Raw genomic sequence first — 53705 nt, forward strand, 5'->3', positions numbered from 1 at the left:
TTCGGCTCTTCCATCTCCTGCCACAGGCGGAATGCCTTCAGGCGCCAGTCGAGCATCCATTCGGGCTCGCCCTTCTTGGCCGAGATGAAGCGGACGGTGTCTTCGGTAAGGCCCTTCTCCGCAAACTCGGTTTCGATGTCGGAGGACCAGCCGTGCTCGTACTCGGCAGCCCTGTCGGCCGCTTCCCGCGCTTCCCGGTCCTTGATGTCGACTTCCTGGTTCATGCCATTTCTTCCGTTCTTGCCAGCTGCACCAGCGAGATCTCCGCCAGTGCGCCGCGCAGAGCATTGTTCACAATCGGCCAGTGCGGCTGCACCGCACAGTTGCCTTCGAGGGCGCAGTCGTGCCGCCCGTGGTCCACGCAGGAGGTGAGCGCGATCGGCCCCTCCACCGCCTCGACAATGTCGGCAAGACTGATCGCCGCCGCCGGGCGCGCGAGTTGCAGTCCACCGCCCGCGCCGCGGGTCGAGCGCAGTAGGCCCGCCGCGGTGAGCTTGCTGACGACCTTCTGCACCGTGGGCGCAGGCAGGCCCGTCTCCTCGGCCAGTTCCGCCGCGGACGTGCGTCCGCCGCCGCAGTGGCGAGCGGCCTGGCTCATCGTGACGACGGCGTAGTCGGCTAGGTTTGACAGTCTCATTGCTGGCGCAATATCTCTTAATCGGACCAAATCGTTCCGATTAGCCATGTATTGGTCGAGACAGCGGAATCAACCCATTTCCGCCTGTTGCGAGTCGTTAGCATTTTTTCGATTGCGAAGGCGCCTCGCGCCTCGGCGGTGCTAGCCGTTCAGCTCGCGCAGGTTCTTCGCGTGGATCAGTTCCTTCAGGTAAGGACTTTCCTCGTCCCCCAGCCGGGCCGGCGTGCGGCCCACGAATTCGCGGATCTCGTGGATCAGGTGCGGCTGGTCGTAGAAGGCATCCTCAATGGCCGCCTGTTCCTCGGCCGAGAGGCCCGGCTGCGAGAGCGCGGCAGCGGCGCGCAGGGCGCGGTACTTGCGACGCAGGGTGACGGGCGAGACGCCGAAGTACTGCTGTACCAGCCGCTGGGTCTGGCGGCGCGAGAACGCGCTGGCGGCGTAGAGATCCTCCACGTCGGGCAGCAGGCTGGTGCTCAGCCACTTGCCGACAGTCGCCATCAACTCGAGGTGGCGCGCGCGGGGCGGGCTGGCGTGCGACAGGATCATCCGCCCCAGCTCGGTCACGATCTGCTGCGCGCTCACCGACCCCTCGCGATAGGCGGCGCAAAGCTCTTTTCCCGTTTCGGTGATTTCCGCATCCAGCCAGTCGCCGGCCTGGTAAAGGCGATTAGCGTGCTCCTGCGCGTGCAGCCCCGTCAGCGCCGCCCAGCCCAGCGGGGAGAGCGCAGCCCCCACGGCATGAAACGGGCCGTCCACTTCAATCCGCAGGGCGCAGGAAAGCGGAGTGAGCAGGTTCACTTCGTGGGAGGGGTCGTGGCCACCGTCGGGCAGGCTTATGCGCCCCTTGCCCTTGGGGAACAGCGACAGGTGGCCGAGGGCCGCGGGCTGGATGTCGCGAACCAGCGGATCGTCGCACCGGAAGTGGTAGAAGGTGGTGACGAACCGGGCGACATCGCCTTCGGGGGCGATGTAGTCGATCTCGAACCGGTTGGGCGGGGTCAGTTCCCCGCCCGGCATGTGATCACGCTTCATCGCCCCTGTTCTCCCCTTGTCGGTTGGTCAGCTCGCCTCTGCGGCGATCCACGCATCCACCTGTTCTTCCAGGATGGACAGCGGGACCGGGCCGTTGGCCAGCACCAGTTCGTGGAACTGCCGGATGTCGAAGTCGTCACCGAAGGCCGTGCGCGCACGCTCCCGCAGTTCCATAATCTTCAGCTTGCCGATCATATAGGCGGTCGCCTGACCGGGATAGACGATGTAGCGCTCGATCGCCTTGCGGATGTCGCCTTCCGGATTGGGCGTGTTTTCCTGCAGGTAGGCGATGGCTTCCTCGCGGCTCCAGCGCTTGGAGTGGATGCCGGTATCCACCACCAGGCGCGCTGCGCGCCACAGCTCCATCTGCAGGCGACCGAAGTCGGAATAGGGATCGGTGTAGAAGCCCATGTCCTTGCCCAGTTCCTCGGAATAGAGGCCCCAGCCCTCGGTGTAGGCCGTGAAACCGCCGTAGCGGCGGAACGGCGGCAGATCGCCCAGCCCGGTCTGGATGCCGCGCTGCAGGTGATGGCCGGGAACGCCTTCGTGATAGGCCAGCGCTTCCAGCTCGTTGCGGCTCATCGAATTGAGATCGTAGAGGTTCACGTAGTAGGTGCCGGGCCGCGAACCGTCGGTGGCGGGCGACTGGTAGAAGGCCTTGCCGGCGCTCTGCTCGCGGAATGCCTCCACCGGTTTCACCTGCAGATCGTATTCTGGCAGAGTGATGAAGTAGTCGGGAAGGCGCGCCTCCATGGCGCTCATCACCTCGTCCACCTCGGCCAGGTAATCCTCGCGGCTGGTGTGATAGAAACGCGGATCGCTGCGGGTGAACTCGAAAAATTCCTGCAGGCTGCCTTCGAAGCCGACCTGCTCCATGATGTCGCGCATTTCCCCCTGGATTCGCGCAACCTGCTGCAACCCGATCTCGTGGATCTCGTCGGCCGAAAGCTCGGTCGTCGTATAGTATTCCAGCAGCGCATCGTAGTAGGCCGCACCTTCGGGGAAGCGCCAGATGCCGTCCTGCGTGGGCGCCATGGCCTGCTGCCGCTCAATCTCGGTCAGGAGCCGTGCGTAGGCGGGCTGCGCGTTGGCGCTCCAGGCCGCTTCGGCATCGGCGACCAGCGCTGCCTTCTCCGCGTCAGCGATCTCGAGTTCGGCCACCTCGCTGCGGAAATCCTCGAGCACGGCGTTATCCATGCCGGCATCGATGATGTTGCGAATGTCGGACAGGACGTAGGGATAGACCCAGTCGGGCGGCATGACGCCTTCGTTCGCACCTTCGGCCGAACGAGCGATCAGAGTGTCGAGCAACGGACCGATTCCCTCGATCCGCTCGATGTAGTCGCGTGCGTGATCGACATTCTGCACCGCATGGGTGTTGATGAGAAACGCCGGGATGTCGCTCTGCGCCCCGTTCATCTGGTCGAAGAACCACTCGTAGTCCTCGAACGGCTCGAGCAGTTGCGAACGCTCCGCAGTGGCTTCGAACAGGCGATAGGAAAGCTGGTTGTCCGCAGAAAGCGCGGCGAGGTCGTAGCCCTCGCGCATGCGCTGCAGCCACTGGTCACGCACGGCGTCGCGCGCCTCTTCCGCGGCTTCGCTGGCGTCGTTCCACTGGCCGTAATCCTCGTCGCGGATGCCGCGATAGGCCTTGGTCTGGGGCGAGAGCGCAAGCTGCGCATCGTCGTATTGCTCGAAGAAAGTGCCGATGTCGGCCGGCACCTGCGCCTGAGATGCGGCGTAGGAAGAATCGTCTGCCTGGGTGGTGGCGCATGCGGTCAGCGACAGCGCGGAAGTAAGGAAAAGAACGTGACGAAGGGGGGGCTTGATCATTGGAGAGTAATATCCTCTTGATAGATCAAGCCGATCTAGGCGAACCAGGGCGCAAGGGAAAGACCGCAAAAAGAGGGCGGCCTGCCCGTGAGGGAAAGCCGCCCTGTTCAAGTAGAGAGCTCGCGCGAAAATTGCTTCGAACTCTTCGGGTCGCATTGGTGACTTAGCCGATTCGTGTCCTGTGCGATTGTATGAAGGCGTCAGTTGCGGGTTTTACGGGCGATGGGCGCAAGTTTGTATCACTATGGCGCAGGCGGCATGCCCAGCGCCTTGCCAATTACGGGATTGCGCGCTCACCCGCAGTGCTGCCAAGGGAGCGCCGATGCTCTATTCGCTGCTCCGCCCCGCAATCTTCCGGCTCGATGCCGAACGCGCCCACGGTCTCGCCATCAAGGCGTTGAAGGCCATGCCGAAGGGCAAGCCTGCCGCAACCGGCGGCCCCCTGGAAACGACTGTCGCCGGAATCCGCTTTCCCAATCCCGTCGGCATGGCGGCAGGTTTCGACAAGGATGCCGAGGTCGCCGACGCGCTGCTGGGCCTGGGCTTCGGCTTCGTCGAAGTCGGGTCGATCACGCCCCTGCCGCAGCCCGGCAATCCGAAGCCGCGCCTGTTCCGGCTGGAGGCAGACCGCGGCGTTATCAATCGCATGGGCTTCAACAACGGCGGGGCAGAGGCGGCAGCCGTGCGCATCGCCTCGCGCGGGGACAGGCCCGGCGTGCTCGGCATCAATATCGGCGCGAACAAGGACAGCACGGACCGCATTGCAGACTATGCCGCTATGACGCGGATCATGGCCCCCTATGCCAGTTATCTCGCGGTCAACATCTCCAGTCCCAACACGCCGGGCCTGCGCGCGCTGCAGGATCCAGGCGCGCTGATCGAATTGCTGGACGCCGTATTCGAGGCAAGGGGAAGCGCCGACGTCCCGGTGTTTCTGAAAGTTGCGCCCGATCTGCAACAGGCGGATGTCGAGGCCATCGTGCGCATTGCCGTTTCGAGCGACCTTGCCGGCCTGATCGTCTCCAACACCACGATTTCGCGGCCGCCGCTCAAGTCGCCTCACGCAGGCGAGACGGGCGGCCTGTCAGGCGAGCCGCTGCGCGAGCTCGCCCTGCAGACCCTGCGCGCCTTCCGCAGGGAAACGGAAGGCGGCATCCCCCTGATCGGCGTAGGCGGCATCGCCACTGCCGAGGACGCATGGGAACGCATTCGCGCCGGCGCGAGCCTGATCCAGCTCTACAGCGCGATGACCTATCGCGGTCCCGGCATTGCCAAGGAAATCTGCAAGGGCCTGGAAAAGCTGATGCAGCGCGACGGTTTCGCTTCGATTGCCGAGGCGGTCGGAAGTGAATAGCAGTCGCGGCGTGATTCTCCTGCGTTCCCTTGTCGCCACGGCCGCCGCGATCCTGCTCGCCAGCTGCCAGACCGTTCCTCCCGCCCAGACGCAATCGCCGGACATCGGCGTCGTGCAGGCCGCAGACCCTCGCGCGGCGGAGGCAGGTCGCGAAATGCTGCGGCGGGGCGGCAGCGCTACCGACGCGGCCATCGCGGTGATGCTGGCGCTGACCGTGGTCGAGCCGCAGAGTTCCGGCATCGGCGGCGGCGGCTTCATGGTGCGCGGCCTGCCCGACGGCACGGTGACGACCTTCGATGGTCGCGAGACGGCACCGGCCGCAGCCGGGCCGGAGTGGTTCTTCGGCGCTGACGGTGAACCGCAGTCCTATTCCGAAGTCGTGCTGACCGGCCTCAGCGTGGGCGTGCCCGGCAACATCGCGCTTGCCGCAAAGGCCCATGCCCAGCACGGCAAGCTGCCCTGGGAAGACCTGTTCGGCCCCGCCATCACGCTTGCCGAGGGCTTCACCATGAACCGGCGGCTCTACGATTCGCTCGATGGCAGCATCGAACGCGCGGGGCAGGATCCGCTGATGCGCAGCACGTTCTACACCGATGCAGGGGCGCCGCGCGCCGTAGGCTCGACCATTCGCCGACCGGAACTGGCCGAGACCTTCCGCCGCCTCGCCGCGGAGGGACCGGAAGCGCTCTACGGACCGGACAATGCCGAGGCCCTAGCAGCCCATGTCGCCGCCAACACGCCAGGCAGCGCCGCCATGACGGCCGCCGACATTTCCGGCTACGAGGCGAAGGAGCGCGAGGCGGTGTGCGGCACCTATCGCGCCTACCGGATCTGCTCGATGGGCCCGCCCACTTCCGGAGGCATTGCGTTGCTGCAGATCCTCGGCCAGCTCGAACGCTTCGACCTTGCCGAGCTCGGTCCCGAATCCGTCACCTTCTGGCACCTGTTCGCGCAGTCGCAGCTTCTCGCCTACGCCGACCGCGAGATGTACGCCGGTGACAGCGATTTCGTCTCCGTTCCGGTGAAGGAACTGGTCGATCCGGACTATCTCGCCACGCGCTCTTCCCTCATCGATCCGGACCGCGCGCTCGGCAGCTACGAGGCGGGCGATCCCGTCGGAACCCTCGCCCTGCGCGCCGATGGCGACGAGCCGGAGGAGCATGGCACCACCCATTTCGTGGCCGTGGACCGTAACGGCGCGATGGTCAGCTACACCTCCACCGTGGAGGGCGGTTTCGGCTCCGGCCTGCAGTTCGGCGGCTATTACCTGAACAACGAGCTGACCGATTTCAGCTTCAGCCCCGAACGCGGCGACCGGCCCGTCGCCAACCGCGTGGAAGGTGGCAAGCGGCCGCGCAGCTCCATGTCGCCAGCCATGGTCTGGGCACCCGATGGAGAGCCCTTTCTGGTGATCGGCGGCGCGGGCGGCCCCTTCATTCCCGTCCAGACCGCGAGATCGATCATCGGCATCATCGATTTCGACATGGGCCTGGAAGAGGCCTTTGCCTTGCCGATCGTCATGGGCTTCGGCCCGAACCTGTTTGTCGAAAGCGACACCTGGCTGGCCGGTGAGGCCGACGCGCTGGAGGAACTGGGCTATGGCAACATTCGGACCGGGCCGCAGCCGTTCGGCTCTGTCGGGCAGGTCGGTGCGATAAACGCACCCGGAGGTTGGACGGGGGCTTACGACCCGCGCTTCCGCGAACGCCTGGAAGCGACGCCTGCGCGGTAGGGCGGCGAGCAGCGCACTTGTCGGGACCCGTCCCCGGTCCTACTCATTGCCGGATAACAGAAACACACCGGGAGACCATCGAGCGTGCAACTCGCCGATATCGACAATGCCAGCAGCCTCGTCGCACTGTTCCTTCAGCGCGCGGACGAGCGCGGCGACAAGCCCTTCCTGACCGCCAAGATCGACGGCGAATGGGTCTCCGTCTCCTATGCCGAGGCTGCGGAGAAGGTGTGCCTGCTGGCCGAAAAGCTACGAGGCCTGGGTCTTCGCGACGGCGACCGCGTCATGATCGTGGCCGAGAACCGGCCCGAATGGTGCATCGCCGATCTCGCCATCATGGCGGCCGGTTGCATCACCACGCCGGCCTACACCACCAATACCGAGCGCGACCATTGCCATATCCTCGACGATTCCGGGGCAAGCGCCGTGGTGGTGGGCAATGCCAGGCTTGCCAAGGCCCTGTTCCCGGCGATCATGAAGACGGGCCGCGCCCGGCACGTGATCGCTATCGATCCCATCCCCTCTTCGCAGAGCGGGAGCTTCGAACTGCATCACTGGGCGGATCTGACCACCGGCGATGCCGCGGCGGCGCGGCAGGCGGTGGATGCGCGCATCGCGGGGATATCGCGCCAGGACATGGCCTGCATCATCTACACCAGCGGCACCAGCGGCGCGCCGCGCGGCGTGATGCTGCACCACGGCGCGATCCTGCACAATGTCGCCGCGGCCGCCCACGTGATCGAGAACGACTTCGGCTGGGAAGAGGAACGGTTCCTCTCCTTCCTGCCGCTGAGCCATGCCTTCGAGCATACGGCCGGGTTCTACCTGCCGCTGGGTCTGGGGGCCGACATCTGGTTCTCCGAAGGGCTGGACAAGCTTTCCAGCAACCTCGAGGAAGCCCGTCCCACGATCATGGTCGTCGTCCCCCGCCTGTTCGAGGTCCTGCGCGGCAAGATGATGAAGGCGATCGAGAAACAGGGCAAGCTGGCCCGCTTCCTGCTCGGCCGCGCGCTGAGCCTGGGCGAGAAGCAGGTTTCCGGACGCGACGGGCTGCTCACCAAGCCCGACGACTTGCTGCTGTCCGCCACTTTGAGGCCGAAGATCCGTCAGCGTTTCGGCGGGCGGGTGAAGGCGCTCGTCTCGGGCGGAGCGCCGCTGAACCCGGAAGTGGGCGGTTTCTTCCAGGCGATGGGCCTCACCATGCTGCAGGGCTATGGTCAGACCGAAAGCGCCCCGGTGATCGCCTGCAACTATCCCAGCGCCGGGATCAAGCTGGACACCGTAGGCCCGCCGCTACGCGGCGTGGAGGTGAAGATCGCGGAAGACGGCGAAATCCTGGTGCGCGGCGAGCTGGTGATGATCGGATACTGGCAGCGGCCCGAAGATACGGAGAACACGATCCGTAACGGATGGCTGCACACCGGCGACGTGGGCCATATCGACGAGCGTGGCCGGATCAAGATCACCGACCGAAAGAAGGACATCATCGTCAATGACAAGGGCGATAACGTCGCCCCGCAGAAGCTCGAAGGTATGCTGACCCTCCAGCCGGAGATCAGCCAGGCGATGGTGTCGGGGGACAAGAGGCCCTACATGGTCGCGCTGATCGTGCCCGATCCCGAATGGGTCGCGGGCTGGGCGCGCGCCAACGGGGAGACCCCGGACATGGCCGCGCTGCGCGAGGTGCCGGCGTTCCGCGCGGCGATCAAGGCGGCGATCGACCGCACCAACGAGGATCTCTCCGTGATCGAGAAGGTGCGCAAGTTCGTGCTGGCGGACGAGCCCTTCACGGTCGAGAACGACATGATGACCCCGACCATGAAGATCCGCCGGATGCAGATCCGCGAGAACTACCAGGATCGGCTGGACGCGCTGTACTAGGGCCTCAGGCGGCTTCGACCTCTATCCTTTCCGGCAGGAAGACAGGCTCCCGGCTTGACCAGGCTGGCGCCGTCGCGGCTGCTTCGCTCAGGCTCTGGAGAAGCATGCGCCGGCGTTCGGGCATGATCTGGGGCAAGGCGGCTGCCGCGCAGAATGCGGCGGGGAGGAAGGGCCGCGCTGCCGCGCCCAGCAGGCGCTCGTAGAGGAAGCGGTAGGCGGAGAAGCTGTCCAGCCGCTCGAGGAAGAGGTCCTGCGCGGAGATGCGGACGAGGGTGCCCATGAAGCTCTCGAGCCCTTCGAAGGTATCGTCCGCCGGGATCAGGGCACGCAGGTGCCTCAGTTCGCGGTAGGCGAGATACTGGCCGCGGATCGTCCGCTTGTCTTCGTCCGTGAAGCGCCAGACCTTGAATGCGTCACGCCGGCCCAGCGCGATATCGAGCGAGCGTTCGATGAACTCCTGCTCGTATTCGGCAAAGCCGGCGAACTCGCGCATTTCGGCAATCGTGAGAGAAAACGTCTTCGAATCGTGACCCATGACCGGCCCCCGTTGCGGTTTAGGGGACCACTCTGCTCCGCCATGGTTAATTTGTCGTAAGCGGCCGCTTCAGCCCTGCACCACGTCCGACCAGTCGGGGTGCCGCGTGGCCTGCGCCTTGAAGAAGGGGCATAGCGGAACGATCCTGAACCCCTTTGCGCGCGCCTCCTCGACGACGCGCTGCGCCAGCGCCTTGCCCACGCCCATGCCGCGCATGGAATCGGGCACGAACGTGTGATCGACGATCACCAGCACCTGCGACGCGCGCGAAAAGGTCAGCTCCGCCTCTTCGTCGTGACCATCCAGAGCAACGGCGAACCGTCCCTTGGTGCCGTTGTCTTCGAGCCGAATGTCCATGTGTGGGTCCTAGATCAATCCCGCCAGCGGCGAACTGGGATCGGCATACTTACGCCTTCCCATGCGTCCGGCAAGATAGGCTTCGCGGCCTGCTTCGACCGCCAGCTTCATCGCCCTTGCCATGCGGATCGGGTCCTTCGCCTCGGCAATGGCGGTGTTCATCAGCACGCCGTCGCAGCCCAGCTCCATGGCGACCGCGGCATCGGACGCCGTGCCGACGCCCGCATCGACCAGCACAGGAACGCTGGCACCTTCCACAATCAGCCGGATCGTCACCTTGTTCTGGATGCCAAGGCCGCTGCCGATGGGCGCGCCAAGAGGCATGATCGCTACCGCGCCCACATCCTCCAGCTGCTTTGCGGCGATCGGATCGTCTGTGCAGTAGACCATCGGCTTGAAGCCTTCCTTCGCCAGCACTTCGCAGGCGCGGATGGTCTCCACCATGTTGGGATAGAGCGTCTTCGCCTCTCCCAGCACTTCCAGCTTCACCAGGTCCCAGCCGCCCGCCTCGCGCGCCAGACGCAGCGTGCGAATGGCATCGTCGGCGGTGAAGCAGCCCGCGGTATTGGGCAGGTAGGTGACCTTCTTCGGGTCGATGTGATCCATCAGCACCGGCTGGTTCGGGTCGGAGATGTTCACGCGGCGCACGGCCACGGTGACGATCTCGGCCCCGGCGGCCTCCACGGCGGCGGCGTTCTGGGCGAAATCCTTGTACTTGCCCGTTCCCACGATCAGGCGGCTGTTGAAGCGGTGTCCTGCCACTTCCCAGCTGTCGTCGCCTTCCGCGCCGGAACCGCCGCCCACGAAATGCACGATCTCCAGCTGGTCGCCATCCGCCAGGCTGGTGCTCTCCAGCGTGGAACGCGGGGCAATCTCGCCGTTATGCTCGACTGCCACCTTCTCGGGCTTGAGGCCGAGTTCGCGCACGAGGTCGGCTACGGTGCGCGCGGGCGTGCGGCGGCTCTCGCCGTTGACGGTAAGGGTGAGGGTGTCGGTCTGGGGCTGGGTCATCACCAGCGCCACATAGAGCCTGTCAGGCGTGGCGCAAGTTGAGGATGTGCCCGGCGGCCACCAGGGTCACGCCGATCATGGTCAGGACGGCTTCCTCGAAACCGTGCCCGACGGCCAGCGCGCCGCCCATGAAGGTCAGCCCAGTCATCGCCACGACGAACGGCCGGGCACGGCGATGGCGCACGGCACCGACACCGATGGCGACACCGGCAACGATGGTCGCCAGAAGCAGTCCCCAGCGATGGATGTCGGGATCCAGCAGGAACGAGGCGCCCAGCCCGAGACCCGCCACGAGCACGAGCCCGAGGACGCAATGCACGAGGCAAAGCGCCGAGAGCAGGACACCGGCGCGATCAAGCCGGCCGCGAATCCAGGGGGAGATCGAGCCCATGCGGTCGATGTATGTAACGTCATAACATTGCGCAAGAGGTAATGTTGCAACATTTGCCGCGCCGAAGGGGCATGGCGCTTGCGATTTTCGCCGTAAAGTTGCAGATCGCCCCCGTCATGGTGGCTCAGGCAATCCCCGCACAATCCGATTCCCGGCGCGAACCCCAGCCGCTGGCGCTGGCACGGTGGCTGATCGCCGTTGCCACGCTCGTGCTGGTGATGGTCATCGTGGGCGGAATCACGCGGCTGACCGAGAGCGGGCTTTCGATCACCGAGTGGAAGCCGATCACCGGAGCGTTGCCGCCGCTGACCGAGGCGGACTGGCAGGCGGAATTCGAGCTCTATCGGCAGACCGGCGAATACCAGAACGTCACGGGGCCGGCGGGGATGGACCTTGCCGCCTTCAAGTTCATCTATTTCTGGGAGTGGTTCCATCGCCTGCTGGGGCGGGTGATCGGGCTCGCCTTCGCCCTGCCGCTGGCCTGGTACTGGCTGCGCGGAGCGATCCCCGCCGGCTACAAGCCGCGCCTTCTCGCCCTGCTGGCCCTGGGCGGACTGCAGGGAGCGTTCGGCTGGTTCATGGTTCGCTCGGGCCTCGGCACCGAGATGACCGACGTCTCGCACTTCTGGCTGTCGATCCACCTCCTCACCGCCTTCTTCACCTTCGGCGGTCTGATCTGGACCGCGCTCGACCTGCGCCAGCTCGACAGCCAGGGGCGCGGCGCTCCCGCCCGCTTCACCGGGCTTTCGCTGCTGGTAGCAATCATCCTGTTCGTGCAGATGCTGCTCGGCGCATGGGTGGCCGGCCTCAACGCCGGGCTTGCCTCCGACACCTGGCCGCTGATGCAGGGGCGCCTGGTTCCCGAGGCCGACTGGTCGCGCGGAGCCTTGTGGACATTCACGCACGATCCCTTCTGGATCCATTTCCTCCACCGCTGGTGGGCCTGGGTCGCGGTGGCCGCGCTGGTGGTGATGGCGCGCCATGTCAAACCGCTCGACCGCCGCGCATCGATCGCCATCCACAGCGCCTTCGGTACGCAGATCCTGCTCGGCATAGCCACCGTGATGACCGGCGTGGACCTCTGGCTTGCGGTCGCCCACCAGGCCGTTGGAGCGCTGCTTGTCGGCGCATTCGCCTGGGGCGCCCATGTTCTGGGTCGGGAAGCGCGGTGACGGGCAATGCTCAGAGCGGCGCGGCGCTGATCTGGAGCCCGTTCGGGTCGGCCGAGGATGCGCGCGCCTGCGCCGCGGTGCTGCTGCGGGAAAAGCTGATCGCCTGCGCAAACATCGTCCCGGCGATCGAATCCATTTTCCACTACGAGGGCCAGCTGCAATCCGAGACCGAGGTCGGCGTGCTGTTCAAGACCCATCCCAGCCTCCTCGATGCCGCTACCGCCCGACTGGCGGACCTCCATCCCTACTATACCCCCGCCATCTGCGGCTGGATGGCAGACAGCGCGCCGCCGGAAACGTGCGAATGGCTGGCGGGCCTGGTGCAGGGGGACGCGGCACGATGAAACACACCGACAGGCGCAGCGCGTTGCAGCTGGCACTGGCGGCGGCCATCATTCCCGCGCTGCATCCGGTGCGCGCTCTCGCGTCTGTTCCCGGGCGCCTGATTGCGCCGCCCGGCGTGCCCATGCGCTATTCGCGGGCCGTATCCCGTGATCTGGTCGACGGCGCGCTATTCACCGTCAGCCGGGACTTCGCGGTGGAATTTCGCCCGTTCGATGATGGCTTCATACTCCACGGGGCGCAATCGCAGGTCCGTGTCGACTGCCCGGACAGCCTGGCCGCGTTCGCGGACATGGAGCGTTCGCGCGACGAGAGCGGGCTGTTCCCGATCGGGCTCGATCCATTCGGCCAGATCCTCTCCGGCAGCATTGCCCAGCCTGCGACCGGAGACCTCGACGCGGCAGTTGATCGGGCGCTGGATGCCCTTGCTGCCCAGCGCCTCGCAGCGGACGAGCGCGAGCAGGCCGCGCGCTTCGTTAGCGCCCTGCAACAGGCCGCCCAGCGCATCACCGCCTTCCTGCCGACCGACCTTTTCGCGCCAACCTCGCGCTCCCGGCGAGACGAGCGCACGGTCGCCTTGCCGGGCGGGGCGCATGGCAGCGTCGAAACCGTGTTCGAATGCGAGCATGACAGCCAGACCGGCCTGATGCGCTCTGCCCGAAGGGACATCCTGACGACCGTCGCCGGCAGCACGCGGGCGACGCACGAGCGCTGGAGCCTGACCGCCGATTGATGCGCGAAATGCTCGCGGCAATCGCTCACGGTATTATTTTACCTCCGCGCGATGGCCCGGATTTGCTTGACTTGCGGCCCCCGAAGCGACAAATGCCGCGCCTTCGCTGATCCGAACGCGGGGCATGTCCCGGTGATTCGAACAGCAGCGATCCATTCGCACTGAATTTTTTGAGGAACATTAGCCATGAAGGCTCTGACCAAGACCACCCGGTCGATCAAGCCGGCCGAGGTCGAAAAGAAGTGGCACCTGATCGACGCCGAAGGGCTCGTGGTCGGTCGCCTTGCGACGATCATCGCCAAGCTCCTGCGCGGCAAGCACAAGCCCAGCTTCACGCCGCACGTCGATTGCGGAGACCACGTTGTGGTCATCAACGCCGACAAGGTGAAGTTCACCGGCAACAAGGCCGCCAAGAAGCCCTATTACAAGCACACCGGCTATCCCGGTGGCCTCAAGGAAGTGACCGCCGACAAGGTGTTGGCCGGCCGCTTTCCCGAGCGAGTCCTGGAAAAGGCCGTGGAACGCATGATTCCCACCGGTCCGCTGGGCCGCGCGCAGATGAAGGCGTTGCACCTCTACAACGGCACCGAGCATCCGCATGACGGCCAGAAGCCCGAAGTGCTCGACGTTGCCTCGATGAACCGCAAGAACAAGGTGTCCGCATAATGGCTACCGAAGAGAAGAACACCGCCAGCGACCTGTCCGAACTGAAGGACGTCGTGGGCGATGCGCCCGCGGCCGACGCTGCTGCCGGCGAAGGTGAAACCGCCGCTCCCGCCGCGCCGCTGCGTGAGCAGGAACTGGACGCCCAGGGCCGCGCCTACGCCACCGGCCGCCGCAAGGACGCCACCGCCCGCGTGTGGATCAAGCCCGGCTCCGGCAAGGTCACCGTCAACGGCAAGGACCAGGAAGTCTACTTCGCACGTCCGACGCTGCGTCTGGTGATCAACCAGCCCTTCACGATCTCCGACCGCGAAGGCCAGTACGATGTCGTCGCGACCGTTACCGGCGGCGGCCTTTCCGGCCAGGCCGGTGCGGTGAAGCACGGCATCAGCCAGGCGCTGAGCAAGTTCGAGCCGGCACTGCGCTCGACGATCAAGACCGCAGGCTTCCTCACCCGCGACAGCCGCGTGGTGGAACGCAAGAAGTACGGCCGTGCCAAGGCACGTCGCAGCTTCCAGTTCTCGAAGCGCTAGGTTTCAGACACGAGTTTCCTCGACGGAGGAAAATGCGAAGGGCGGCCCCCACGAAGGGTCGCCCTTTTTGCGCTGGCGCAGCAAATGGCGCAAGTTCCCCGAATTCTTCACGGAGGGGAGCGATTCGATGCGACTTCTGTGCCTTGCCACCCTGGCCCTTGCGGGCTGTTCCACGGTTCCGGAACCGGTTGCTTCAACCAACGGCATCATCGATGCCCACCGCCACGCCTTCGAACAGGGCATGCCCGGCGACACCGCCGCGCAGACGACGGAGCGCATGGATGCCCACGGCATCGGAATCTCGGCAATTCATTTTGCAACGCGCGAAACCTACGAGGAATGGGGACGCGGTTACGAAGACCGCTTTCTCAAGGGCGTATCCTTTCCTTGCTGGCGCGATGGTTCCGGCGAGTGGTTCGCGTGCCAGTGGGACGGTGCGGCCTATCCCGACCTCGAGTGGCTGCGCGACGAGGCCGAAGCAGGCCGCCTGACCCATCTTGGCGAACTCGGCTTCGTCTATGCGGGCACGCATCCCGCCGATCCGGAAATGATGCCCTACTGGGACTTCGCCGCCGAATTCGATCTGCCCGTCATGGTCCACGTCAACCGCGGGCCGCCTCCCGACGGAGGCATGCGGGCGAGGGGCTGCTGTCCGAACTTCGATAGCGACATGGGCCATCCCGACCTTCTGCGCCCCATCCTGGAGCGCCATCCCGATCTTCGCATCGTGCTGCAGCACTTCGGATTTCCGCCGATGCCGATGTTCGACAACATCGGCTACGTGGAGGAGAGCTTCGCCCTGCTTCACGACTATCCCAATGTCATGGTCGACATGACCGCGTTCCAGTCTGTGCCGTTCGTCAGCGCCGAGCAGCACGCCGCGGTCGTCCGCCGCATGCAAGAGGAGGGTCTGCTCGATCGCCTGCTGTTCGGAACGGATGGCTGGCCGGAAGCCGAGATCATCGCTCGCTACCGGGCGATGGATTTCCTCAGCGATTCAGAGAAAAGGGCGATCTTCCACGACAATGCGCAGCGGATATTCCCCACGCGAAACTAGGTGGGTGCCGTTTCCAGCAGGGCGTCCACTTCGCGCGTCAGGCTTTCGATGGAGAGCGGTTTCGCCAGGTAGGCCTGCGCGCCTGCCTTGCGGATTTCCTCTTCGTCTCGCCGCCCGGCATAGGCGGTGATCGCCAGGATCGGGATGTGCTTCTTGGCCGGATCGCGCTTGATCTGACGGATAAGCTTGCGGCCCGAGACGTTGGGCAAATGGATATCCATGGTGATGATATCGGGCTCGAACGCCTCGACGGCGTCCATCACGCGCGCGCCATCGTCCACGAGCATCATCTCGTAGCCGCGCTGCTGGAAGACGGCCTCGTAGAACATGCGGTTCAGCAGGTCGTCTTCGACGATGAGGACTTTTGTCGCCATATCGGGACTTTACGCCTGAGTCGGCGAAATCGGTCCATCGCCTGCGACCAAACGCCGCGAAAAGGCGGCAGGATGCGCGGTTCTGCCCCTATTCGTCTCGGCAAATCCCCACAGCTTCATCCGAAGAAGCACTGGCGATGCTGCCAACTCCCGTTTCACGCTCGTGCGTCGAAGAGCCTCAGCGAACGGGCGGATCCGTGCGCGGCACCTGGCCGACCGGGGCAACGGGCTCGCCCGGCTCGCGCGGTGGCTTCGCATCCTCGGGGACATCCTCGATCATCATGTCAGACGTCTCGATATCGGCGAGGTTGCGCACGCAGACCTTCAGCCGCTCGCCATCCCAGGTCAGTTCATTGAAGCTGGGCGGGGTGGATCGCACGCGCTGCGACAGCGTGCCCGCGCCGATCATGCGCACCGAGCCGTGGACGGTTTCCTCCATGATGTCGAAGGCATCGTGGACGTGGCCCGAAAGCACCGCCAGCACCGGGCGCTGCGCCAGTTCGTTCAGCGCCTTCTGCCCGTGCTTGGTCAGCGCCGTCCCCTGCGTTCCCACCTCCCGCAGCGGGTGATGGACCGTGACCAGCGCCTGCACGCCGTCCGGCAGGGCGTCGAGGGCCTTCAGGCAGCGGCCCAGCGCGGCATCGGTGACCCAGCCTTTCGACCAGTTGAGGCGCGGTTGCCAGCGGCGCACGGTCTTCAGCGGCACGATGGCAAGGCCGGGCAGGTCGATCTCCCGTTCCACCTTGTCGGATATGCCGCGAATGCGCTTGTAGGGATCGAAGAACCGCTCGATGGGATTGAAATAGGGCAGGTCGTGGTTGCCGACCTCCACCGTCACCGGCACGTCCAGCGCCTTTATCCAGCTGCAGGCCGCCTCGAACTCGCGGCTGCGTGCCCGCATCGTCAGGTCGCCGGTGATGGCCACGGCATCGGGCCGCTTTTCGGCGATTTCCTGCATCACCCAGTCGAGCGCGCGATTGTCTTCCAGGCCGAAATGGATGTCGGAGAGGTGGAACAGCAGCTTGCGATCAGTCATCGGCTGGCATCGCTAGCAGGTCCACTTCACATGTCGACAGGGTGAACTGGGTCGGGTGCGTGGCAATCGCGGGTTCGCCGTCGAGCAGGACCCCGAAACCTGCACCGTGCACGCTCGCCAGCGTCACCTGTTGCTCGCTCCCGATGTGATCGTGCGGACCCTCGCGAAAATCGTGCTTTGCCAGCGCCAGCAGCTGGCTGGCGAACTCCGCGGTCGTCTCCGCGTGGTAGGCATAGAGATCGATCGCCGCGTCCTTGGGCTCAAGCAGCAGCAGGGGATAGCCCTCTTCCCGCCCGAGCGGCGGCCTGAGGCACCGCAGCGGCTCATCGCGCAACGTGCGAACGAAGGCCTCCTGCGCCTCGCTGGCCATTTCCAGGATATCCTGCTTGCGCATGGCTTCGCGCACCTCGTTCCAGCTGGTGCCCGGTCCGGCCAGCAGCCCGGCATAGGCATTGCCCAGCGGACTGGTGATGATGCCCGGCCGCCTGGCGACCAGCCGGCCCTCGCCGGCTGCGCGCAGAACGTCATGCATGTCCCGATCGTCGAAAAGGCGATGGTAGAGCAGGTTCATCGTGCCGCCCGGCAACACCAGTACGGATCCGCTCCAGCCCGCCAGCGCATCGAGCGCGGTGTTCACGGTGCCGTCTCCGGCGAAAACCGTCACGATCTCGATACCGGCCGCATCCAGCATGGCGGGGGTAGGCAGATCGTCGGTGGGAAAACTGCTGCGGTGCGCGACCCTGAAGCCGCAATCGGCGCAGCCGGATTCGATCGCTTCCAGCGCCTCGCGGTCGTTGGAGCCACTCGAATCGTTGTGCACCAGCCAGACTGGCCTGTCCTCCATCATGCTTTTGAAATCGCCGGAACTCCCGGCAGTTCCCGTCAGATACGCCGCGTGACCACGGCCCAGGCCGCCGCCGCATTGATCGCGAAATAGGCTGCGTAGAGCCAGATCCAGTGCAGTTCCCCTGCGCGCGCGGCGTAGAAGGCGCCGCACAGCAAGCCGAATTCGAACAGCAGGCTGGAGATGCGTGCCGCCTGCAAGGTGCGCGTCGGCATGTCGGTGATCATGCGGTTTCCGCTATGGATCACCGCGCGGTGGCAGGCGAAATTGCCCATGCCCAGCAGGAAGGTGACGATCAGGGCCATGACCATGGCTCTGCACGAACCATGCGCCTTAGGCAATCTGCGGTTGGTGGAGCCCCGTGTGCTCTTGGTCGGCGGCGAGGCCTGCTGGTCGATACGTCTAGCGCGCATGTCGACGGGTTGCGGCGTGGCCGATCGAACCGGCCTACATACCTAATCGCACCGCAGCCGTTCCAGTCCCACCGGCTGCGGTGCGACCCCCCAGAGAAAATATTCGGGACATCAGGAGGAGGACACCGAGATGTTGACCCGATCGTTCACCGCAGCCCTCGCCCTCGCTGGCGCCAGCCTCGCCATGACGCCGGCCGCAAACGCCGCCGAAGATGGCGAACACACCGTCGGCGTCGCCTACGACGATCTCGATCTGACGACGGCGGAAGGCAAGGAAGAGCTCGACCGCCGCATCGACCGCGCAGCCAAGGATGCCTGCGGTTTCGGCGAATCGCAGGTTGGTACCCGGATTCGCACCAGCGAGCAGCGTGACTGCTATCGCCAGGCCAAGCGCCAGCTGGATCGTCACCTCGCCCGTATCGTCGAGGATGCCCAGCGCGGAGGCTGACCTCATGCCGGCCCCGCTGGAAGGGCGCCTTCCTCATCCCGGGAGGCGCCCTTTTTCGCGTCTGCAGGTAACGGGCCGGCGTCAGCCTAGCGCCCGGCCATCGCCTTCACCTTCTTGAGGTAGGTGCGGCCGATACGCAGTTCCTCGCCATCGGCCAGTTCGGCGCACCAGACACCCAGCCCTTCGTGCTTGAGACCGACGATGAAATCGCGGCGCAGGATGGTGCTGCGATGGATGCGGATGAACTTCTCGGGGTCCAGCTTCTCTTCCAGTCCGGCAATGGTCTGCAGGAGCAGGTAGCTCGTCTCGCCCACGTGCAGGCGCACGTAATCCCGCTCGGCATCGATGCGGAAGACCTCGGCCGCGTCGATGCGCAGCAGTTCGGAACGGTGCGGAACCCAGAATTCGCTGAGCCAGTGGCCATCCTCCTCCGCCGACCCGGAACCGCGTGCCTTGCGGGTCAGCGCCCGGTCGATCGCGCGCTCCAGGCGCTCGGTGGCGACGGGCTTGAGCACGTAGTCGATCGCTTCGAGGTCGAAGGCCTCCACTGCGAAATTCTCGTGCGCGGTCACGAAGATGACAGCCGGGGGCGTCGCGAGCTTGCTCGCCTCGCGGGCCACCTGCAGGCCGTCCTTGCCCGGCATGGTCATGTCGAGCAGCAGCAGATCGGGGTTGAGCTTTTCCGACAGGCGCAGCGCGGATTCGCCGTCACTTGCGGTGCCGATCACGCGCAGTTTGGGAATCTCGGCGCACAGCACCTGCATGCGCTCGATCGCCAGCGGCTCGTCGTCGACGATCAGCGTTCGCAGGCTGGCATTCTCGTTGTCGTTCATGGTGTCGTTCGTCCCCCTCACGCTAACCCAATCGATCCGGTCAGGCTGCAACCCTATCCTTGATCCGCTTCAGCGGCATTCGAAGGTGCGTCGCATAACCGCCCGGTACCTGGCCGGAAACCACGATCGCCTCGTTGCCGAAACGCGCCTCCAGCCGCTCCCGCACATTCGTCAGGCCGATGCCGAAGCCGGGGCGGGTATCATCGCGATCCCCGGCGCCCTGGCCATTGTCGGACACGGTGACGACCAGCCGATCGTATTCCTCGCGGGCCGATAGCGTGATCGTGACCTGACCCGAAGAGGGCGCGACCGCGTGCTTCACGGAATTCTCGATCAGCGGCTGCAGGATCATGCCCGGGATCAGGGCATTCTCCAGGTCGTCGGGAATGTCGTAGGCGGTTCGCAGTCGCAGCGGGAAACGCACCGATTCGATGTCCAGGTACAGTTTCTGCAGGTGGATTTCCTCGCGCAGGGGCACATCGGACGTCGGATCGTCGGCAAGGCTGCGGCGATAGAAGGTGCTGATCGTCTGGATCATCCGTTCCGCCGCCTCGGTCTTGTTGGTCAGCACCAGGGCCGACAGCGAGTTCAGCGTATTGAACAGGAAGTGCGGGTTCACCTGGTAGCGCAGCGACCGCAGTTCGGATGCCTTCGCGGCGTTGCGGAACTGCTGCTCGCGCCGCTCGGCATCGCGCGCCTTCTCGCCCGTGAGCAGAGCCAGGTAGAGCGCGCACCAGGCCAGCAGCATGAAATAGCGGCTGTAGGTGATCTCGATCAGCTGCGTGCGCGTGCTGACGGTGACGAGTTCGGACAGCCCTTCGAAAAGCTGCGAGTTGGAATCGTCGGATTCCGACGTGAAGCCGCGGGCCTGGACGAATTCCTGCAGCACCTTTTCATCGAGCGCGGCCTGCGCATCGGCAAAGATCACCCGGTTGGCCTGGGCGCTGAGCAGGGCGGCGGGCAGGGCGAACAGCAGCGCGGCGCAGATCTTCATCCACAGAGGTCTGCCATCGAAGGTGCGCAGGACCACCCAGAGCCCCAGCGTGATGAGGATGCCTACCGCCACGGACAGCAGGCGAAGGCCGATCAGCTCGTTCGCCAGAGGCATTTCGAGCAGTTCGGCACGGGTCGTCACCAGCACGAAATAGGTGGCCCAGAGACCGACGACCGAAATGAGCACCGTGGCAAACGGTACGCGCGACGTGTGCGCTTCGGACTTTTCCGCGAAATTCATCCCGCCGGTCTAGCGCAGCGCGATTAAGGCAACCAGTCCGCGCAGAGGTTTCCATCGAAACCGGTGTGTCATTGGTCGAACATGGAGGCGCTTCGGGCGCTATTTCGCGCCCAGAAACCCTTCCTCGCGGATCTTTTCGCGCCAGTGAAGCGGGGCGAGGGTGTGGACGTTGTTGCCCTGCGAATCGACCGCGACCGTCACCGGCATGTCCTTCACCATGAATTCGTAGATCGCTTCCATGCCCAGGTCCTCGAACCCGACGACCCTGGATTCCTTGATCGCCCGCGCCACGAGATAGGCCGCGCCGCCCGTTGCCATCAGGTAGGCGACCTTGAAGCGGCTGATCACCTTTACCGCGTCCTGACCCCGTTCGGCCTTGCCGATCATCGCCAGCAGGCCCTGATCGAGCATCATCTCGGTGAACTTGTCCATGCGGGTGGCCGTCGTCGGGCCGGCAGGGCCGACGACTTCGCCCATCACCGGATCGACCGGGCCGACGTAGTAGATCGCGCGGCCCCGGAAATCGACCGGAAGCTCCTCGCCGTTCTCCAGCATCTGCTGAATGCGCTTGTGCGCCGCATCGCGGCCGGTCAGCATCTTGCCGTTGAGCAGCAGCCGGTCGCCGATCTCCCAGCTCGCCACTTCCTCCGGCGTCAGGTTGTCGAGATCGACCCGCTTTGCCTCGGCATCGGGTTCCCACTGCACATCGGGCCAGGCGTCGAGATCGGGCTGCGGCAGGTAGGCGGGGCCGCTGCCGTCCAGGGTGACGTGCGCGTGCCTGGTGGCGGCGCAGTTCGGAATCATGCCCACGGGCTTGCCTGCCGCATGGCACGGCCAGTCCAGGATCTTGACGTCGAGCACGGTGGAAAGCCCGCCCAGGCCCTGCGCACCCACGCCCTGCGCATTCACGGCGTCGAAGATGTCGATGCGCAACTGCTCGATATCGTTCTGCGCGCCGCGATGCTTCAGTTGGGCCATGTCGATCGGGTCCATCAGGCTCTGCTTGGCCAGCTTCAGGCAATGCTCCGCCGTGCCGCCGATGCCGATGCCCAGCATGCCCGGCGGACACCAGCCGGCACCCATCGAGGGAATCTGCTCCAGCACCCAGTCGACGATGTTGTCGCTGGGGTTCATCATCTTGAACTTCGACTTGTTCTCGCTGCCGCCGCCCTTGGCGGCCACGTCCACGCCCACGGTGTCGCCCGGAACCATCTCCACCGAAAGGACGCAGGGCGTATTGTCGCGCGTGTTGCGGCGGGTGAAGGCGGGATCCGCTAGGATCGAGGCGCGCAGCTTGTTGTCGGGATGGTTGTAGGCGCGACGCACGCCTTCATCGACGACTTCCTGCAGCGACTTGTCCGAAGCGAGACGGCAGTTCTGGCCCCATTTCAGGAACACGTTGACGATCCCGGTATCCTGGCAGATCGGGCGGTGGCCCTCGGCGCACATTCGGCTGTTGGTCAGGATCTGGGCGATGGCGTCCTTCGCGGCCGGACCCTGCTCCACCTTGTAGGCCTCTCCCAGCGCCTGGATGTAATCCATCGGATGGTAGTAGGAGATATACTGCAGGGCATCGGCGATCGTCTCGATCAGGTCCTCTTCCCGGATGGTGATCATGTCGCTCATCGATTCTGCACTCCTCTTGGTCGGGTCGCCCATAGTCGCAGCGAGCATTTGTCGTCAAAACGCTTTGCAGAGCCGATGGCGCAACGTGACGAATTGCGACAACCGGGCCATTGCCCGGCGGCGCAGCAATCCCTAAAGCAACACCCGTCCATGAAACACGAGAGTTCGACGCTGTGATTTCCGACCTTCCCGCCAACGACACCGGCAACCGCGCCCGCCGCGCCATGATCGACAGCCAGCTGCGCACCAGCGGGGTAAATGCTCCCTTCGTGATCCGCCGCATGAGCCAGGTGGCGCGCGAGGATTTCGTGCCCGCCGCCAGCAAGGGCGTCGCCTACGTCGATCGCGCCATCCGCCTGGAAAACGGCGCGTGGCTGCCCGCTCCCGTCGTGCATGGCAAAATGCTGGAAGAAGCCAATCCTGACGGCGACGAAAAGGCGATCGTGGTGGATGCAGGCTCCGGCTACCTGGCCGAACTGTTTCGCCCGCTGGTCGCCGAACTCACCATTCTCAGCCCGGAAGAAGCCGTGGGCAAGGGCACCAAGGGCAAGGGCGCGGACCTGCTGGTCATCGACGGAGCCGTGGAAGAGATCCCCGCCGGCCTCGGCAAGCGTCTTGCCGATGGCGCGCGTATCGTCACCGGCATGGTCGGCAATGGCGTGACCCGCATCGCCGTCGGCCGCAAGACCGAGAGCGGCGTGTCGCTGATGCCGGTCTACGATGTCGGCATTCCGCAGTTGCACGAATTCGACAAGCCGAAGGGCTGGAGCTTCTGATCATGGGCCGCGCTCTCCGGCTGACGGCCGCGCTGGCGGGCGCGACCTGCCTCGCTTCTCCCGCCTACGCCGACACGCTAAAGGAAGCGCTGACGCAGGCCTATTACGACAATCCCTCGCTGGAAGCGGCTCGCGCGCAGCAGCGCGCACTCGATGAGTCCGTGCCCATACAGCGCTCGCAGGGCCTGCCCTCTGTAAATTCCACTACTACCTACAACGAATTCCTGGTTCAGAACTCCACCAGCTTCATCGCGCCGCAGCGACAGCTGAATGCTGGTGTCGACCTGGCCGTACCGCTCTATCAGGGTGGCGCGGTGAAGTACGGCATTCGCGCTGCGGAAAACCGTGTTGAAGCCGGCCGCGCCGATCTTCGCGGAACCGAGAGCTTCGTATTCACGCAGGTCGTGGCGGCCTACATGAACGTGATTCTCAATGAAGCGCTCGTCAGCCTGTCTGCAAACAACGTAGACGTGCTTTCGATCAACCTCGAGGCGACCAGCGACCGATTCGAGATCGGTGACCTGACGCGCACCGATGTCGCCCAGTCGGAAAGCCGGCTGGCGTTGGCGCGGAGCGATCTGCGCAGTGCCCAAGCCAATCTCGTATCGGCGCGCGAAGACTACATCGCCCTCGTTGGCGAAGCGCCAACTAACCTCGAGCCGCCTCCTCCGCTGCCAGGCCTCCCCGAAAGCCCCGAGGTCGCCGTGGACGTCGCTCTGGAGAACAATCCCGATTTGCTCGCCGCGCAGGAGCGAGCCGTGGCTTCGGGCTACGATATAGAGGTTGCCGGTGCGGGGCGGCTACCAACCTTCAGCGCCTTCACCAATGGCGGCTACCAAAATTTCCTCGGGACGCTGGGCGCGGTACCCGGCGCGACGGCAGACCAGACGGCCACCAGCGCGACTGCCGGCATCCGCATGACCCTGCCGCTGTTCCAGGGTGGCCGCGTGGCCGCGCAGCAACGGCAAGCCACGGCGCAGGCGCAGGCCGCGCTTGAGCAGGTGATCGCGACCGAGCGTGACGTGATCGCGCAGGTTCGTGCGGCCTATTCCAGCTGGCGGGCTGCCAATGCCATCATCGCCTCCAGCCAGGCTGCGGTGGACGCGGCGGCGCTCAGCCTGGAAGGGGTGAGGGCGGAGAACACCGTCGGCAATCGCACCGTGCTCGACATTCTCGACGCCCAGCAGGAACTGCTGCGAGCGCAGGTGCAGCTGGTGACGGCACGGCGCAACGCCTACGTCGCCGGCTTCTCGCTGCTGGCCGCTATGGGCAAGGCCGAGGCGCGCGACCTGGGCCTTGGCGATGAAGGCGTGCTTTACGATCCCATCGACAATTACGAGCGCGTGCGCGGCATCATCTGGGACTGGCAACGCGATCCCGAGCCGGTCGTCTCGAGCTCGCGCACCGTTGACATTCCCGCGCCCGACGGAGAAATTGAGGACGAAGAGCCGCTCGAGGAATTCGAGACCGAAATCATCGACTATTCCGACACGGCTCCTCCACCGCTCGACACACCGGTCAGCACACAGGGGGATTGAATGCGGCAGCAAGGCGAACCGTCGGTCGAAGAAATCCTCGACTCGATCAAGCGCGTCATAGCCCGCGATGCGGACGAGGCTGCAAAGGCCAGCGAAACACGCCGGCGCGAAGGCCTCGTTGCGCGACACGAGATGCCCGAGCCTGCCGGTGAAGAGGAGGCCGAAGACGTTCTCGACCTGGGCGTAGTCGGCTCTGCCCTGCACGAGGAGGACGTCGAGGATGGCCTCACCGACAACGCCGACGAGCCGGAGACGCCGGACGAGGACGAGCGCCTGACCACAGATCGCGCCGCTGATGCCATGCGCCAGTCGCTGGCGGCCCTCGCCATGCTTTCCGATCCGCCCGCCAGGCCGCAGATCGTGCGCTCGGGCGAAACCTCGCTGGAAGGCATGGTGCGCGAGATGATGCGCCCGATGCTGGCGCAGTGGCTGGATGCGAACCTGCCCGACATCGTCGAGCGACTGGTCAAGGCCGAGATCGCCCGTATCGCCGGGAAGAAGCGCTGACCGACACCGCTTCGCCAAAGACCGTTGCCAAGGCAGAGCGCGCCCTTGCAAAGATCGGGGGCGAATCGCTGGAACGGCACATCTTCATCTGCGCCATGTCCGAAAAAGGCAAATGCTGCCGCCGCGAGACGGGCGAGCAATCCTGGAAATACCTCAAGAAGCGCCTGAAGGAACTTGGCCTGGCCGGACAAGGCGGCGTGCAGCGCACCAAGGCCGATTGTCTCCAGGTCTGCGAGGCAGGGCCGGTGGCCGTCGTCTGGCCCGAGGGCGTGTGGTATCACTCATGCACGCCGGACGTGCTCGAACGGATCATCCAGGAACATCTTGTGGGCGGCACGCCGGTGGAAGACTATCGGCTCCACCCCGGCGGCTGAAGGTTCAGACCTCGTCCTTCCAGCCGATCGTTCGCCGATCCTTTCGCGGCTTGCCGGGATCGAGATCGTTGAGATTGTGCTCGACAGCGTCGTCGTGCCCCGTCCCGCTGGACAGGAATACCAGGCCCATCAACGCGCTCATCAACAGCATCGAGAAACCGATGCCCAGCGCGGTAGCAATGAAGAAGTGCGGCGATACGTCGTCCACCTGCCGGTAGATGACGGCCATGGCGATGATCACGGTGGCAAGGGTGATGCCCATCATCAATCGCATGAGGCGGCGATATCGCGCCCAGGCGAAAGCGGCGTTCTTCGGATCGTCGAGCGGGGAATTTCTGGCCATCCCAGCCCACATGGCCATCATGGCGCCCGATGGCAACGGGTCCAAAGGCCGGATTTGCCGGGACTCGGTCTCTCGTGGCACAATCACGGCAGGCTCCGGTGAAGAGCGCCCGCAGAAGGCATGGCAAGGAGAGTGCGAATGTCCATTTCCAAGATCGTCGCGAATCGCGACCACACCATCGTTTCGTGCACGCCGCAGGACACAGTGCAGGTCGCGGCGTCGCTGCTGGCAGACAAACGCATCGGGGCCCTGCCGGTGCTCGACGGCGGGGGCATCGCGGGAATCTTTTCGGAGCGCGACCTTCTCTACTGCATTGCCCGCGATGGCGCCGCCGTGCTGCCGCGTCCGGTGGGCGAAGTGATGACCTCTCCTGCCATCACCATCGACCTCGATACCGATGCGCTGAAGGCCCTTTCGCTGATGACGCGCCGTCGCATCCGCCACCTGCCGGTGATGGACGGCGAGAAGATGGTGGGCTTCGTTTCCATCGGCGACCTCGTGAAATATCGCATGGAGCGGATCGAGGAGGAGGCGGAGCAAATGCGCGACTACATCACGCACGCTTGAGAGCGAGGCCGCGCATCCCTACATTGCGAGGTATGACCAGCTCGCTCACACTCACGCCGGCCGCCGCATCGCGCGTGGACCTGATCGCGAAGAAGCAAGGCAAGCCCGCGATCCTGCGACTTTCCGTTGAAGGCGGCGGTTGCTCCGGCTTCCAGTACAAGTTCGACCTGGACGAGGCGGCGGAGGACGATGACGTCGTGAGCGAAACCGGCGGCGTGATGCTGGTGGTCGATCCCGTCAGCCTGGATCTGGTCACCGGCAGCGTCGTCGATTACGTCGAATCGCTGGGTGGAGCGGCCTTCCGCGTGGAAAATCCCAACGCGGCGGCAGGTTGCGGTTGCGGTTCCAGCTTCGGCATCTAGGGTCTCGGCGATGAAGATCGCCAGTTTCAACATCAACGGCATAAAGGCGCGCCTGCCGCGCCTGAAGGAATGGCTGGAAGAAACCCGCCCGAAGGTCGCCTGCCTGCAGGAGATCAAGAGCCAGGACGAGAATTTCCCGGCCGACGAGTTCGAGGACATCGGCTATCAGGCGATCTGGCACGGGCAGAAAAGCTTCAACGGCGTCGCCATCCTAGTCGATGGAGAGGCGCCGAAGGAAATGCAGCGCGGCCTGCCGGGCGACGATACCGACGATCAGGCGCGCTACCTCGAAGCCGAGGTGGACGGGGTACGGATCTGCAATCTCTACCTTCCCAACGGCAATCCGCAGCCGGGGCCCAAGTTCGATTACAAGCTGGCATGGATGAAGCGCCTGCGCGCCCGCATGGCGGAACTGGCACTGCTGGAACGCCCCACGGTCGTTCTGGGCGATTTCAACGTCATTCCCGAAGACAAGGACGTGTGGTCCGTAAAGGCCATGGCCAACGACGCGTTGATGCAGCCCGAATCGCGAGACGCCTATTTCCGCCTGCTTGGCGATGGCTGGACCGACGCCATCGATACGCTGAACCCGCGCGGCGGCGTGTGGACCTTCTGGGACTACCAGGCCGGTGCCTGGCAGCGCGACCACGGCTTTCGCATCGACCACATCCTGCTGTCACCCGAAGCGGCCGACAGGCTGGTTGCCGCCGGCGTCGACAAGGAACATCGCGGCCGCGAAAAGGCCAGCGACCACGCCCCGGTCTGGGTGGAACTGAAGTAGGTAGTCCCCCCTCACGGAGGCGACTACCTACCGATTACCGATAGAAGATGTGGTTCTCGATGGTTGCGCGGGTCGTCATGCGGCCCGCCCAGCGGGGACGGATGTGCGTGGCATGGAAATACAGCGCATCGCCGACCGGGCTTTCCCACATGTCCCTGTGCGCGATGCGGGCGATGGCCTTGGCCTTCTTCCAGGAGGCCGAACCCTTGTTCGGCGCGGGGATACGTCCACCGCGCACGAAGGAGAACTGCGCACGCTGTGTCACGACCGAGCAATAGTCGTCCGGGAAGGTGTTGCTCTCCGCACGGTTGATCACCACGCGCGCCACGGCCAACTGGCCGGCAAGAGGCTCGCCGCGGGCTTCGAAGTAGACGGCCTGGGCCAGGCACATCATGTCGCGCGACATCTCGCCGCTCGTATCGATGCTGTGAACGAGTTCGTACAGGGATGCCGCGTCCGTCGTCGAAGCGACGGACTGTTCCGGCTCTTCAGGAAGCTCCTGCACCACTTCGTTCATCACGAAGCGAACGGCCGGCTGCTCATCAGCCTGGGAGTCCTGCGCCTGAATCTCGACCGTTTCGAGCATATCCTGCTCCGCCTGGTCCTGGGCGACGGCTCCGCTACCTGCGGCGCCGAAACTGGTTGCAATCAAGGTTACCGCCAGGGCGATTGCCCCGACTGGCTTGCTGACAAATTTCATCGATCCCGTAACTCACGGCGGTGAGAGACACGTACAGGCCTGCGGACGCGGTATTGCTAAACCGTCTGTCACCCGCGTTCCGTCCCTAACGGACCTGCCGGTCGTCTCCCCGTCTGCGCGCTGAAAACCATCGCCGGATTGCGATGCCAATCAACACACGCTGTCGGAAAGTCGCCGGGCAGATAGCCCCGATGGTTTCTATGTCAACTATCGGCAGGTTCGATTCCGATGAACCGTTCGGCATTTTCGATATCCAGCTCGATAACCCAGAGATCGGCATCCTGGGCACCACGCCGCTGGCAATACTCGTTGAAATCGGCAGGACTATCAGGGTCTTGGACCTTGGTGAGCGTCCATTTTCGCTGCCCGTCTAGCTGCGGCATCCGTTCGTAGGCGCGGGCCGGAGTGGCCCGATTGCAACACACTACCAGCAAGGTTCCTGCCGTTCGTTCACCCTTTGAGATAACCATGCCGAAGCCGCCTTGGCCTTCCACCGCGCGGATCAGGCCACCGACTTCGAGGTGTGCTGGAATACGATCGTCCATCACGGCAATCGCGCCGGCAGGCGATAGCCATCGAGACCGGACAGCGCGATGTGCGATCGCATGAAGGTGCCCGTGCCGCGGCCGATTTCGTCGCCTTCCTCGTCCATCAGGTGCGCTTCTGCGATGAAGACCCGGCGCTTGCCGCTGATCCAGCGCCCCTCCGCCGTCACGCGGCCCTTTTTCAGCGGCTTGGTGAAGTGCAGGTTGAACCCAGTGGTCAAAAGAAAACGGTCGGAAACCAACGAGTTGGCGGCATAGAACGCGGCATCGTCCAGCATCTTGAAGTACAGGGTGCCATGCGTCGCCCCGGCGGCGTGGAAATAGCGCTCGCTGGCGGTGAAGCTGATACGCGCGTGCCCTGCCTCGACGATCTCCAGCCGGGATTCGAACAGCGAGTTGACGGGAGCAGCTGCGTAGAGACTTTCCAGGGCCCGAAAGTGCGCCTCCTGGCCTGCACCGTCTGCAGATCGGGCCGAATCAGGCGGCGTCACGATCCGTCGCATTGGTCAGGACGCTGTAGAGCGCCTCCGCATCGGGCGCATCGCACAGCGCATCGTGGACGCGCTCTTCCCGCACCAGGCGCGAAATGGCGGCCAGGGCGTGCAGGTGCGTGGCGCCGCTGTTGGCGGGCGAGAGCAGACCGAACACGAGATCCACGGGCAGTCCGTCGGCAGCCGAGAACTCCACCGGGCGATTCAGCTTCATCAGCGCGGCCACCGGGCGCTTCAGCTTTGGCATCCGTGCGTGCGGGATGGCGACACCCCTACCGAAACCGGTGCTGCCCAGCTTCTCGCGCTCTTCCAGATGCTCCAGCACCTGCGCGGCATCAAGCCCGTAGGCTCCGGCAAAGAGCTCGCTCAGACGGCGCAGGATATCGTCCTTGCCATCGGCCTGCGTAATGCACGCTGACTCGGGCTTCATCGCGAAAATCGAATTCATCGTTCCTGAAAACTCGTCCAATGCTGCCGGCCCCTGGCGCGCCCGCAAGGCACGCCAGCCGTTCAAACACCCCTTCCCCGATTTGGACCGCCGTTACAGCTCAGCGGCCGTGGACGATCATGACGGTTCGACCCATCCGATCGATCCGTCTTCGCGGCGATACACCATATTATGGCGCCCAGTTCCAGCATTTTTGAAGAACAGCGCCGTGGTGTGGCGCAGATCGAGCAGCATCACGGCGTCCGAAACGCTCACTTCCGGCACGTCGATTCGCGTCTCCGCGATGATGGGAGGTGATTCCTCGCTCGCTTCTTCCTCGGTGGCGGGCTCCTCGGAGGCGAAGATCGTGTAGGCGGCCTCTTCCTCCTTCGCGGCATGGGCAGCCTGCTCGTGCCGGTCCTTCAGCCGCCGCTTGTAGCGGCGCAGCTGCTTCTCGATCTTTTCCGCGGCCTGGTCGAAAGCCTGGTGCGCGTCCTGCGCCTGGCCGTGGCTCTTGAGAATGAGACCGTGATTCACGTGAAGGACGATGTCGGCGGCAAATCCGCTGGCCGGCGCCTTGCCGAACGTGACCGTGGACGAAAGTGCGCGGCTGAAATGCTTGTCGACAATGGTTTCCAGCCGGTCAGAGGCATGTTCCTGCAGGGCGGTGCCTGTGTCGACTTGATGTCCCGACACGCGAATATCCATGGGGCTAAGCTCCTTTTATAATTCTTCGCTCCAACCCCATGTGGGACGTTACCCTCACGAGGTCCAGAGCGGAGAATCCAACGTTTCCAGAAAGGCTTTGTGCCGAGCCAATTCCTGCGCGCTGGCCGCATGGGGGCGGGGTGCGCGGTAATCGCCTGTTTTCGGGACGAAACGCGTCGGAGTGGAGCTTCCCTGGCCGCTATTGTCGACCGCCAGCTGCAGACCGATCTGCCTCCCGCCGGTTAATTCGACATAGACCTGCGCCAGCAATTCCGCGTCGAGAAGCGCGCCGTGAAGCGTGCGGTGGCTGCGATCCACTCCGTAGCGGGAGCACAGCGCGTCGAGCGAGTGCTTGGCCCCCGGGTGTCTCCGCCGCGCCAGCACCAGCGTATCGACCATGCGGTCATCGCCGATGCACGCCTGGCCGCACAGGCCCAGCTCGAAGTTGAGGAAACCGAAGTCGAACTGCGCATTATGCGCCACCAGGGGATCCTCGCCGATGAATTCGAGCAGCGCCTGCACCTTCTCGGCAAACCGCGGCTTGTCGGAAAGGAAAGTGGCGGACAGTCCGTGAACCCTCTCGGCCTCGAGCGGCATGTCGCGATCGGGATTGAAGTACTCGTGGAACGTGCGTCCGGTCGCCACGCGGTTGACCATCTCGATGCAGCCGATTTCCACCATGCGATCGCCGGTATTGGGGTCGAGGCCCGTGGTCTCTGTATCGAAGATGATCTCGCGCATGGACAATCTATCGCGCGGACTGGGTCAGTCGCGCAAGTCGGCTTTCAGCTTGTCCACCAGAGCCTCCACCTGCGCGCGCGTTTCATCCATCGGCGTTCCGGTGTCGATCACGTGGTCAGCCCGTTCGCGCTTCGCCGCGTCGGGCAGCTGGTGCTCCATGATACGGGTGAATTTCTGCTCGGTCATGCCCTTGCGCGCCAGCACCCGCTGCCTTTGCACCTCGGCCGGAGCGGACACCACGACAACGGTATCGACGAGGCCGGCAGCGCCCTTCTCGAACAGCAGCGGGATGTCGAACAGCACCAGCGGCTTGTCCGCGTTTTTTTTCAGGAAGCGCTCGCGGGCCCTCGTCACGGCGGGGTGGACGATGGTCTCAAGCCGCGCCAGCTTGTCGGCATCGCCGAAGACGATTTCGCCCAGCTCTTCGCGCAACACGCCATCCGGCCCGGTACTTCCGGGAAAGGCTTCTTCGATTTCGGCCAGAAGGATTCCGCCCGGGCCCTGCATTCGCCTCACCTCGGCATCGGCGTCGAACACCGGCACGCCTGCATCCTCGAACATCGCCGCGACAGTGCTCTTGCCCATGGCGATGGAGCCGGTGAGGCCGATGATGTGTGGGAGCCGATTCGTCATTGAGTCAGTATCCTGCGCAGGTCCGCGTCGCCTGGCTCGCGGGGAGGGGGTACGCCGAAGAACTTCTCGAAAGCCACGGCGGCCTGGCCGATCAGCATCGAGAGGCCATCGATAGTGCGGAAACCCTTTTCGCGAGCCGCCTTGAGCAGATCAGTGTCGGCGGGAGCCGTGACGATATCGTAAACGATGCTGCCGGGGGGCACATGACTGAGGTCGAATTGCAGCGGCGGCTGCCCTTCCATGCCCAGCGGGCTGGCATTGACGACAAGGTCCAGGCAACCCTCTCGGTCGTCGAACGCGAAATCTGTCGGCTCGGCGAAATGCGACAGTGGCGCGGCATGGTGCTCACCTGCGGGGTCGAGCTCGTCCAGAAGGGCGCGCGCCTTTTCGGGGTTTCGCCCGCCCAGGACCACGGTGATGCCGTGCTCGAGCAGGCCCGCGACGATCGCCCGCGCGGCGCCCCCGGTGCCCAGTACGCGGGCCATGCGGAAATAGTGCTCGCGGCCCAGATCCTTGCCCAGCGGCTCGAGAAAGCCCGCGGCATCGGTATTGTACCCGGTGAGCGAACCGTCGTCCTCCCGCACCACCGTATTTACCGCGCCGATGCGGCTGGCGAGCGGGTCCAGCCGGTCGCAATGCGCCATCACCGCCAGCTTGTGCGGCATGGTGACGTTGCAGCCCGCCCAGTCGGGATCTGCGGACCGGCGCGCCAGATAGTCGGCCAGCCCCTCGACCGTGACATGCTGACGATCATACTTCGCGTCGATCCCCGCGCGGTCGATCCAGTGCGTGTGGATGGCGGGCGATTTGGACTGGGCGATCGGATCGCCGATCACTTCGGCATAGCGTGTCATCGCGGCAGTTCCCCCAGGTCGCGCAGGGCGCCCAGCACCGGGAGCAGGGGCATGCCCAGCACGGTGAACTGATCGCCCTCGATCGCTTCGAACAGCTGCACGCCCAGCGCCTCGATACGAAACACGCCGACGCAATGGCCCACATCGGGCCATTCGGCATCGAGGTAGCTGGCGATGAAACCGTCGGACAGCTGGCGGACCGCCAGCCGCGCCATATCGGCATGGCTCCAGACCACCTCTCCCCCGCGAGCAATCGCCGCGGCGGAGTGGAGGTGCATCGTCTTGCCCGAAAAGAAGCGCAGGTGTTCGGCTGCTTGCGCGCGGTCGGCAGGCTTGTCGAACCGGCGGCCATCGACGACCACCAGCGAGTCGCTGCCCAGGACGGGCCGCGCCGGTTCGGCAATCGCGAGCGCCTTCGCTTCGGCCAGTGCCAGCGCCACGCGCTCAGGCGCGGCGTCCTCCATGCGCGCTTCCACTGCGCGCTCGTCGAGGTCGGCGGCCTGCGCCTCGAACGTCACGCCCGCCGCCTCCAGCATCGCCTTGCGCGACGCCGATTTCGACGCCAGCACGATCATATCGGCTTGGGCCCGGTCTGCCGCTCGCGCTGCTCGGCGCGGCGTCCTTCCCGTTCCTGGTAGAGCTTGATGATGGCGGCCGCTGTCTCTTCGATGGAGCGGCGCGTGACGTCGATCACCGGCCAGCCGTTATCCGCGAACATCCGGCGGGCGAAGGCCACTTCCTTGGACACCTTTTCCTCGTCCACATAGGAAGTCTCGGTCTTCTCGTTCAGCGACAGCAGGCGGTTGCGGCGTATCTGGATCAGCCGCGCAGGTGCTGTGGTCAGGCCCACCACCATGGGGCGGCGCAGTTCGAACAGCAGTTTGGGCGGCGGGCTTTCCACCACCAGCGGGATGTTGGCGACCTTGAAGCCGCGATTGGCGAGGTAGATGCTGGTCGGCGTCTTCGACGTGCGCGATACGCCCGCCAGCACCATGTCCGCCTCTTCCCAGTCATCCCAGCTGATGCCGTCATCGTGGGCGATGGTGAACTGGATAGCGTCGACCCGTTCGAAATAGGCCTCGTCCATCTTGTTCTTGCCGCCGGGCCGCCCGTGGGCTTCCTGTCCCAGTCGTTCCTCCAGCGCGGCCACCACCGGGTCCAGCGCGGAAACGTGCGGCAGGGCAAGCTGGCGGCAGTGTTCCTCCAGCCGCTTGCGCGTGGCCTCGTTGCTCAGCGTATAGAGCACGAGACCGGGGTTCGCCTTGAAATCGTCCACGATCCGCTCAAGGTGCTGGACGGAGCGGACCATTGGCCAGAAATGGCGCTGCACGTCGGCATCGCCGAACTGCGCCAGCGCTGCTTTCGCCAGCATTTCCAGCGTTTCGCCAGTGGAGTCCGACAGGAGATGAAGGTGAATTCGGGCCATGTGGATACTCCTGCGCATAAACCACGGGAGCCTTCTGCGGACAAGCTGTGTAGCAAGTTAGCCCCCGATCGGAACCGGAATCGCGAGACGGGTGGTCAACAGGCGAGCCGGGTTTTGGACAGGCTGGGGATTGTGGGGAGAAGAGTCGATTGACAGCCCGGAGTCGTGAGTCGCTGCTGCCAAATGGGTTCTCATCTCGGGAGAATTCGGGCAAAGCCGCGCAATCCCCGCAATCCACAGGGCCAACATCGTCCTGAATCCTTCTTAATATATATATTTATTGTTTGATTGGACCCTTCGATGCCCGGATGTCTCCTCGATACGCTTGCCGGCCAGCGCACGGACCGGCGGCCCGTCTGGCTGATGCGCCAGGCCGGGCGATACCTGCCCGAATACCGTGAGCTCAGGGCGCAGAAGGGTGGCTTCCTGGAACTGGTCTACGACAGCGAAGCGGCGGCCGAGGTGACGATCCAGCCGATCGACCGGTTCGGCTTCGACGGGGCGATCCTCTTCTCCGACATCCTGATCGTGCCCTACGCCCTTGGGCAGGACCTGTGGTTCGAGGCTGGCGAGGGACCGCGGCTGGCCCCTGCCCTCGTCGATGGGGCCTGGCAGGGGCTTGAGAGGGCCTTCCAGCGCTTCGAGGCCGTCTACCGTACCGTGGCCCTGGTGAAGGACCGTCTTGGCCCCCAGACGACGTTGCTGGGCTTTGCAGGCTCTCCCTGGACCGTGGCGACCTACATGGTGGCGGGACAGGGGTCGAAGGACCAAGGCGCGGCACGCAGCCTGGCCTATCACGATCCGCAGGGCTTCGGTTCGCTGATCGAGGCGATCGAGACGGCGAGCATCGAGTACCTGATCGGCCAGATCGACGCCGGGGCCGAGGCCGTGCAACTGTTCGACAGCTGGGCAGGATCGCTCTCGCCTTCACAGTTCGAGAAGTGGGTGATCGCTCCCAATGCGCGCATCGCCGCCGCAATCCACGAAGCGCGTCCCGGCACCCCGGTGATCGGGTTTCCCAAGGGCGCAGGCGCGAAGCTTCCGGCCTATGCGCGAGAGACGGGGGTGGATGCGCTGGGGATCGATGAAACGCAGGACCCGGCGTGGATCGACGCCCAGCTTCCCGACACCATGCCGGTGCAGGGCAATCTCGATCCCATGCTGCTGCTGGCCGGCGGCGATGCGCTGGACGCATCTGTCCGCCATATTCTGTCCGCGTTCGAGGGCCGGCCCCACGTGTTCAACCTGGGTCACGGCATCGACAAGGAAACCCCCATCGCGCACGTCGAACATCTGTTGAAACTGGTGCGCGGTTGAGGGGTGACGACAATGAAATCCCATCGTAGATACGCCGCATGCAGGACGTTCTTGCCATGACCTACCTATGGCTGAAGGCAGGCCACATCATCTTCGTGATATTCTGGATGGCGGGCCTGTTCATGCTGCCCCGGCTGTTCGTCTATCACCAGGAAGCGCCGGCGGAATCGGACGAGGCGGCCCGCTTTGCGGAACGCGAGAAAAAGCTTCTCAAGATCATCCTGTTGCCGTCGATCATCGTCGTGTGGGTGCTCGGTCTTGCGCTGGCCGTGGTGCTGGAGACCTGGAACCAGCCCTGGTTCCACGCAAAGCTGCTGCTGGTGCTGATCCTGTCAGGCTATCACGGCTACATGAGCGCCTATGCGAAGAAGCTGGCGCGCGGCGAGCGGTCGCTGTCTGGCAAGCAGCTTCGCCTGCTGAATGAAGTGCCCGGCGTGGCCATCGCGCTGATCGTGGTGCTGGTGATCGTCAAGCCGTTCTGATTTCCCGCCGAGCCACGGGTGCCGGTCAATTTGCGAATTGACCAGGATCGGCGAAAGCCATATTTGCTTGAACTCCCAAACGGCAAAGGGTCGCTGCTTCCCGCGCGACCGGGTCTGCTTTCTCCAAGCCCATACCGACCTGCCGGCATCCCAACTATCTGGAATACCTGATCAATGCATTTGAAAGAACTCAAGAAAATGGCGCCGGCGGACCTCGTGTCGATGGCCGAGGAACTCGGCGTCGAGGGCGCATCCACCCTGCGCCGGCAAGAACTGATGTTCGCGATCCTCAAGGAAGTGGCCGAAGAAGGCGAGGAAATCCTCGGCATCGGCACGATCGAGGTGCTGCAGGACGGCTTCGGCTTCCTGCGCAGCCCCGAGGCGAACTATCTCGCCGGGCCGGACGACATCTACGTTTCGCCCAACCAGGTCCGCAAATGGGGCCTCCGCACCGGCGACACGGTGGAAGGTGAAATCCGCGCGCCGAAGGATGGCGAACGCTATTTCGCGCTTACGAAGCTGAAGGAAGTCAACTACGAGGATCCCGAGGCCGTTCGCCACCGGACCAACTTCGACAACCTGACGCCGCTCTATCCGGACGAGCGCCTGAATCTCGATACCAAGGACCCCACGGTCAAGGACAAGTCGGCCCGCGTGATCGACCTGATCAGTCCGCAGGGCAAGGGCCAGCGCGCGTTGATCGTGGCGCCGCCGCGCACCGGCAAGACCGTGCTGCTGCAGAACATCGCCAAGGCCATCACCGACAACCATCCGGAAGTCTTCCTGCTGGTCCTGCTGGTGGACGAGCGCCCGGAAGAAGTCACCGACATGCAGCGCAGCGTGAACGGCGAGGTCATTTCCTCGACCTTCGACGAGCCTGCAAGCCGGCACGTTCAGGTGGCCGAAATGGTCATCGAAAAGGCCAAGCGCCTGGTGGAGCACAAGAAGGACGTCGTCATCCTGCTCGACTCGATCACGCGCCTCGGCCGTGCCTACAACACCGTGGTCCCGTCCTCGGGCAAGGTGCTGACCGGCGGTGTGGACGCCAATGCTCTCCAGCGCCCGAAGCGCTTCTTTGGTGCTGCACGCAACATCGAGGAGGGCGGTTCGCTCTCCATCATCGCCACCGCGCTGATCGATACCGGTAGTCGTATGGACGAGGTGATCTTCGAAGAATTCAAGGGTACCGGTAACAGCGAAATCGTGCTGGACCGCAAGGTGGCCGACAAGCGCATCTTCCCGGCCCTGGACGTCGGCAAGTCCGGCACCCGCAAGGAAGAATTGCTGGTGGACAAGGATCAGCTCTCCAAGATGTGGGTGCTGCGCCGCATCCTGATGCAGATGGGCACCGTGGACTCGATGGAATTCCTTCTCGACAAGATGAAGGATTCGAAGACCAACGAAGATTTCTTCGAGACGATGAACCAGTAACGGTTCGTCGCGGTCGATATCGGAACAGGGAAGGGCGGCCTAACGGTCGCCCTTCGCTGCTTCAAGCTGGGCAAGCATCTTCGCTCGCACTATCTCGATGGCCTTGTATGGCCGAACCATCACCTTGAAATCGCTGATTTTTCCGTCTGAATTCAGAGAGACGAGATCGACCCCGTTTATTTCGATCCCGTCAATCTCGGCGGTGAATTCGAACGCCGCCTCGCCTCCGTCGACTATTCTGCGAACGTAGCGAAAGCCGTGCTGCGAGAACAATTGCAGTGCTGCCATCAGATATTGCGCCACCAGTTCGCGCCCTTCCTGAGGCGTATGCATCACCGGCGAATGGAATACCGCGTCCTCCGCGATCCAGGGCATGAGCGACGCGGGCGGTTCGCGGCTCTCCGCAACCTCGTGCAGGATGACAAACGCCTGCGCGGGCGAACCCATTATAAAAGGTGCCTGGCGAAGAACTCCGCCGTTCGCTTGTCCGCCAGTTGCGCGGCTTCCTCGTCGCGGCGCTTGCCGAACTCGGTTGCGAAGCCGTGATCCAGGCCTTCGTAGTCGTGCAGCGTCACCTTGGGATGACTGTCCAGCCCCTCGTGCATCTTCGCCTGGGTTTCCTTGTCGACGAAGCCGTCCTCGGTAGGGATGTGCAGCATTAGCGGGTTGGCGATCGCGTCCTTCTCACGCAGCAACTCGTCGATGCCGACGCCGTAATAGCCTACCGTCGCGTCGACATCGGTGCGTGCCGCGGTCATGTAGGCCAGTCGGCCGCCCAGGCAATAACCGACGGCGCCGACCTTGCCGGTCCCGACGACTGTGCGTGCGTATTTGATTGTCGCCTCGATATCGCGAATACCGGCGTCCTGATTGAACTTGCCCATCAGATCCAGTGCGCGCTTGAATTCGGGTTCGATATCCGGGTCGAGTTCCACTCCGGGTTCCAGGCGCCAGAAAAGGTCGGGCGCGAGAGCGAGATAGCCGTCTTCGGTCAGGCTGTCGCATTTTCGTCTGATCCCGGCATTCACGCCGAAGATTTCCTGAATCACGACAATCGCGGATTTCGGTTCGCCGGCGGGCCGGGCGATGTAGGCGTCGAAAGCGTCGGGGCCGTCTAGGGTGGTAATCCGCACTGTCTCGCTCATATACGTCTCTCCTGGCGTTGCTTGGGTCTGTTCATCTACGCGCGCGATTGAGAAAGGTGTCCGCAATGAAGGTCAATATCGAGATCGACTGTTCGCCGGAGGAGGCGCGTCGCTTCATGGGGCTGCCCGATGTGGAGCAGGCCAACGCGATCTATGTCGATACGATCGCCAATGCCATGAAAGGGGTCTCCAGCACCGAACAGCTGGAGCAATATGCCAAGCAGCTGGCGCCCATGGGCCAGATGGGATTGAAAATGTTCCAGAATTTCATGGAAGGCGCGGCGAGCAACGCAGCTGCGGGGGCCGAGAAGGGTTCCGCATCGGGCGAGGGCAAGTCCGGCTAAGGTCAGGGTAGTGGATACCATCTTTGCGCTTTCCAGCGGGCCTCCGCCTGCAGGGATCGGTGTGATCCGCGTTACGGGGCCGCAGGCGCGAACGGCGCTAGAGGCGGTGGCTGGGACCGTGCCCGAACCGCGGCGGGCGACGCGGGCCATCTTCCGCGATGTTTCACGTGAAACACTGGACGATGGCCTCGTGCTGTTTTTCCCCGGTCCAGCGTCGGTCACGGGTGAGGACCTTGCCGAGTTCCATTGCCACGGAGGGCGCGCTGTCATTGTCGCTGTCGAGCGGGCGCTCGATGCGATCGAGGGTTGCCGCCGCGCCGAGCCGGGAGAGTTTACCCGTCGCGCCTTCGCCAACGGCAGGATCGACCTTGCCGAGGCAGAGGGACTGGCGGACCTGTTGTCGGCCGAAACGGAGATCCAGCGACGCAGCGCCATGGCAATGGCGGGCGGTGTTCTGTCGCGGAAGGTGGAGGGCTGGCGCGAGGAACTGCTGCATCTTTCCGCACAGGTCGAGGCAGTGCTCGACTTCGATGACGAGGATGACGTGGCGGCCTTGCCGAAAAGCTTCGCATCATCTCTCGCCGAACTGCGCCAGTCACTGCTCACAGCGCTCGCCATGCCGCATGCGGAAACCTTGCGCGAAGGGTATCGTGTTGCCCTGGCGGGGCCGCCGAATGCGGGAAAATCCACCTTGTTCAATGCCTTGGTAGAAAGCGAAGCCGCAATCACCGCCGACATCGCCGGCACCACGCGCGACATTCTGACGCAGTCGGTAGCCTTGGGAGGAATTCCCTTCACCTTCGTCGACATGGCTGGCCTGCGAGACGAAAGTGGCGACGTGATCGAGGAACTGGGCATCGCTCGCGCTCGTGAGGAAATCGAGCGCGCCGACCTTGTCCTTTGGCTGGGTGAAGAGGGCGAGGGCCCGCCCGGCAGCTGGGAAGTCGACGCACAGGTCGACCGAGCGGCGAGGGTGGGCAAGTCTCATGCGCTTCACAGCATCTCCGCCAGGACGGGTGCGGGTATGGACAAGCTACGATCCGCGCTGATCGCGCGTGCGCGATCAGCAATGCCCGTTCCCGGCACCGCGGCTCTAAATGCACGGCAACGCCAGAGACTCGCCGATGCCGCTGGAAGCTTGGAAGATGCAGGCGCTGTCGCTGATCCCCTCCTTGTCGCAGAGAACCTGCGACGCGCCCGACAGGCATTCGACGCGCTGGTCGGTCGGACGTCGACCGAAGACGTCCTCGACGCGCTTTTCGGACGCTTCTGCATCGGGAAATAGCCTGTTCCACGTGGAGCAGATGCTTTAAATGGCGAACGAGATGAGCACATTTGATGTCATAGTTGTTGGCGGCGGCCACGCCGGTTGCGAATCAGCGGCCGCTTCTGCGCGCATGGGTGCGCGCACGGCCCTGGTCACGTTCGACGCGAGCAAGGTGGGGGCCATGAGCTGCAACCCGGCAATTGGCGGGCTCGGCAAGGGTCACCTCGTCCGCGAGGTGGATGCTTTTGACGGCCTTCTGGGGCGGGCGGCGGACGCCGGTGCGATCCATTATCGCATGCTCAATCGGTCGAAAGGCAGCGCTGTGCAGGGCCCGCGCGTGCAGGCAGACCGCAAGCTGTTCCGAAACTCGGTGCAGTCCATGATCGCCGGGCAGAGCGATCTCACGGTCGTCGAGGGCGAGGCGTCCGAACTGTTGTTTCGGGGGGGCAAAGTGGGGGGAGTGCGCCTCTCTGATGGTTCGGAAATCGAGGCGCGGGCAGTCATCCTCTGCACAGGGACATTCCTCGGCGGGACGCTGTTCCGGGGGGAGGAGCGGTTCGACGGAGGGCGCGTGGGGGAGAGCGCGGCGCATAAGCTGGCGCAGCAGCTTCGCGGTGCAGACCTGCCCATGGCCCGCTTGAAGACGGGTACTCCGCCGCGACTGGACGGGCGCACCATCGACTGGGCCCGTTTGCAGGAGCAGCCATCGGACACCGAGCAATGGACGATGTCGCCGCTCACTCCGCGTCGGGCCAACCCACAGGTCTTCTGCGCCATTACTCGCACGAATGTGCGCGCACATGAGATCATCGGCGAGAACCTTCATCGTTCGCCCCTGTTTACCGGCGCAATCGACGCCGCAGGCCCGCGTTATTGCCCGTCGATCGAGGACAAGATCCATCGCTTTGCGGATCGCGACGGCCACCAGGTGTTCCTCGAGCCGGAAGGCCTGGATACGCACCTGGTCTATCCCAACGGGATCAGCACTTCGCTGCCGGTTGACGTGCAGCTGGCCATGCTACGGGCAATGGAGGGACTGGAGAAGGTCGTCATGGAGGTCCCCGGCTACGCTGTCGAATACGACCATATCGACCCCCGTGCGCTTGGGCCGGACCTTCAGCTGAAAGCCATGCCCGGGCTCTATTGCGCAGGCCAGATCAATGGCACGACGGGATACGAGGAAGCGGCAGCGCAGGGCCTGATCGCCGGGCTGCACGCCGCCTGCACGATCCTGGACAAGGCGCCACCCGCTATCGATCGTGCGAACAGCTACATCGCGGTGATGATCGACGACCTCACGCTCCACGGCGTGAGTGAACCCTACCGCATGCTGACCTCTCGCGCCGAATACCGCCTGCGCCTGCGCGCCAACAATGCGACCTCCCGCCTCACCCCGCTTGCGGTGGAGACGGGATGTGTTGGAAAGGTCCGTTCCGAATGGTTCAGACAACGCGAGGAAGAGCGTTCCACGTGGAACAGGGCGCTTGAAACCAAGGTGGAGGCCAAGGCGCTGAACGATACCGGCCTGACAGTGCGCCGCGATATGGGCACGAGAAAGTTGAGGGATTGGCTTTCGTTGCCGGACATCTCGATGGACGATCTCTCACCATGGCTCCCACCCAGCTGCGACCCGCAATCACCCCTGTCTCATGAACTGACTGAGGACGCGAGCTACGCTCCCTATCTCGCGAGGCAAGACGCGGAGCTGCGCGACTTGCGCAGCAGCGAAGCGCTCGAACTGGGGCCCGACTTTCCTTTCGGCGATGTCCCCGGCCTTTCCAATGAAATGGTCGAGCGGCTTTCTGCCGCACAGCCGCGTAACCTTGCCGCTGCAGGACGTGTGCGCGGTGTTACCCCCGCCGCAATGGCTGCGCTGCTCGTACACGCGAAGCGGCGGGCGCTGGCGGCATGATTAGCGGCGAGAAAGAGGCGAGGGCTTTCTGCGCGGACAGGTGCGACGCCGACGGTATGGAGCGTCTGACGGCCTTCATTACCCTCCTCGAGGAGGAGAACCGGCAGCAAAACCTGGTTTCCAAGCCCAGTCTCAATGCGGTGTGGGAACGTCATATCGCAGACAGCCTGCAATTGCTTGATCATGTTCCACGTGAAACAGGCCTTTGGCTTGATCTGGGAACCGGTGCCGGGTTCCCCGGCCTGGCGATAGCCCTTGCGAGGCCGGAGATGCCAATGGCCCTGGTCGAATCGCGGAAGCGCAGAGTCGAATGGCTCGAGCGCATATGTTCCCGATTTTCGCTCACCAATTGCCGAATCCTTGGTTCCCGTCTTGAAAGTGTGGAAAGTTGCGAAACCGGCGTAATCACGGCGCGCGCCTTTGCTCCGCTTGGTAAACTTCTCGAGTTATCCGCGCGTTTTTCCACACGCTCCACCATATGGTTGTTGCCGAAAGGGCGTTCGGGCGCGATTGAATTGTCAGAGCAGCCAGTAGAGATCCAAGAAATGTTCCACGTGGAACAATCGGCCACGGATCCTTCCGCTGGGATTTTGATCGGCAAAGGGAGGCCCGCACTTCGATGATCGTAATCGCCATTGCCAATCAGAAGGGCGGGGTGGGCAAGACCACCTCGGCCATCAACATCGCTACGGCCATGGCTGCCAGCGGTTGGCGCACACTGCTGATCGATCTCGATCCCCAGGGCAACGCCTCTACCGGTGTAGGCCTCGGCGCTGCCGACCGCGATCTCTCGAGCTATGACGTGCTTGTGGACGAGGCGACAATAGGCGAATGCACCGTAACGTCATCGATTCCGGGGCTGGACCTGCTTCCTGCCACTGTAGACCTCAGCGGAGCAGAAGTGGAGCTGGTAGGCGTCGAAGACCGCACGCATCGCCTTCGCAAGGCGCTGGCGGGCCACAAGGGCCACGATATCTGCTTCATCGACTGTCCGCCCTCGCTGGGTCTGCTCACGCTCAACGCGCTCTGCGCCGCCGATACCTTGCTAGTGCCGCTACAGTGCGAATTCTTCGCGCTGGAAGGCCTCAGCCAGCTATTGCAGACGGTCGAGCAGGTGCAGCAACGCTTCAACCCCGATCTGGGCATCATAGGTATCGCGCTGACCATGTTCGATCGCCGCAATCGCCTGACCGATCAGGTTTCCGACGATGTGCGCGAGTGCCTTGGCGACCTCGTGTTCCAGTCGGTCATCCCGCGCAACGTCCGCCTGTCGGAAGCGCCCAGTCACGGCCTTCCTGCCTTGATTTACGACCACTCCTGCCCTGGCAGCCGAGCCTACATGGCGCTGGCACGGGAACTGATCGGTCGCCTGCCCGAAGAGAGGAAAGCGGCATGAGCAAGGCCGAGAAAACCGACACCGACACCACGGCCGCACGTCCTGCAGGCAATCGTCGCAAGCTGGGCAAGGGCCTCGGTGCCCTGATGGGAGACATGAAGCGGGAAGAGCCGCTGGTTGCGCCGAGACCATCGACCGCAGACGGCGACCGCCCCGGTGACGGACGGGCCAGGCCGCGTGCGGACGGACTTGCCAGTCTGGCCATATCCGATATCGAGCCGCATCCCGACCAGCCCCGCAGCCACTTCGATGACGAGGCGTTGGCCGAACTCGCGGCCTCGATCGCTTCGCGTGGGGTGATCCAGCCGATCATCGTGCGGCCGACCGCCAGGGGCACCTATCAGCTGGTGGCCGGAGAGCGTCGCTGGCGCGCCTCCCAGAAGGCGCAACTCCATGAAATTCCAGCAATAATTCGTGATCTCGACGAGCGCGACGTCATGGCGCTGGCGCTGATCGAGAATATCCAGCGCGAAGACCTGAACCCTGTCGAGGAAGCGCGCGCCTACCAGCGGCTGTCCGATCTGGAAGACATGACGCAGGCTGAGATCGCCAGCCTCGTGGAAAAGTCGCGCAGTCACGTCGCCAACCTCCAGCGGTTGCTTTCGCTGCCCGAGAACGTGCTCGATCACCTGCAGGCTGGTCGGCTCGACATGGGCCACGGCCGTGCTCTCATCGGTTTGGACAATGCAGGCGAGCTGGCCGACAAGGCGGTGAAGGACAAACTCTCCGTGCGCGAGGTGGAGAAGCTGGCGCGCAAGGCTCGCAACGGTGGGGAAGCACCTGTCCGTCGCCAGGCACGCCCGTCCCGCGATCCGACTCAGGATGCCGACATCGCTGCGGTCGAGAACCACCTAGAGGAATTTCTTGGCCTGCCGGTCAAGATTTCCACCGACGAGGATCCGCGTTCCGGTACAGTCACGGTGCGGTTCCGTACGCTGGATCAGCTCGACCTGATCTGTCAGCGCCTGACCGGCGGCGGAATATAGAGCGAAGGCAGTAACTTAGCAGACTAGGAAAGTCGTGCGGCGCGACTTGGCCTAATCGATCGGCACTGTCTTCCCGCCGGGCTGCGGCCGGGGCGAGATCGCGCGACGGGCCGGCGGCGGCGCCTCGTCCTCGACCAGTTCTACGCGGATGATCGTCCGGCATTGCGGGCCGTGGTGGTGGCCATGCTGTCCGTGCTGCGGCGCGGACCAGGCGGCGCTCATCTCGTAACGGGCCAAATAGGCATCGCAATAGCGTTCGGCCCACAGTTGGTTCGGGTCGAGTTCCCGATATTCGTAGTCGTAATCGTCGCCGTCCGCCTGCGACCCGATTGCCGCCCCCGCAACTGCACCCACACCGGCGCCGATAAGGGTTCCAGCCAGCCTGTCGCCATCGGCGATGCGATTGCCGGCGACGCCTCCCACGGCGGCACCCAGCAGTCCGCCGATCAATGCGCCGTCCGGCCCGTCGTCGTAGTAGCCATCGTAATAGCGGTCATGGCCGTAGTAATCGCCGCGCCCGGCCATCACTAGGCGGCAGTCGAAAAGCCACGCGTCACGTTCGGCACGGGAGTAGCCGAGGTTTTCGCCAGCGGGCATGTTGCGCCATTCGCGAAGGTCTTCGTCTGCTCTTGCAGAATAGGTGCCGGTCCAGGTGCCGCGCCAGGTATCGCCGTCCTGCCACTGGCCCTGCCATTCCCCTTCGTAAGGTGCTCCGCTTTCCAGCACGTCGACATGCTCGATGCGCAAGGGCGCATCCTGCGCAGCAACAGGTGCGGAGAGCGCCAGACCGATCAGGGCCGGAAGAAACACTCTGGTGCGGTTCGACATAGCGCGCATTTCCCTATTCGGAATCGGGCCGATCGCCCGCTTAATGCGGTATTTACTGTCGAAAGTCGCGGGAATCCTAGAGGGGCGCGTCCATCGTCCCGTAACGGGGCATCACAGGCGATTCGCGAGAATCCGGGCCAGCGCCTCGATTCCCTCGCGGTCATCGGCATCGAAGCGCGCCAGGTCAGGGCTGTCGATGTCGATGACTCCCACCACCGCACCGTCGCGCAGGATGGGCACCACCAGCTCCGACCTGCTGCGCGCATCGCAGGCGATGTGGCCGGGGAAGGCGTGCACGTCCTCCACCAGCTGTGTCTCGCCCGTGCTTGCTGCCGTTCCGCAAACGCCGACGCCAAGGGGTATGCGGATGCAGGCAGGACGGCCGGCGAAGGGGCCGAGCACCAGTTCGCCATCCACCATCCTGTAGAATCCGGTCCAGTTGCAATCGGGGAGGAAGTCGCCCAGCAGCGCGGCGACATTGGCCATGTTGGCAACACCGTCGCGCTCGTCGGCGGTCAGGGCATCGGCTGCGGACAGCAGTTCACGGTAGAGATCGGCCTTGGAGGCATCCGGATCGGGAGTGAAGTCGAACATGGGCGCGCCTTAGCGGGCAAATTGGGCGCGTGAAAGCCCGCGCAAGTCCATTGCCGCGGGGACGTGGCTCTTCTAATCATCATGCCCATGAGCACGCTGAAGAAAATCCTCATCGCCCTGCTGGTGCTGATCCTGATCGCTGCTGCGGTCATCTGGTGGCTGTTCCAGGGCGAACCTGCCGATCTGACGCTGGAGCAGACGACCGGCACCGATCCCACGCTGGCCGCTCCTGATCCGCAAATGGTGCCGACCGTGGAAATCGCCGAGCCCATCGGCTGGCCCGACGGCGCCGTGCCCGACGCCGCGGAAGGGCTGGTGGTGAACCGGTTTGCCGAGGGGCTGGACCATCCCCGCGTGATCTATGCCATGCCGAACGGCGATATCCTGGTCACCCTGACCCGCGCGCCCGAAGGCGAGGTGGCGGGCGGCTGGCTGACCAACCTGGTGGCCGGCTTCCTGTTCAGCGAGGCGGGCTCTGCCGGGCCGTCGCCCAACCAGCTCGTGCTGCTGAGGGACACCGACGCGGATGGCGTTGCCGACGAGCGTCACCTGCTGCGCGAGGATGACCTCGATTCTCCCTCCGGCATCGCCTGGGCCGACGGCAATCTCTACATCGCAAACCACGACGAGATCCTGCGCTTCGATTACGAGGAAGGCGCTAACGTCGTGAGCGGAGAGCCCGAAAAGCTGGCCGACCTGCCGCCGGCCGGAAACCACTGGATGCGCAACATCATCCTGTCCGAGGACGGCGAGCGCCTGTTCATCGCCGTCGGTTCCGCCTCCAACATCGGCGAGGGCGGCATGGAGATCGAGGAGAACCGCGCAGCAATTCACGAACTGAACCTGGAGACCGGCCAGGCACGCCTCTACGGCGCGGGCCTGCGCAATCCCAACGGAATGGCCTGGAACCCCTGGACCGGGGAACTCTGGACGACCGTGAACGAGCGCGACATGCTGGGATCGGACCTCGTGCCCGACTACTTGTCCAACGTGCCCATCGGCGTGCACTACGGCTGGCCGTGGGTCTATTACAACGACGTGGTGGACGAGCGCGTGGAATCGCGAATGCCGCGCTTTCTCACCGAGTATACCCGCACCCCGCAATACGCGTTGGGCGCCCACGTGGCGGCGCTGGGACTGGTTTTCACCGAGGAAGGCAGCCGCATGGGCGACTTGTTCGGGCAGGGCGCCTTCATCGCCCGGCACGGTTCGTGGAACCGTATTCCGCCTTCGGGTTACGACGTGGTTTTCGTGGCTTTCGACGATCTCGGCAACCCAGTAGGGGAGCCGCGCCGTGTGCTCGAGCCCTTCCTGACGGGAGAAGACGAAACCTACGGGCGACCGACCTGGGTGGAGTGGGACCGCACCGGCGCGCTGCTGGTGAGCGATGACACCGGCAATATAATCTGGCGCGTCGCCGCGCCGGGCGCGGAAGGGGCCGCAGCCATCGAGCGCAACCGGGGCGAGCGGCTGCAACCGCGCCGGGAACTGACCGACAATCCGGCCCGCGCGTTCGAGGAAGGCGCGCTCGACCCGGGCGACATCGGCATGTGATCGAGAACGGGGAGTGCGGCTAGTCCAGCCGCCTTCCCTGCCGTCCGGCCAGTTCGGTGATGAAGTGCCACGCAATACGGCCCGACCGCGCGCCGCGCCGCTTCGCCCATTCCAGCGCCTCGGCTTCGTCGAGCGGAAGGTCGTATTCCCGCGCGTAGCCACGCAGGATATCGAGGTATTCGTCCTGGCTGGCATTGTGAAAGCCGAGCGACAGACCGAAACGATCTGCCAGCGCCAGCGTATCGTCCACCGCGTCGCGCGGGTTGACGGGATCGTCCTGCTCGCTCGCATGCCGGGGCAGGATGGCGCGGCGGTTGGACGTGACTGCGAGCCGGACATTGCCCGGGCGAGCCTCGACACCTCCATCCAGCCAGCTGCGCAAATGACGCGGGGTCGTGGAATCGCCTTCGGCAAATCCAAGGTCGTCGATGAATACCAGGAAGTTGCGGTCCATCCCGCCCAGTTGCGTGAAGAGACGCGGAAGCGACGTCACCGCGTCAGTCGCGACCTGCACCAGTGCGATGTTTCCCGCAGTCCCTTGAGCGTCCGCCACGGCGGCGCGCACCAGGGCGGACTTGCCCATGCCGCGCGCGCCCCACAGCAGCATGTCGTGAGCCGCGTTCCCGCCGGCCAGTCGCACGACATTGCCAACCACGGTTTCCTTCTGCCGATCGATCCCGCGCAGGAGATTGAGTGAGGGTGCCTCGATCCGATCGACACCGCGCGGGCCGTTCGCATCCCAGACATAGGCCGGATGACTGGCCCAGTCGGCCGCGGCAGGCCCTCCGGGAGCGAGCCGTTCGAGCGCTGCGGCAATGCGGGCAAGCAGTTGCGCTTGGTTTTCCATGACCGGAATCTCTATAGGCGAGCGGTATGACCGGCAAGCCGACCCTTATCCCGCCCGATGAAGCCGGCCTTGATTACGCGGCCGCAATCCTGCGCGATGGCGGCATCGTCGCAGTGCCGACCGAAACCGTTTACGGGCTGGCTGCGCGCGCGGACAGCGCCGATGCCGTGGCACAGATCTATCGCACGAAGGGGCGGCCCGATTTCAATCCGCTGATCGTGCATGTCGCCTCCATCGGCATGGCGCGCGGGCTGGCAGAATTCAACGAGACTGCCGAGACGCTGGCCGAGCGTTTCTGGCCGGGTCCGCTGACCCTGGTTCTGCCGCTGAGGGAAACGGCGCGCATCGCACCCGCGGTGACGGCGGGGCTGGGGACGATTGCCCTGCGGCAACCGGCGCACCCGCTCGCCGCGCAACTGCTGACCATGCTCAACCTGCCGCTCGCCGCACCATCGGCCAATCGCAGCAACGCCGTCAGCCCGACGCAGCCCGAGCATGTTTTCGCCTCCTTTGGCGAGGATGCGCCGCCGGTGATCGACGGAGGAGTGTGCCTTGCCGGTCTGGAATCGACGATCGTCGCCCTGGATGCCGACGGAGGATGGCGGCTGCTGCGACCGGGACCGATCTCGATGGAAGACCTCACCGCTGTTCTTGGCGAACCGGCAAAGTCGCGCGGCGCGACTATCGAGGCTCCCGGCCAGTTGCCGACCCATTACTCGCCGGGGAAACCCGTGGTGCTGGGGCAGGAGCGCGCTCCGCCCGGAAGCTTCATGATTGGGTTCGGCGCGATTCACGGCGATGTGAACCTTTCGCCGGGCGGCGACCTCGCGGAAGCAGCGGCGAAGCTCTACGCCGCACTCCACGCAGGGGCTGCGTCGCAGCAGCCTGTAATCGCTGTCGCCCCGATTCCCGCGGAAGGGATGGGCCGGGCGATCAACGATCGGCTGGCGCGGGCAGCAACACGCTAGGCGTTCGGTTCGCGCGGGAGAGTTGGCAGCAGGGCATCAATCTCGCGCCGGATAGCCACGGCCTCCCGACAAGCGTCGTCATCGCCGTCGAGGCAGTCCTCTTCACGCTTCACGAGATTGCGCTGCAGTTCGCCGACGTGTGCTTCCCTCCGCCGGATCTCCCGGCCGCGAGCCCGATCGGCTTCGTCCTGGCTGGTCGTCGTCCAGTCCACCACCTGCGATCCGACGCGGACGGGCGCGGTGACAACATCGAACGCCGTCTTGGCGACGCACCCGGTCAGCATCAGCGCGGCGCAGGGTGCAAGAACGTAGGTGCGATTGAACATCTCTCGGGTCCACGCAGAAGCAGATAGCCCTTCATGGACCCGAAAAGATGACCGATCAATGAAGCATCGGCCTGATGTGTCAGCCTTATTCGGCAGCCTCGGTTTCGCCGCCTTCGCAAACGAGGGTGCCGGAGCCGATATTCTCTACGGTGCAGCTGGCGGACCCGCGGACACGCACATCCCCCGATCCGATGATCGTTGCCTCGACGCTGCCGTCGGATGCGAAAGCGGCATCGCCGGAGCCGGCTATGGTGACTTCCGCATCGCCAACCTGGAGATCATCCATATCTGCGCTGCCGCTGCCCGCGACAGTCAGTTCCAGACGATCGGTACTGCCCGAGGCGTTGACCGTGCCGCTCCCGGCAAGCGTGATTTCCATCCTCTCGGCGGCGATGCCTTCGGCGGTGATCTCGCCCGAACCGGCGATCACGATTTCGGGACTGTCGCTCATGGCATCGGCGCGCATCGTGCCCGAACCTGCCATGATCAGCGAACCCGGCGCGGGCATGGTGATGTTGACGGTGGCAATGTCGCTGTCGCCCCAGTCGCCCTCGACCCTGTGAATTCCCAGCGTATCGTCGTCCAGCGCGAAACGCAGACGGTCGCGGGCTGCATCGCTGCCCTCGACATCGATGGCAAACTCTTCGCCACTGGTGATCACCACGGCATCGGGAGAGGCCAGCGCGACATCGGACGGTGGATCGCCGGTCATATCCAGTTCCGCCAGCGGTACGCCACCCTCGCCGAATTCCACGTTCACGTTATCGCAACCGGCCAATCCTGCAGCCGCCGCCATGGCGACCACGGGCATGACCTTGCCGAAAATCCTTGCGATACCCATTCCGTTCTCCTGTCCGGTTCCCTGTGTTCGCGTGTTAGGTCGGCAATACACCAAGCGACGCGCTTTCGCAAAGGCGTTTGTCGAGCGGAATTCGCATCCCGCAGAGCAGGGACGAAAAAGGGGCCGCCTGCAGGACAGGCGACCCCTTCAATCTCTTGCCTCGCTGTCGCTCAGGCGTCTTCTGTGTTCTCGTAGTACTGCGGAGCATGTTCCTTCAGCACGTCGAGGATCTTGGTCAGCGCGGCCGGTTCGTCGGTCTTTTCCATCGCCGCGAGTTCGCGGGCGAGACGGCTGGAAGCAGCCTCGAAGATCTGACGTTCGGAATAGCTCTGCTCCGGCTGGTCTTCAGGCCGGAACAGGTCGCGGGTCACTTCCGCGATCGACACCAGGTCGCCCGAATTGATCTTGGCTTCGTATTCCTGGGCCCGGCGGCTCCACATCGTGCGCTTCACCTTGGGCTTGCCCTTCAGCGTTTCCATCGCTTCCTTCAGCGTCTTGTCACTGGAAAGCTTGCGCATGCCGATGCTCTCGACCTTGTTCACGGGGACGCGCAGGGTCATGCGCTCCTTTTCGAACCGCAGCACGTAGAGTTCGAGCTGCATTCCGGCGATTTCTTCATTCTGCAATTCAATCACACGGCCCACGCCATGCTTGGGGTAAACAACGTAGTCGCCAACTTCAAAGGCGGTCGCATTCGCGGCCATGGACATTCCTTTCTTCACGGGTTCCGCAGCGAAAAGGCTCATTACGCCGCGCGGAAGAGCGGCGCTTTTCAAAGCCATTTCTGTAGCTAAATGCGGAAACCTGCCTTCCTATCCGCCTGCCGACGCGCAATGGTCATGCAGTTGTCTATAGTATATAGCAGATTCGGTTCAATATTGCGAGTCTTGCAATTCAGCGCCCGGAGATGGCGGCTAGAGCCGCTTTTCCTGCGCCCACACTGCCGCGATTTCAGCACCCAAAAGCAGGACGTAGGCGGAAAGGTATAGCCAGGTCAGCAATACGACGACTGCGCCCAGAGAGCCGTAAGTGGCGTTGTAACTCCCGAAATTGGCGACGTAGAAGCCAAAGGCGAGGGTCAGTACCACCAGCCCGATACTGGCGATCAGTGCACCGGGCAGCACGTCGTGAAGTCGTGGCGAATAGGCCTTGGGCACCCGGCGATAGAGCCAGGCCGTGCCCAGCGCGCCAACCACCGCCAGGATGGCATAGGTCGCGACCTGACCCAGCACCTGGCCCGTGCCCGAGAGGTTCGGCAGCATGTCGGTGATCGCCGCGGTAACCGAAAGTGCAGCCGCAACAAGGCCAAGACCGAGCACGGCACCCAGCGTCACGACCAGCGCAAGCGCATTGCCGCGAACGAAGCCGCGTTTCTCGCTGTCGTCGAAGGCGAGCCCGATCGCGGTGATCAGCGCCCCTGCTCCGTTGCGCGCGCCCACGAAGGCGAGAACCAGCGCCAGCAGCAGCCCGAGGCCCTTGGCCGTTCCGGAGGTCTCCACGACCGCCTCGAGCTGGCCGCCGATAAGTTCGGCCGCCGAGCCCGGAAGGTTTGCAGCCAGCGCATTGATGTGCCGGGCCACCAGTTCGGGATCCGCTATCAGCCCGTAGGACAGGACGATCGCGGCCAGCAAGGGCACCATGGCCAGGAACGCGTAGTAGGCGACGCCGGCTGCAAGGATGGAGATGTTGTCTTCGCCCGATGCGGCCCAGGCGCGTTTCAGTCTATCGAGTATGCCCATGCCCCCGCAACGCAGGGAGCGGGCATTTGTTCACGGCTTCCGGTCAATCGCCCTCGCCGGGTTCCGGCGAGAAATACTTGTCGAACTTGCCTTCCTCGCCCTTGTGCTCGTCGGCGTCGGCGGGCGGCTCCTTCTTCTCGGTGATGTTGGGCCATTCGGCGGAGAACTTGGTGTTGATCTCCAGCCACTTCTCCAGACCGCCTTCGGTATCGGGCAGAATCGCTTCTGCCGGACATTCCGGTTCGCACACGCCGCAGTCGATGCATTCGGACGGGTTGATGACGAGCATGTTGTCGCCTTCGTAGAAGCAGTCCACCGGGCAGACTTCGACGCAATCCGTGTACTTGCACTTGATGCAGGCGTCGGTGACGACATAGGTCATGGTAACAATTGTCCCTCGTGCTTGGCCGGGAATGGCCGCGATTCGGCCCCTGCTATGGCGATAGACGGGCAAGCGTCAAGTTCCCGGTAATGCTCGCGCGCCTCTTTCGGCGGGCCGCGCCTTTCCGGCAGCGTTTCTATGGCGATGACGCGCACGCCGCGCCCGACCGGCAGGGTCAGGACATCGCCGGCGCATATCGCGTGACCGGGGCGCTCGATGCGGGCGCGGTTGCAGCGGATATGGCCCTCGGCGATCCAGCGCTGTGCAATCGTGCGGCTTTTCGCAAAGCGCAGCCGCACGAGGAGCAGGTCGAGCCGCATCAGCCCTTCTTGATCAGGTCCGCAAGCCCGGCGAAGGCTGCGCCTCCGTCACCGGTGGGCTCGCGGCGCCGCTCCCGGTCTGGCCTCGGCTGTCTCTTGTCGGGGGCCTTGGCGCCCTTGCGCTTCGCGTCGCCGCCCTGCTTCGCGCGGCGGCCTGCTGGCGGAGCGAAATCCTTGCGCGGCGCGCGCCAGGTCCACGGAATCGGACGTGGCGGGCCATGGGCGCCCGCGGCCAGTTCCACCGGCTGGCCGGAGCGGAAGCCCGCGTCCTTCATCAGGCTGCGGAAGTTCTCGGGCAGCAGTCCCATGCTGGTGGCGAGCGCCGTATCGACCGAAAAACCGCGAACGTCGCGTCCCTGTGGTGCACGGGCGCGCCTTTCGTGGGCGGCGCGGAACAGCTTTTCCGCCATGTCGATGCGGATCGCCTGTTTCCCTGCGCGGCGATAGCCTGCGGGCAGCTGGTGTCCGCCCTCGATCACGGCTTCCATCGCCTCGTTCACCGGGCGTGGATCGCAACCCAGATCGTGCAACAGCTTGCGCGGCGCGGGCTTGAGCAGGGCCGGGACGAAAACATCCAGCGAACCGATGGTCACGCCGAGGCGGCGCAGGAACGGCCGCTTTTCCTTGGGTACGTGGGCAAGGCCGGCATCCTCGCGGCGCGTCGTTCCGTTGCGGTCGGCCAGCGTCAGCAGCAGCGCGCGCACTTCGCTGCCTGCTTCCGGATCGCTGGCGGCATCTTCGATCGCGCGCAGCGGCGCGAGCGGCTGCAGCTGTTCCTCGAGCCACAATTCCAGCGCGTCCTGCAATCGCGAGCGGTGGGCGGGATCGAGCTGGCCAAGCTCCTTCGCCATGACCAGCCGCGGCCGGCTGGGCGTCTTGCTTTTCTCGAGCACGGCCACGCTCTGGTCGCCGCGCATCACCTGTCCGCCTGCGATTCGCAATTCGCCCAGTTCGTCGGCCACGAGCTTCTGCGCCTTCTGGGCGAGCAGCCCGGCCATGTGCTTTTCCGCCGCGGCCAGCATCAGCTTGCGCTCTTCGCTGGTGGCATCGGCGTCGACCACGAAGCGGAATCCCTCCAGGTGGCCGATCGGCTGGTCTTCCACCGTGACCTGGCCATCATTCTTCAGTTCGACGCGCAAGAGACCTGCATCCTTTCCCATACCCTTCATCAATACCGAGGTT

66 protein-coding genes (2 of these 66 cut by a window edge) are annotated in these 53705 nt (G+C 64.5%); 28 read left to right on the forward strand and 38 right to left on the reverse strand.

The features are described from left to right. The 4 genes from sufB to AAA989_RS06735 all read right to left on the reverse strand — a co-directional run. Positions 1–224, reverse strand: partial view of a Fe-S cluster assembly protein SufB gene (gene sufB / locus AAA989_RS06720; protein WP_338241990.1) — the 5' end (the start) only. 1258 nt of this gene lie to the left of the window's left edge; 224 of the gene's 1482 nt are visible here — the first part of the coding sequence; it begins with the start codon at positions 222–224; its stop codon lies off the left edge, out of view. Further along, a complete protein-coding gene (locus tag AAA989_RS06725) occupies positions 221–637 on the reverse strand; it encodes an SUF system Fe-S cluster assembly regulator (protein WP_338241991.1) in 417 nt (138 codons plus the stop codon). Before AAA989_RS06725 ends, sufB begins: the two co-directional genes overlap by 4 nt. 141 nt (positions 638–778) lie before the next feature. Further along, a complete protein-coding gene (locus tag AAA989_RS06730) occupies positions 779–1669 on the reverse strand; it encodes a helix-turn-helix domain-containing protein (RefSeq protein WP_338241993.1) in 891 nt (296 codons plus the stop codon). A gap of 27 nt (positions 1670–1696) precedes the next feature. Further along, complete coding sequence (locus tag AAA989_RS06735) at positions 1697–3502, reverse strand: DUF885 domain-containing protein (RefSeq protein ID WP_338241996.1); 1806 nt, start codon at positions 3500–3502, stop codon at positions 1697–1699. Between the two features lie 322 nt (positions 3503–3824). On the opposite strand from AAA989_RS06735, the gene AAA989_RS06740 reads away from it, so the two are divergent. From AAA989_RS06740 to AAA989_RS06750, 3 genes are all read left to right on the forward strand, one after another. Beyond that, positions 3825–4856: a quinone-dependent dihydroorotate dehydrogenase gene (locus AAA989_RS06740; RefSeq protein ID WP_338241997.1), complete on the forward strand. Its 1032-nt coding sequence runs from the start codon at positions 3825–3827 to the stop codon at positions 4854–4856. A gap of 10 nt (positions 4857–4866) precedes the next feature. After that, positions 4867–6588: a gamma-glutamyltransferase family protein gene (locus AAA989_RS06745; protein WP_338241999.1), complete on the forward strand. Its 1722-nt coding sequence runs from the start codon at positions 4867–4869 to the stop codon at positions 6586–6588. A gap of 84 nt (positions 6589–6672) precedes the next feature. After that, positions 6673–8469 carry an AMP-dependent synthetase/ligase gene (locus AAA989_RS06750; protein WP_338242001.1) on the forward strand — a complete coding sequence of 599 codons (1797 nt, stop codon included), beginning with the start codon at positions 6673–6675 and terminating at the stop codon, positions 8467–8469. Between the two features lie 4 nt (positions 8470–8473). On the opposite strand, the gene AAA989_RS06755 is transcribed toward AAA989_RS06750, so the two are convergent. From AAA989_RS06755 to AAA989_RS06770, 4 genes are all read right to left on the reverse strand, one after another. Next, positions 8474–9004, reverse strand: coding sequence for a hypothetical protein (locus AAA989_RS06755; protein ID WP_338242003.1), 531 nt, complete (start codon positions 9002–9004; stop codon positions 8474–8476). A gap of 69 nt (positions 9005–9073) precedes the next feature. Continuing rightward, positions 9074–9361 carry a GNAT family N-acetyltransferase gene (locus tag AAA989_RS06760; RefSeq protein ID WP_338242006.1) on the reverse strand — a complete coding sequence of 96 codons (288 nt, stop codon included), beginning with the start codon at positions 9359–9361 and terminating at the stop codon, positions 9074–9076. 9 nt (positions 9362–9370) lie between these two features. Continuing rightward, complete coding sequence (thiS, locus tag AAA989_RS06765) at positions 9371–10372, reverse strand: sulfur carrier protein ThiS (protein WP_338242007.1); 1002 nt, start codon at positions 10370–10372, stop codon at positions 9371–9373. A 22-nt stretch (positions 10373–10394) separates the two neighbouring features. Beyond that, complete coding sequence (locus tag AAA989_RS06770; protein ID WP_338242008.1) at positions 10395–10763, reverse strand: MerC domain-containing protein; 369 nt, start codon at positions 10761–10763, stop codon at positions 10395–10397. Positions 10764–10879: 116 nt separating this feature from the next. On the opposite strand from AAA989_RS06770, the gene AAA989_RS06775 reads away from it, so the two are divergent. The 6 genes from AAA989_RS06775 (at position 10880) to AAA989_RS06800 (ending at position 15263) form a co-directional block, all read left to right on the forward strand. Continuing rightward, positions 10880–11935: a COX15/CtaA family protein gene (locus AAA989_RS06775; RefSeq protein WP_338242194.1), complete on the forward strand. Its 1056-nt coding sequence runs from the start codon at positions 10880–10882 to the stop codon at positions 11933–11935. Next, positions 11932–12279 carry a divalent-cation tolerance protein CutA gene (gene cutA, locus AAA989_RS06780; protein WP_338242009.1) on the forward strand — a complete coding sequence of 116 codons (348 nt, stop codon included), beginning with the start codon at positions 11932–11934 and terminating at the stop codon, positions 12277–12279. Before AAA989_RS06775 ends, cutA begins: the two co-directional genes overlap by 4 nt. Further along, positions 12276–13010: a hypothetical protein gene (locus AAA989_RS06785; protein ID WP_338242010.1), complete on the forward strand. Its 735-nt coding sequence runs from the start codon at positions 12276–12278 to the stop codon at positions 13008–13010. Before cutA ends, AAA989_RS06785 begins: the two co-directional genes overlap by 4 nt. Positions 13011–13196: 186 nt before the next feature. Continuing rightward, on the forward strand, positions 13197–13676 hold the full coding sequence (gene rplM, locus AAA989_RS06790) for a 50S ribosomal protein L13 (protein WP_338242011.1): 480 nt from the start codon (positions 13197–13199) through the stop codon (positions 13674–13676). Beyond that, positions 13676–14206, forward strand: a complete 531-nt coding sequence (gene rpsI / locus AAA989_RS06795; protein WP_338242013.1) for a 30S ribosomal protein S9 — start codon at positions 13676–13678, stop codon at positions 14204–14206. Before rplM ends, rpsI begins: the two co-directional genes overlap by 1 nt. Before the next feature lie 127 nt (positions 14207–14333). After that, positions 14334–15263 carry an amidohydrolase family protein gene (locus AAA989_RS06800; protein ID WP_338242014.1) on the forward strand — a complete coding sequence of 310 codons (930 nt, stop codon included), beginning with the start codon at positions 14334–14336 and terminating at the stop codon, positions 15261–15263. Here AAA989_RS06800 and AAA989_RS06805 read toward each other — a convergent pair. The 4 genes from AAA989_RS06805 to AAA989_RS06820 form a co-directional block, all read right to left on the reverse strand. Beyond that, positions 15260–15637, reverse strand: a complete 378-nt coding sequence (locus AAA989_RS06805) for a response regulator (protein ID WP_338242015.1) — start codon at positions 15635–15637, stop codon at positions 15260–15262. The genes AAA989_RS06800 and AAA989_RS06805 overlap by 4 nt on opposite strands. A 178-nt stretch (positions 15638–15815) precedes the next feature. After that, positions 15816–16673: a metallophosphoesterase family protein gene (locus AAA989_RS06810; protein ID WP_338242016.1), complete on the reverse strand. Its 858-nt coding sequence runs from the start codon at positions 16671–16673 to the stop codon at positions 15816–15818. Continuing rightward, positions 16666–17493 carry a diacylglycerol kinase family protein gene (locus AAA989_RS06815; protein ID WP_338242017.1) on the reverse strand — a complete coding sequence of 276 codons (828 nt, stop codon included), beginning with the start codon at positions 17491–17493 and terminating at the stop codon, positions 16666–16668. Before AAA989_RS06815 ends, AAA989_RS06810 begins: the two co-directional genes overlap by 8 nt. Before the next feature lie 62 nt (positions 17494–17555). Next, positions 17556–17822, reverse strand: a complete 267-nt coding sequence (locus AAA989_RS06820; protein ID WP_338242018.1) for a hypothetical protein — start codon at positions 17820–17822, stop codon at positions 17556–17558. A gap of 238 nt (positions 17823–18060) precedes the next feature. Here AAA989_RS06820 and AAA989_RS06825 point away from each other — a divergent pair, with 238 nt between their 5' ends. After that, entirely contained in the window at positions 18061–18378 is a 318-nt protein-coding gene (locus AAA989_RS06825) for a UrcA family protein (RefSeq protein WP_338242019.1), read from the forward strand. 86 nt (positions 18379–18464) lie between these two features. On the opposite strand, the gene AAA989_RS06830 is transcribed toward AAA989_RS06825, so the two are convergent. The 3 genes from AAA989_RS06830 to AAA989_RS06840 all read right to left on the reverse strand — a co-directional run bounded on the left by AAA989_RS06830 (position 18465) and on the right by AAA989_RS06840 (position 22071). After that, positions 18465–19211, reverse strand: a complete 747-nt coding sequence (locus AAA989_RS06830) for a LytR/AlgR family response regulator transcription factor (RefSeq protein WP_338242196.1) — start codon at positions 19209–19211, stop codon at positions 18465–18467. 40 nt (positions 19212–19251) lie between these two features. Then, positions 19252–20445, reverse strand: coding sequence for a sensor histidine kinase (locus AAA989_RS06835; protein WP_338242020.1), 1194 nt, complete (start codon positions 20443–20445; stop codon positions 19252–19254). A gap of 99 nt (positions 20446–20544) precedes the next feature. After that, positions 20545–22071: a fumarate hydratase gene (locus AAA989_RS06840; RefSeq protein ID WP_338242022.1), complete on the reverse strand. Its 1527-nt coding sequence runs from the start codon at positions 22069–22071 to the stop codon at positions 20545–20547. Positions 22072–22244: 173 nt separating this feature from the next. Here AAA989_RS06840 and AAA989_RS06845 point away from each other — a divergent pair, with 173 nt between their 5' ends. Genes AAA989_RS06845 through AAA989_RS06860 form a run of 4 tightly spaced genes read left to right on the forward strand, consistent with a single transcriptional unit; the run spans position 22245 to position 25266 of the window. Then, positions 22245–22847, forward strand: coding sequence for a protein-L-isoaspartate O-methyltransferase family protein (locus AAA989_RS06845; RefSeq protein ID WP_338242023.1), 603 nt, complete (start codon positions 22245–22247; stop codon positions 22845–22847). A gap of 2 nt (positions 22848–22849) precedes the next feature. Then, positions 22850–24385 (forward strand): TolC family outer membrane protein, encoded by a 1536-nt coding sequence (locus AAA989_RS06850; RefSeq protein ID WP_338242024.1) that lies wholly within the window; start codon positions 22850–22852, stop codon positions 24383–24385. Further along, the gene (locus tag AAA989_RS06855) at positions 24386–24892 is read left to right on the forward strand and encodes a DUF2497 domain-containing protein (protein WP_338242025.1); all 507 of its coding nucleotides are present in this window, start codon (positions 24386–24388) and stop codon (positions 24890–24892) included. Then, positions 24889–25266 (forward strand): (2Fe-2S) ferredoxin domain-containing protein, encoded by a 378-nt coding sequence (locus tag AAA989_RS06860; protein ID WP_338242198.1) that lies wholly within the window; start codon positions 24889–24891, stop codon positions 25264–25266. The genes AAA989_RS06855 and AAA989_RS06860 overlap by 4 nt, the downstream gene beginning before the upstream one ends. Positions 25267–25270: 4 nt before the next feature. Here the strand turns inward: AAA989_RS06860 and AAA989_RS06865 are convergent, their stop codons facing one another. Beyond that, a complete protein-coding gene (locus AAA989_RS06865) occupies positions 25271–25609 on the reverse strand; it encodes a hypothetical protein (protein WP_338242026.1) in 339 nt (112 codons plus the stop codon). A 138-nt stretch (positions 25610–25747) separates the two neighbouring features. Between AAA989_RS06865 and AAA989_RS06870 the strand changes: the two genes are divergently transcribed. Genes AAA989_RS06870 through xth form a run of 3 tightly spaced genes read left to right on the forward strand, consistent with a single transcriptional unit; the run spans position 25748 to position 27319 of the window. Next, positions 25748–26176 carry a CBS domain-containing protein gene (locus tag AAA989_RS06870; protein WP_338242027.1) on the forward strand — a complete coding sequence of 143 codons (429 nt, stop codon included), beginning with the start codon at positions 25748–25750 and terminating at the stop codon, positions 26174–26176. 32 nt (positions 26177–26208) lie between these two features. Further along, entirely contained in the window at positions 26209–26538 is a 330-nt protein-coding gene (gene erpA, locus AAA989_RS06875; protein ID WP_338242029.1) for an iron-sulfur cluster insertion protein ErpA, read from the forward strand. 10 nt (positions 26539–26548) lie between these two features. Beyond that, entirely contained in the window at positions 26549–27319 is a 771-nt protein-coding gene (gene xth, locus AAA989_RS06880; RefSeq protein WP_338242030.1) for an exodeoxyribonuclease III, read from the forward strand. 34 nt (positions 27320–27353) lie between these two features. On the opposite strand, the gene AAA989_RS06885 is transcribed toward xth, so the two are convergent. The 10 genes from AAA989_RS06885 to AAA989_RS06930 all read right to left on the reverse strand — a co-directional run bounded on the left by AAA989_RS06885 (position 27354) and on the right by AAA989_RS06930 (position 33844). Further along, the gene (locus AAA989_RS06885; protein ID WP_338242031.1) at positions 27354–28019 is read right to left on the reverse strand and encodes a cell wall hydrolase; all 666 of its coding nucleotides are present in this window, start codon (positions 28017–28019) and stop codon (positions 27354–27356) included. A 203-nt stretch (positions 28020–28222) separates the two neighbouring features. Next, positions 28223–28564: a DUF1491 family protein gene (locus AAA989_RS06890; protein WP_338242032.1), complete on the reverse strand. Its 342-nt coding sequence runs from the start codon at positions 28562–28564 to the stop codon at positions 28223–28225. After that, positions 28564–29067: a PaaI family thioesterase gene (locus tag AAA989_RS06895; protein ID WP_338242033.1), complete on the reverse strand. Its 504-nt coding sequence runs from the start codon at positions 29065–29067 to the stop codon at positions 28564–28566. The genes AAA989_RS06890 and AAA989_RS06895 overlap by 1 nt, the downstream gene beginning before the upstream one ends. Then, positions 29042–29503, reverse strand: a complete 462-nt coding sequence (locus AAA989_RS06900; protein ID WP_338242034.1) for a PTS sugar transporter subunit IIA — start codon at positions 29501–29503, stop codon at positions 29042–29044. Before AAA989_RS06900 ends, AAA989_RS06895 begins: the two co-directional genes overlap by 26 nt. A gap of 117 nt (positions 29504–29620) precedes the next feature. Beyond that, positions 29621–30190: a ribosome hibernation-promoting factor, HPF/YfiA family gene (gene hpf / locus AAA989_RS06905; RefSeq protein ID WP_338242035.1), complete on the reverse strand. Its 570-nt coding sequence runs from the start codon at positions 30188–30190 to the stop codon at positions 29621–29623. 54 nt (positions 30191–30244) lie between these two features. Then, positions 30245–30931, reverse strand: coding sequence for a DNA polymerase III subunit epsilon (gene dnaQ / locus AAA989_RS06910; protein WP_338242036.1), 687 nt, complete (start codon positions 30929–30931; stop codon positions 30245–30247). A 24-nt stretch (positions 30932–30955) separates the two neighbouring features. Then, positions 30956–31564 (reverse strand): dephospho-CoA kinase, encoded by a 609-nt coding sequence (gene coaE / locus AAA989_RS06915; RefSeq protein WP_338242037.1) that lies wholly within the window; start codon positions 31562–31564, stop codon positions 30956–30958. Then, a complete protein-coding gene (aroE, locus tag AAA989_RS06920; protein WP_338242038.1) occupies positions 31561–32418 on the reverse strand; it encodes a shikimate dehydrogenase in 858 nt (285 codons plus the stop codon). The genes coaE and aroE overlap by 4 nt, the downstream gene beginning before the upstream one ends. After that, a complete protein-coding gene (locus tag AAA989_RS06925; protein ID WP_338242039.1) occupies positions 32415–32993 on the reverse strand; it encodes a Maf family protein in 579 nt (192 codons plus the stop codon). Before AAA989_RS06925 ends, aroE begins: the two co-directional genes overlap by 4 nt. Beyond that, positions 32990–33844 carry a pyruvate, water dikinase regulatory protein gene (locus AAA989_RS06930; protein ID WP_338242040.1) on the reverse strand — a complete coding sequence of 285 codons (855 nt, stop codon included), beginning with the start codon at positions 33842–33844 and terminating at the stop codon, positions 32990–32992. Before AAA989_RS06930 ends, AAA989_RS06925 begins: the two co-directional genes overlap by 4 nt. A gap of 300 nt (positions 33845–34144) precedes the next feature. Between AAA989_RS06930 and hemE the strand changes: the two genes are divergently transcribed. The 3 genes from hemE to rho all read left to right on the forward strand — a co-directional run bounded on the left by hemE (position 34145) and on the right by rho (position 37074). Then, a complete protein-coding gene (gene hemE, locus AAA989_RS06935; RefSeq protein WP_338242041.1) occupies positions 34145–35161 on the forward strand; it encodes a uroporphyrinogen decarboxylase in 1017 nt (338 codons plus the stop codon). 38 nt (positions 35162–35199) lie between these two features. Further along, positions 35200–35643 carry a CopD family protein gene (locus AAA989_RS06940; protein WP_338242042.1) on the forward strand — a complete coding sequence of 148 codons (444 nt, stop codon included), beginning with the start codon at positions 35200–35202 and terminating at the stop codon, positions 35641–35643. A gap of 174 nt (positions 35644–35817) precedes the next feature. Beyond that, the gene (rho, locus tag AAA989_RS06945) at positions 35818–37074 is read left to right on the forward strand and encodes a transcription termination factor Rho (RefSeq protein ID WP_338242043.1); all 1257 of its coding nucleotides are present in this window, start codon (positions 35818–35820) and stop codon (positions 37072–37074) included. Positions 37075–37113: 39 nt separating this feature from the next. Here the strand turns inward: rho and AAA989_RS06950 are convergent, their stop codons facing one another. Further along, a complete protein-coding gene (locus AAA989_RS06950; RefSeq protein ID WP_338242044.1) occupies positions 37114–37521 on the reverse strand; it encodes a nuclear transport factor 2 family protein in 408 nt (135 codons plus the stop codon). Beyond that, positions 37521–38219 (reverse strand): dienelactone hydrolase family protein, encoded by a 699-nt coding sequence (locus AAA989_RS06955; RefSeq protein WP_338242045.1) that lies wholly within the window; start codon positions 38217–38219, stop codon positions 37521–37523. Before AAA989_RS06955 ends, AAA989_RS06950 begins: the two co-directional genes overlap by 1 nt. A gap of 65 nt (positions 38220–38284) precedes the next feature. On the opposite strand from AAA989_RS06955, the gene AAA989_RS06960 reads away from it, so the two are divergent. The 6 genes from AAA989_RS06960 to AAA989_RS06985 are packed head-to-tail and all read left to right on the forward strand — an operon-like array spanning position 38285 to position 44124. Then, positions 38285–38563, forward strand: a complete 279-nt coding sequence (locus AAA989_RS06960) for a DUF6489 family protein (RefSeq protein WP_338242046.1) — start codon at positions 38285–38287, stop codon at positions 38561–38563. A 10-nt stretch (positions 38564–38573) separates the two neighbouring features. Continuing rightward, complete coding sequence (gene mnmE, locus AAA989_RS06965; protein ID WP_338242047.1) at positions 38574–39848, forward strand: tRNA uridine-5-carboxymethylaminomethyl(34) synthesis GTPase MnmE; 1275 nt, start codon at positions 38574–38576, stop codon at positions 39846–39848. A gap of 40 nt (positions 39849–39888) precedes the next feature. Then, positions 39889–41742: a tRNA uridine-5-carboxymethylaminomethyl(34) synthesis enzyme MnmG gene (gene mnmG, locus AAA989_RS06970; protein ID WP_338242199.1), complete on the forward strand. Its 1854-nt coding sequence runs from the start codon at positions 39889–39891 to the stop codon at positions 41740–41742. Beyond that, on the forward strand, positions 41739–42365 hold the full coding sequence (gene rsmG / locus AAA989_RS06975) for a 16S rRNA (guanine(527)-N(7))-methyltransferase RsmG (RefSeq protein ID WP_338242049.1): 627 nt from the start codon (positions 41739–41741) through the stop codon (positions 42363–42365). Before mnmG ends, rsmG begins: the two co-directional genes overlap by 4 nt. Next, the gene (locus AAA989_RS06980) at positions 42362–43138 is read left to right on the forward strand and encodes a ParA family protein (protein WP_338242050.1); all 777 of its coding nucleotides are present in this window, start codon (positions 42362–42364) and stop codon (positions 43136–43138) included. The genes rsmG and AAA989_RS06980 overlap by 4 nt, the downstream gene beginning before the upstream one ends. Beyond that, positions 43135–44124: a ParB/RepB/Spo0J family partition protein gene (locus tag AAA989_RS06985; RefSeq protein ID WP_338242051.1), complete on the forward strand. Its 990-nt coding sequence runs from the start codon at positions 43135–43137 to the stop codon at positions 44122–44124. Before AAA989_RS06980 ends, AAA989_RS06985 begins: the two co-directional genes overlap by 4 nt. Positions 44125–44175: 51 nt before the next feature. Here the strand turns inward: AAA989_RS06985 and AAA989_RS06990 are convergent, their stop codons facing one another. Beyond that, a complete protein-coding gene (locus AAA989_RS06990; RefSeq protein ID WP_338242053.1) occupies positions 44176–44952 on the reverse strand; it encodes a glycine zipper 2TM domain-containing protein in 777 nt (258 codons plus the stop codon). A 111-nt stretch (positions 44953–45063) separates the two neighbouring features. Then, complete coding sequence (locus AAA989_RS06995; RefSeq protein ID WP_338242054.1) at positions 45064–45546, reverse strand: GAF domain-containing protein; 483 nt, start codon at positions 45544–45546, stop codon at positions 45064–45066. Positions 45547–45633: 87 nt separating this feature from the next. Between AAA989_RS06995 and AAA989_RS07000 the strand changes: the two genes are divergently transcribed. After that, positions 45634–47100, forward strand: a complete 1467-nt coding sequence (locus AAA989_RS07000) for a PQQ-dependent sugar dehydrogenase (RefSeq protein WP_338242055.1) — start codon at positions 45634–45636, stop codon at positions 47098–47100. A gap of 19 nt (positions 47101–47119) precedes the next feature. Here AAA989_RS07000 and AAA989_RS07005 read toward each other — a convergent pair whose 3' ends face one another. Then, on the reverse strand, positions 47120–47947 hold the full coding sequence (locus AAA989_RS07005) for an ATP-binding protein (RefSeq protein WP_338242056.1): 828 nt from the start codon (positions 47945–47947) through the stop codon (positions 47120–47122). Between the two features lie 26 nt (positions 47948–47973). Here AAA989_RS07005 and AAA989_RS07010 point away from each other — a divergent pair, with 26 nt between their 5' ends. Beyond that, positions 47974–48915, forward strand: a complete 942-nt coding sequence (locus tag AAA989_RS07010; RefSeq protein WP_338242057.1) for an L-threonylcarbamoyladenylate synthase — start codon at positions 47974–47976, stop codon at positions 48913–48915. Here AAA989_RS07010 and AAA989_RS07015 read toward each other — a convergent pair. The 7 genes from AAA989_RS07015 to AAA989_RS07045 all read right to left on the reverse strand — a co-directional run. Then, positions 48912–49241 carry a hypothetical protein gene (locus AAA989_RS07015; RefSeq protein ID WP_338242058.1) on the reverse strand — a complete coding sequence of 110 codons (330 nt, stop codon included), beginning with the start codon at positions 49239–49241 and terminating at the stop codon, positions 48912–48914. The two genes, AAA989_RS07010 and AAA989_RS07015, sit on opposite strands and share 4 nt — an antisense overlap. Positions 49242–49326: 85 nt before the next feature. Continuing rightward, on the reverse strand, positions 49327–50082 hold the full coding sequence (locus AAA989_RS07020; RefSeq protein ID WP_338242059.1) for a head GIN domain-containing protein: 756 nt from the start codon (positions 50080–50082) through the stop codon (positions 49327–49329). A gap of 170 nt (positions 50083–50252) precedes the next feature. Continuing rightward, the gene (locus tag AAA989_RS07025; protein ID WP_338242061.1) at positions 50253–50786 is read right to left on the reverse strand and encodes a CarD family transcriptional regulator; all 534 of its coding nucleotides are present in this window, start codon (positions 50784–50786) and stop codon (positions 50253–50255) included. A gap of 210 nt (positions 50787–50996) precedes the next feature. Next, a complete protein-coding gene (locus AAA989_RS07030) occupies positions 50997–51821 on the reverse strand; it encodes a YihY/virulence factor BrkB family protein (RefSeq protein ID WP_338242062.1) in 825 nt (274 codons plus the stop codon). Positions 51822–51864: 43 nt separating this feature from the next. Beyond that, entirely contained in the window at positions 51865–52203 is a 339-nt protein-coding gene (gene fdxA / locus AAA989_RS07035; protein WP_338242063.1) for a ferredoxin FdxA, read from the reverse strand. Beyond that, positions 52200–52523, reverse strand: a complete 324-nt coding sequence (locus tag AAA989_RS07040) for a S4 domain-containing protein (protein ID WP_338242064.1) — start codon at positions 52521–52523, stop codon at positions 52200–52202. The genes fdxA and AAA989_RS07040 overlap by 4 nt, the downstream gene beginning before the upstream one ends. After that, positions 52523–53705: the final stretch of a helicase-related protein gene (locus AAA989_RS07045; protein ID WP_338242065.1), read on the reverse strand. It continues 1448 nt past the right edge of the window; the window shows 1183 of its 2631 coding nt (coding positions 1449–2631); its start codon lies off the right edge, out of view; it ends in the stop codon at positions 52523–52525. The genes AAA989_RS07040 and AAA989_RS07045 overlap by 1 nt, the downstream gene beginning before the upstream one ends.

The organism is Aurantiacibacter hainanensis (genome assembly GCF_036321025.1).
GTDB lineage: Bacteria > Pseudomonadota > Alphaproteobacteria > Sphingomonadales > Sphingomonadaceae > Alteraurantiacibacter > Alteraurantiacibacter hainanensis.

Coding starts and splice junctions, on each gene's coding strand:
- AAA989_RS06725 (WP_338241991.1), bottom strand. CDS start 637: ATGAGACTGTCAAACCTAGCCGACTACGCCGTCGTCACGATGAGCCAG.
- AAA989_RS06730 (WP_338241993.1), bottom strand. CDS start 1,669: ATGAAGCGTGATCACATGCCGGGCGGGGAACTGACCCCGCCCAACCGG.
- AAA989_RS06735 (WP_338241996.1), bottom strand. CDS start 3,502: ATGATCAAGCCCCCCCTTCGTCACGTTCTTTTCCTTACTTCCGCGCTG.
- AAA989_RS06740 (WP_338241997.1), top strand. CDS start 3,825: ATGCTCTATTCGCTGCTCCGCCCCGCAATCTTCCGGCTCGATGCCGAA.
- AAA989_RS06755 (WP_338242003.1), bottom strand. CDS start 9,004: ATGGGTCACGATTCGAAGACGTTTTCTCTCACGATTGCCGAAATGCGC.
- AAA989_RS06760 (WP_338242006.1), bottom strand. CDS start 9,361: ATGGACATTCGGCTCGAAGACAACGGCACCAAGGGACGGTTCGCCGTT.
- thiS (WP_338242007.1), bottom strand. CDS start 10,372: ATGACCCAGCCCCAGACCGACACCCTCACCCTTACCGTCAACGGCGAG.
- AAA989_RS06770 (WP_338242008.1), bottom strand. CDS start 10,763: ATGGGCTCGATCTCCCCCTGGATTCGCGGCCGGCTTGATCGCGCCGGT.
- AAA989_RS06775 (WP_338242194.1), top strand. CDS start 10,880: ATGGTGGCTCAGGCAATCCCCGCACAATCCGATTCCCGGCGCGAACCC.
- AAA989_RS06785 (WP_338242010.1), top strand. CDS start 12,276: ATGAAACACACCGACAGGCGCAGCGCGTTGCAGCTGGCACTGGCGGCG.
- rplM (WP_338242011.1), top strand. CDS start 13,197: ATGAAGGCTCTGACCAAGACCACCCGGTCGATCAAGCCGGCCGAGGTC.
- rpsI (WP_338242013.1), top strand. CDS start 13,676: ATGGCTACCGAAGAGAAGAACACCGCCAGCGACCTGTCCGAACTGAAG.
- AAA989_RS06800 (WP_338242014.1), top strand. CDS start 14,334: ATGCGACTTCTGTGCCTTGCCACCCTGGCCCTTGCGGGCTGTTCCACG.
- AAA989_RS06805 (WP_338242015.1), bottom strand. CDS start 15,637: ATGGCGACAAAAGTCCTCATCGTCGAAGACGACCTGCTGAACCGCATG.
- AAA989_RS06810 (WP_338242016.1), bottom strand. CDS start 16,673: ATGACTGATCGCAAGCTGCTGTTCCACCTCTCCGACATCCATTTCGGC.
- AAA989_RS06820 (WP_338242018.1), bottom strand. CDS start 17,822: ATGGCCCTGATCGTCACCTTCCTGCTGGGCATGGGCAATTTCGCCTGC.
- AAA989_RS06825 (WP_338242019.1), top strand. CDS start 18,061: ATGTTGACCCGATCGTTCACCGCAGCCCTCGCCCTCGCTGGCGCCAGC.
- AAA989_RS06830 (WP_338242196.1), bottom strand. CDS start 19,211: ATGAACGACAACGAGAATGCCAGCCTGCGAACGCTGATCGTCGACGAC.
- AAA989_RS06835 (WP_338242020.1), bottom strand. CDS start 20,445: ATGAATTTCGCGGAAAAGTCCGAAGCGCACACGTCGCGCGTACCGTTT.
- AAA989_RS06840 (WP_338242022.1), bottom strand. CDS start 22,071: ATGAGCGACATGATCACCATCCGGGAAGAGGACCTGATCGAGACGATC.
- AAA989_RS06850 (WP_338242024.1), top strand. CDS start 22,850: ATGGGCCGCGCTCTCCGGCTGACGGCCGCGCTGGCGGGCGCGACCTGC.
- AAA989_RS06855 (WP_338242025.1), top strand. CDS start 24,386: ATGCGGCAGCAAGGCGAACCGTCGGTCGAAGAAATCCTCGACTCGATC.
- AAA989_RS06865 (WP_338242026.1), bottom strand. CDS start 25,609: ATGGCCAGAAATTCCCCGCTCGACGATCCGAAGAACGCCGCTTTCGCC.
- AAA989_RS06870 (WP_338242027.1), top strand. CDS start 25,748: ATGTCCATTTCCAAGATCGTCGCGAATCGCGACCACACCATCGTTTCG.
- erpA (WP_338242029.1), top strand. CDS start 26,209: ATGACCAGCTCGCTCACACTCACGCCGGCCGCCGCATCGCGCGTGGAC.
- xth (WP_338242030.1), top strand. CDS start 26,549: ATGAAGATCGCCAGTTTCAACATCAACGGCATAAAGGCGCGCCTGCCG.
- AAA989_RS06885 (WP_338242031.1), bottom strand. CDS start 28,019: ATGAAATTTGTCAGCAAGCCAGTCGGGGCAATCGCCCTGGCGGTAACC.
- AAA989_RS06890 (WP_338242032.1), bottom strand. CDS start 28,564: ATGGACGATCGTATTCCAGCACACCTCGAAGTCGGTGGCCTGATCCGC.
- AAA989_RS06895 (WP_338242033.1), bottom strand. CDS start 29,067: ATGCGACGGATCGTGACGCCGCCTGATTCGGCCCGATCTGCAGACGGT.
- AAA989_RS06900 (WP_338242034.1), bottom strand. CDS start 29,503: ATGAATTCGATTTTCGCGATGAAGCCCGAGTCAGCGTGCATTACGCAG.
- hpf (WP_338242035.1), bottom strand. CDS start 30,190: ATGGATATTCGCGTGTCGGGACATCAAGTCGACACAGGCACCGCCCTG.
- dnaQ (WP_338242036.1), bottom strand. CDS start 30,931: ATGCGCGAGATCATCTTCGATACAGAGACCACGGGCCTCGACCCCAAT.
- coaE (WP_338242037.1), bottom strand. CDS start 31,564: ATGACGAATCGGCTCCCACACATCATCGGCCTCACCGGCTCCATCGCC.
- aroE (WP_338242038.1), bottom strand. CDS start 32,418: ATGACACGCTATGCCGAAGTGATCGGCGATCCGATCGCCCAGTCCAAA.
- AAA989_RS06925 (WP_338242039.1), bottom strand. CDS start 32,993: ATGATCGTGCTGGCGTCGAAATCGGCGTCGCGCAAGGCGATGCTGGAG.
- AAA989_RS06930 (WP_338242040.1), bottom strand. CDS start 33,844: ATGGCCCGAATTCACCTTCATCTCCTGTCGGACTCCACTGGCGAAACG.
- hemE (WP_338242041.1), top strand. CDS start 34,145: ATGCCCGGATGTCTCCTCGATACGCTTGCCGGCCAGCGCACGGACCGG.
- AAA989_RS06940 (WP_338242042.1), top strand. CDS start 35,200: ATGCAGGACGTTCTTGCCATGACCTACCTATGGCTGAAGGCAGGCCAC.
- rho (WP_338242043.1), top strand. CDS start 35,818: ATGCATTTGAAAGAACTCAAGAAAATGGCGCCGGCGGACCTCGTGTCG.
- AAA989_RS06950 (WP_338242044.1), bottom strand. CDS start 37,521: ATGGGTTCGCCCGCGCAGGCGTTTGTCATCCTGCACGAGGTTGCGGAG.
- AAA989_RS06955 (WP_338242045.1), bottom strand. CDS start 38,219: ATGAGCGAGACAGTGCGGATTACCACCCTAGACGGCCCCGACGCTTTC.
- AAA989_RS06960 (WP_338242046.1), top strand. CDS start 38,285: ATGAAGGTCAATATCGAGATCGACTGTTCGCCGGAGGAGGCGCGTCGC.
- mnmG (WP_338242199.1), top strand. CDS start 39,889: ATGAGCACATTTGATGTCATAGTTGTTGGCGGCGGCCACGCCGGTTGC.
- rsmG (WP_338242049.1), top strand. CDS start 41,739: ATGATTAGCGGCGAGAAAGAGGCGAGGGCTTTCTGCGCGGACAGGTGC.
- AAA989_RS06980 (WP_338242050.1), top strand. CDS start 42,362: ATGATCGTAATCGCCATTGCCAATCAGAAGGGCGGGGTGGGCAAGACC.
- AAA989_RS06985 (WP_338242051.1), top strand. CDS start 43,135: ATGAGCAAGGCCGAGAAAACCGACACCGACACCACGGCCGCACGTCCT.
- AAA989_RS06990 (WP_338242053.1), bottom strand. CDS start 44,952: ATGTCGAACCGCACCAGAGTGTTTCTTCCGGCCCTGATCGGTCTGGCG.
- AAA989_RS06995 (WP_338242054.1), bottom strand. CDS start 45,546: ATGTTCGACTTCACTCCCGATCCGGATGCCTCCAAGGCCGATCTCTAC.
- AAA989_RS07000 (WP_338242055.1), top strand. CDS start 45,634: ATGAGCACGCTGAAGAAAATCCTCATCGCCCTGCTGGTGCTGATCCTG.
- AAA989_RS07005 (WP_338242056.1), bottom strand. CDS start 47,947: ATGGAAAACCAAGCGCAACTGCTTGCCCGCATTGCCGCAGCGCTCGAA.
- AAA989_RS07010 (WP_338242057.1), top strand. CDS start 47,974: ATGACCGGCAAGCCGACCCTTATCCCGCCCGATGAAGCCGGCCTTGAT.
- AAA989_RS07015 (WP_338242058.1), bottom strand. CDS start 49,241: ATGTTCAATCGCACCTACGTTCTTGCACCCTGCGCCGCGCTGATGCTG.
- AAA989_RS07020 (WP_338242059.1), bottom strand. CDS start 50,082: ATGGGTATCGCAAGGATTTTCGGCAAGGTCATGCCCGTGGTCGCCATG.
- AAA989_RS07025 (WP_338242061.1), bottom strand. CDS start 50,786: ATGGCCGCGAATGCGACCGCCTTTGAAGTTGGCGACTACGTTGTTTAC.
- AAA989_RS07030 (WP_338242062.1), bottom strand. CDS start 51,821: ATGGGCATACTCGATAGACTGAAACGCGCCTGGGCCGCATCGGGCGAA.
- fdxA (WP_338242063.1), bottom strand. CDS start 52,203: ATGACCTATGTCGTCACCGACGCCTGCATCAAGTGCAAGTACACGGAT.
- AAA989_RS07040 (WP_338242064.1), bottom strand. CDS start 52,523: ATGCGGCTCGACCTGCTCCTCGTGCGGCTGCGCTTTGCGAAAAGCCGC.